The 56,660-nt window shown below is 70.3% G+C and carries 46 protein-coding genes and 4 pseudogenes (1 of these 50 only partly in view); 24 read left to right on the top strand and 26 right to left on the bottom strand.

Translation table 11 applies throughout. The annotated features are described in order from the left end of the window. Both ACN28I_RS08970 and ACN28I_RS08965 read right to left on the bottom strand, forming a co-directional pair. Nucleotides 1–876, bottom strand: partial view of an alpha/beta fold hydrolase gene (locus ACN28I_RS08970; protein WP_420941663.1) — the 5' portion only. 126 nt of this gene lie to the left of the window's left edge; 876 of the gene's 1,002 nt are visible here — the first part of the coding sequence; the start codon lies at nt 874–876; the stop codon falls past the left edge of the window. A gap of 12 nt (nt 877–888) precedes the next feature. Continuing rightward, a complete protein-coding gene (locus ACN28I_RS08965; protein ID WP_420941662.1) occupies nt 889–1,392 on the bottom strand; it encodes a hypothetical protein in 504 nt (167 codons plus the stop codon). Here ACN28I_RS08965 and ACN28I_RS08960 point away from each other — a divergent pair. Beyond that, the gene (locus ACN28I_RS08960) at nt 1,382–1,840 is read left to right on the top strand and encodes a hypothetical protein (protein WP_420941661.1); all 459 of its coding nucleotides are present in this window, start codon (nt 1,382–1,384) and stop codon (nt 1,838–1,840) included. The genes ACN28I_RS08965 and ACN28I_RS08960 overlap by 11 nt on opposite strands. Here the strand turns inward: ACN28I_RS08960 and ACN28I_RS08955 are convergent. The 8 genes from ACN28I_RS08955 to ACN28I_RS08920 form a co-directional block, all read right to left on the bottom strand. Further along, entirely contained in the window at nt 1,788–3,242 is a 1,455-nt protein-coding gene (locus tag ACN28I_RS08955; RefSeq protein ID WP_420941660.1) for a TfuA-like protein, read from the bottom strand. The two genes, ACN28I_RS08960 and ACN28I_RS08955, sit on opposite strands and share 53 nt — an antisense overlap. Further along, nucleotides 3,239–4,537 (bottom strand): YcaO-like family protein, encoded by a 1,299-nt coding sequence (locus ACN28I_RS08950; protein ID WP_420941659.1) that lies wholly within the window; start codon nt 4,535–4,537, stop codon nt 3,239–3,241. Before ACN28I_RS08950 ends, ACN28I_RS08955 begins: the two co-directional genes overlap by 4 nt. Before the next feature lie 8 nt (nt 4,538–4,545). Then, nucleotides 4,546–4,863 (bottom strand): hypothetical protein, encoded by a 318-nt coding sequence (locus tag ACN28I_RS08945; protein WP_420941658.1) that lies wholly within the window; start codon nt 4,861–4,863, stop codon nt 4,546–4,548. Between the two features lie 73 nt (nt 4,864–4,936). Further along, the gene (locus ACN28I_RS08940) at nt 4,937–5,824 is read right to left on the bottom strand and encodes an SDR family oxidoreductase (protein WP_420941657.1); all 888 of its coding nucleotides are present in this window, start codon (nt 5,822–5,824) and stop codon (nt 4,937–4,939) included. 18 nt (nt 5,825–5,842) lie between these two features. Beyond that, nucleotides 5,843–6,595 (bottom strand): hypothetical protein, encoded by a 753-nt coding sequence (locus tag ACN28I_RS08935; RefSeq protein WP_420941656.1) that lies wholly within the window; start codon nt 6,593–6,595, stop codon nt 5,843–5,845. Between the two features lie 91 nt (nt 6,596–6,686). After that, a complete protein-coding gene (locus ACN28I_RS08930) occupies nt 6,687–10,226 on the bottom strand; it encodes a serine/threonine-protein kinase PknK (protein WP_420941655.1) in 3,540 nt (1,179 codons plus the stop codon). 108 nt (nt 10,227–10,334) lie between these two features. Further along, nucleotides 10,335–11,393, bottom strand: coding sequence for an NAD(P)H-dependent flavin oxidoreductase (locus ACN28I_RS08925; protein WP_420941654.1), 1,059 nt, complete (start codon nt 11,391–11,393; stop codon nt 10,335–10,337). 28 nt (nt 11,394–11,421) lie between these two features. Then, nucleotides 11,422–13,353 (bottom strand): PQQ-binding-like beta-propeller repeat protein, encoded by a 1,932-nt coding sequence (locus tag ACN28I_RS08920; RefSeq protein WP_420941653.1) that lies wholly within the window; start codon nt 13,351–13,353, stop codon nt 11,422–11,424. A 359-nt stretch (nt 13,354–13,712) separates the two neighbouring features. Between ACN28I_RS08920 and ACN28I_RS08915 the strand changes: the two genes are divergently transcribed. From ACN28I_RS08915 to ACN28I_RS08880, 8 genes and pseudogenes are all read left to right on the top strand, one after another. Further along, nucleotides 13,713–16,010 carry an HTH domain-containing protein gene (locus tag ACN28I_RS08915; RefSeq protein WP_420941652.1) on the top strand — a complete coding sequence of 766 codons (2,298 nt, stop codon included), beginning with the start codon at nt 13,713–13,715 and terminating at the stop codon, nt 16,008–16,010. A 54-nt stretch (nt 16,011–16,064) separates the two neighbouring features. Then, nucleotides 16,065–16,991, top strand: a complete 927-nt coding sequence (locus tag ACN28I_RS08910; RefSeq protein WP_420941651.1) for a HEAT repeat domain-containing protein — start codon at nt 16,065–16,067, stop codon at nt 16,989–16,991. A 5-nt stretch (nt 16,992–16,996) separates the two neighbouring features. Continuing rightward, the gene (locus tag ACN28I_RS08905) at nt 16,997–17,602 is read left to right on the top strand and encodes a hypothetical protein (protein WP_420941650.1); all 606 of its coding nucleotides are present in this window, start codon (nt 16,997–16,999) and stop codon (nt 17,600–17,602) included. A gap of 23 nt (nt 17,603–17,625) precedes the next feature. After that, a pseudogene (locus tag ACN28I_RS08900) lies at nt 17,626–18,120 on the top strand (homoserine dehydrogenase); the annotation flags it as partial. A gap of 22 nt (nt 18,121–18,142) precedes the next feature. After that, nucleotides 18,143–18,952 carry a homoserine dehydrogenase gene (locus tag ACN28I_RS08895; RefSeq protein ID WP_420948601.1) on the top strand — a complete coding sequence of 270 codons (810 nt, stop codon included), beginning with the start codon at nt 18,143–18,145 and terminating at the stop codon, nt 18,950–18,952. 107 nt (nt 18,953–19,059) lie between these two features. Continuing rightward, nucleotides 19,060–20,067 carry a biotin--[acetyl-CoA-carboxylase] ligase gene (locus ACN28I_RS08890; protein ID WP_420948600.1) on the top strand — a complete coding sequence of 336 codons (1,008 nt, stop codon included), beginning with the start codon at nt 19,060–19,062 and terminating at the stop codon, nt 20,065–20,067. A gap of 15 nt (nt 20,068–20,082) precedes the next feature. Beyond that, nucleotides 20,083–20,853 (top strand): type III pantothenate kinase, encoded by a 771-nt coding sequence (locus ACN28I_RS08885; RefSeq protein WP_420941649.1) that lies wholly within the window; start codon nt 20,083–20,085, stop codon nt 20,851–20,853. After that, nucleotides 20,850–22,019, top strand: a complete 1,170-nt coding sequence (locus tag ACN28I_RS08880; protein ID WP_420941648.1) for a hypothetical protein — start codon at nt 20,850–20,852, stop codon at nt 22,017–22,019. Before ACN28I_RS08885 ends, ACN28I_RS08880 begins: the two co-directional genes overlap by 4 nt. A 62-nt stretch (nt 22,020–22,081) precedes the next feature. Here the strand turns inward: ACN28I_RS08880 and ACN28I_RS08875 are convergent, their stop codons facing one another. From ACN28I_RS08875 to ald, 5 genes are all read right to left on the bottom strand, one after another. Continuing rightward, nucleotides 22,082–22,738: a hypothetical protein gene (locus ACN28I_RS08875; protein ID WP_420941647.1), complete on the bottom strand. Its 657-nt coding sequence runs from the start codon at nt 22,736–22,738 to the stop codon at nt 22,082–22,084. Beyond that, nucleotides 22,701–23,798, bottom strand: coding sequence for a response regulator (locus tag ACN28I_RS08870; protein WP_420941646.1), 1,098 nt, complete (start codon nt 23,796–23,798; stop codon nt 22,701–22,703). The genes ACN28I_RS08875 and ACN28I_RS08870 overlap by 38 nt, the downstream gene beginning before the upstream one ends. A 183-nt stretch (nt 23,799–23,981) precedes the next feature. After that, nucleotides 23,982–24,809, bottom strand: a complete 828-nt coding sequence (locus ACN28I_RS08865) for an anti-sigma factor family protein (RefSeq protein ID WP_420941645.1) — start codon at nt 24,807–24,809, stop codon at nt 23,982–23,984. A 79-nt stretch (nt 24,810–24,888) separates the two neighbouring features. Continuing rightward, a complete protein-coding gene (locus ACN28I_RS08860) occupies nt 24,889–25,560 on the bottom strand; it encodes a sigma-70 family RNA polymerase sigma factor (RefSeq protein WP_420941644.1) in 672 nt (223 codons plus the stop codon). A gap of 213 nt (nt 25,561–25,773) precedes the next feature. Then, the gene (gene ald, locus ACN28I_RS08855) at nt 25,774–26,904 is read right to left on the bottom strand and encodes an alanine dehydrogenase (protein WP_420941643.1); all 1,131 of its coding nucleotides are present in this window, start codon (nt 26,902–26,904) and stop codon (nt 25,774–25,776) included. Between the two features lie 160 nt (nt 26,905–27,064). On the opposite strand from ald, the gene ACN28I_RS08850 reads away from it, so the two are divergent. Then, complete coding sequence (locus ACN28I_RS08850; protein ID WP_420941642.1) at nt 27,065–28,372, top strand: radical SAM protein; 1,308 nt, start codon at nt 27,065–27,067, stop codon at nt 28,370–28,372. 54 nt (nt 28,373–28,426) lie between these two features. On the opposite strand, the pseudogene ACN28I_RS08845 reads toward ACN28I_RS08850, so the two are convergent. After that, a pseudogene (locus tag ACN28I_RS08845) lies at nt 28,427–28,954 on the bottom strand (response regulator); the annotation flags it as partial. Nucleotides 28,955–29,686: 732 nt separating this feature from the next. After that, nucleotides 29,687–30,001 (bottom strand): annotated as a pseudogene (locus ACN28I_RS08840) (response regulator); the annotation flags it as partial. 131 nt (nt 30,002–30,132) lie between these two features. Here ACN28I_RS08840 and ACN28I_RS08835 point away from each other — a divergent pair. The 6 genes and pseudogenes from ACN28I_RS08835 (at nt 30,133) to ACN28I_RS08810 (ending at nt 37,228) form a co-directional block, all read left to right on the top strand. After that, on the top strand, nt 30,133–30,615 hold the full coding sequence (locus ACN28I_RS08835) for a chemotaxis protein CheW (protein WP_420948599.1): 483 nt from the start codon (nt 30,133–30,135) through the stop codon (nt 30,613–30,615). Next, entirely contained in the window at nt 30,612–30,986 is a 375-nt protein-coding gene (locus ACN28I_RS08830) for a Frizzy aggregation protein FrzB (RefSeq protein WP_420941641.1), read from the top strand. Before ACN28I_RS08835 ends, ACN28I_RS08830 begins: the two co-directional genes overlap by 4 nt. Nucleotides 30,987–30,991: 5 nt before the next feature. Continuing rightward, a pseudogene (locus tag ACN28I_RS08825) lies at nt 30,992–32,218 on the top strand (methyl-accepting chemotaxis protein). A 54-nt stretch (nt 32,219–32,272) separates the two neighbouring features. Then, complete coding sequence (locus ACN28I_RS08820; protein ID WP_420941640.1) at nt 32,273–34,567, top strand: hybrid sensor histidine kinase/response regulator; 2,295 nt, start codon at nt 32,273–32,275, stop codon at nt 34,565–34,567. 19 nt (nt 34,568–34,586) lie between these two features. After that, entirely contained in the window at nt 34,587–35,594 is a 1,008-nt protein-coding gene (locus ACN28I_RS08815) for a chemotaxis protein CheB (RefSeq protein WP_420941639.1), read from the top strand. Further along, nucleotides 35,588–37,228, top strand: coding sequence for a CheR family methyltransferase (locus tag ACN28I_RS08810; protein ID WP_420941638.1), 1,641 nt, complete (start codon nt 35,588–35,590; stop codon nt 37,226–37,228). The genes ACN28I_RS08815 and ACN28I_RS08810 overlap by 7 nt, the downstream gene beginning before the upstream one ends. Nucleotides 37,229–37,232: 4 nt before the next feature. Here the strand turns inward: ACN28I_RS08810 and ACN28I_RS08805 are convergent, their stop codons facing one another. Next, nucleotides 37,233–37,553 carry a polyhydroxyalkanoic acid system family protein gene (locus ACN28I_RS08805; RefSeq protein ID WP_420941637.1) on the bottom strand — a complete coding sequence of 107 codons (321 nt, stop codon included), beginning with the start codon at nt 37,551–37,553 and terminating at the stop codon, nt 37,233–37,235. A 231-nt stretch (nt 37,554–37,784) separates the two neighbouring features. Here ACN28I_RS08805 and ACN28I_RS08800 point away from each other — a divergent pair, with 231 nt between their 5' ends. Both ACN28I_RS08800 and ACN28I_RS08795 read left to right on the top strand, forming a co-directional pair. Next, nucleotides 37,785–38,930 (top strand): DUF1015 family protein, encoded by a 1,146-nt coding sequence (locus ACN28I_RS08800; protein ID WP_420941636.1) that lies wholly within the window; start codon nt 37,785–37,787, stop codon nt 38,928–38,930. Nucleotides 38,931–38,980: 50 nt separating this feature from the next. Next, nucleotides 38,981–39,733: a tRNA1(Val) (adenine(37)-N6)-methyltransferase gene (locus ACN28I_RS08795; RefSeq protein WP_420941635.1), complete on the top strand. Its 753-nt coding sequence runs from the start codon at nt 38,981–38,983 to the stop codon at nt 39,731–39,733. Between the two features lie 9 nt (nt 39,734–39,742). On the opposite strand, the gene ACN28I_RS08790 is transcribed toward ACN28I_RS08795, so the two are convergent. The 3 genes from ACN28I_RS08790 to ACN28I_RS08780 are packed head-to-tail and all read right to left on the bottom strand — an operon-like array spanning nt 39,743 to nt 42,614. After that, a complete protein-coding gene (locus ACN28I_RS08790; RefSeq protein WP_420941634.1) occupies nt 39,743–40,873 on the bottom strand; it encodes a hypothetical protein in 1,131 nt (376 codons plus the stop codon). Next, entirely contained in the window at nt 40,873–41,709 is an 837-nt protein-coding gene (locus ACN28I_RS08785) for a hypothetical protein (protein ID WP_420941633.1), read from the bottom strand. Before ACN28I_RS08785 ends, ACN28I_RS08790 begins: the two co-directional genes overlap by 1 nt. Continuing rightward, a complete protein-coding gene (locus ACN28I_RS08780; protein WP_420941632.1) occupies nt 41,706–42,614 on the bottom strand; it encodes an ABC transporter ATP-binding protein in 909 nt (302 codons plus the stop codon). The genes ACN28I_RS08785 and ACN28I_RS08780 overlap by 4 nt, the downstream gene beginning before the upstream one ends. Before the next feature lie 243 nt (nt 42,615–42,857). Here ACN28I_RS08780 and ACN28I_RS08775 point away from each other — a divergent pair, with 243 nt between their 5' ends. Genes ACN28I_RS08775 through ACN28I_RS08755 form a run of 5 tightly spaced genes read left to right on the top strand, consistent with a single transcriptional unit; the run spans nt 42,858 to nt 47,498 of the window. After that, complete coding sequence (locus tag ACN28I_RS08775; RefSeq protein ID WP_420941631.1) at nt 42,858–43,067, top strand: hypothetical protein; 210 nt, start codon at nt 42,858–42,860, stop codon at nt 43,065–43,067. Nucleotides 43,068–43,126: 59 nt separating this feature from the next. Then, complete coding sequence (gene hemB, locus ACN28I_RS08770) at nt 43,127–44,098, top strand: porphobilinogen synthase (RefSeq protein ID WP_420941630.1); 972 nt, start codon at nt 43,127–43,129, stop codon at nt 44,096–44,098. Between the two features lie 33 nt (nt 44,099–44,131). Further along, nucleotides 44,132–44,677, top strand: a complete 546-nt coding sequence (locus tag ACN28I_RS08765) for a hypothetical protein (RefSeq protein ID WP_420941629.1) — start codon at nt 44,132–44,134, stop codon at nt 44,675–44,677. After that, the gene (locus tag ACN28I_RS08760; RefSeq protein WP_420941628.1) at nt 44,674–45,309 is read left to right on the top strand and encodes an RDD family protein; all 636 of its coding nucleotides are present in this window, start codon (nt 44,674–44,676) and stop codon (nt 45,307–45,309) included. Before ACN28I_RS08765 ends, ACN28I_RS08760 begins: the two co-directional genes overlap by 4 nt. Next, on the top strand, nt 45,294–47,498 hold the full coding sequence (locus ACN28I_RS08755) for a D-alanine--D-alanine ligase family protein (protein ID WP_420941627.1): 2,205 nt from the start codon (nt 45,294–45,296) through the stop codon (nt 47,496–47,498). The genes ACN28I_RS08760 and ACN28I_RS08755 overlap by 16 nt, the downstream gene beginning before the upstream one ends. Before the next feature lie 67 nt (nt 47,499–47,565). Here the strand turns inward: ACN28I_RS08755 and ACN28I_RS08750 are convergent, their stop codons facing one another. The 5 genes from ACN28I_RS08750 to ACN28I_RS08730 form a co-directional block, all read right to left on the bottom strand. Then, nucleotides 47,566–48,927, bottom strand: coding sequence for a hypothetical protein (locus tag ACN28I_RS08750; protein WP_420941626.1), 1,362 nt, complete (start codon nt 48,925–48,927; stop codon nt 47,566–47,568). After that, nucleotides 48,924–50,900: a hypothetical protein gene (locus ACN28I_RS08745; RefSeq protein ID WP_420941625.1), complete on the bottom strand. Its 1,977-nt coding sequence runs from the start codon at nt 50,898–50,900 to the stop codon at nt 48,924–48,926. Before ACN28I_RS08745 ends, ACN28I_RS08750 begins: the two co-directional genes overlap by 4 nt. 367 nt (nt 50,901–51,267) lie before the next feature. After that, on the bottom strand, nt 51,268–52,050 hold the full coding sequence (locus ACN28I_RS08740) for a GNAT family N-acetyltransferase (RefSeq protein ID WP_420941624.1): 783 nt from the start codon (nt 52,048–52,050) through the stop codon (nt 51,268–51,270). Between the two features lie 22 nt (nt 52,051–52,072). Beyond that, on the bottom strand, nt 52,073–53,257 hold the full coding sequence (locus ACN28I_RS08735) for an acyl-CoA dehydrogenase family protein (RefSeq protein ID WP_420941623.1): 1,185 nt from the start codon (nt 53,255–53,257) through the stop codon (nt 52,073–52,075). Between the two features lie 66 nt (nt 53,258–53,323). After that, on the bottom strand, nt 53,324–54,763 hold the full coding sequence (locus ACN28I_RS08730; protein ID WP_420941622.1) for a carotenoid oxygenase family protein: 1,440 nt from the start codon (nt 54,761–54,763) through the stop codon (nt 53,324–53,326). A gap of 198 nt (nt 54,764–54,961) precedes the next feature. Between ACN28I_RS08730 and ACN28I_RS08725 the strand changes: the two genes are divergently transcribed. Further along, on the top strand, nt 54,962–56,104 hold the full coding sequence (locus ACN28I_RS08725) for a LamG domain-containing protein (RefSeq protein WP_420941621.1): 1,143 nt from the start codon (nt 54,962–54,964) through the stop codon (nt 56,102–56,104). Nucleotides 56,105–56,660 lie beyond the last annotated feature (556 nt).

The following is a 56,660-nucleotide window of genomic DNA, read 5'->3' as shown; positions in this document are numbered from 1 at the left end:
CAGGTGGTACGTGTCGCGCACCCGTGACGGCGGGGCCAGCGCGTCCTCCGCCGCCGCCACCAGCAGCACCGGCGCCCGCACCTGCGCCAGGCCGTCGGTGACGTCTCCTCCCGCGTAGGCCGTGCACAGCAGCGCCCACGTGTTCGCGTCGAAGCACTCCGCGAAGGCCTCCGCCTCGGACTCCAGCGCCTGCTCGGCGGAGGGCCCGTGCACCTGCCGCAGGTACTCCAGGTACTGCTTGCGCAGCGCCCGCTTCGGCCCGTGGCCCGGCGGGTACTGGCCCTCGTGGAAGTCCGGCTCCATCCGCAGCACGTGGCGCGTGAGGCCGAGCCGCTCGCGTTGGGCCTCGGGCAGGGTGCGCGCGGCGCCCAGCACCACCACCGCCGCCGCCAGCTCCGGGAAGAGCGCCGCGAGCCGCAGCGCCACCATGCCTCCGAGCCCCACGCCCACCAGCGCCCGCACGCGCTCCACCTTCATGGCGCGCAGCATCGCCGCCACCGCGCGCGCCATGTCCGTCACCGTCACCGTGGGCAGCGCCGCGCCGTAGGGCAGCCCCGCCTGGGGGTCCACCGTCACCGGCGACGTCGAGCCAAAGGGGCTGCCGAGCAGGTTCGGCACCACCACGTGCAGCGTGGACGTATCCAGCGGCCGCCCCTCGCCGGCGAGCTCCGCGCCCCAGCCCGAGGGCCGGAAGGCCGCCTCCTCCGCGGGTCCCAGGGCCTGGTGCGAGTGCGCGAGGTCGTGCAGCAGCACCGCAACATTGTCGTCCGAGCGCTCACCGCAGGCGTACCAGGCGAGCTGGGCCCTGCCCAGCAGGCCGCCCTCCTCTAGAGGAAGTGCAACCGGTAACGCCACGCTGCCGGTGGTCTGGTACACGCGAGGCAGGTCTCATATCACTACGGCCGTCATTTCCCGAGACAGGAGCATCTCCGCGTGAAGCGTTATTTCGGAGTCATCGTCGTCATCGCAGGCCTCCTCATCGGCGCGGTGATGACGTACCGCAGCTCGAGTGCCAGGGCGCTCGAGGCCCAGCGTGAGGCGGAGTTCACCCGCATCCAGAAGGACTACCTGGAGCGCGTGGGGTGGATGCGCGTCAATCCCGACGAGGCCTCCTACCGGCAGGAGCTCTCTCCGTTCTTCAAGGTGTACTTCGAGCAGATCGGGTCGCACCAGAACCGCTACAAGCTGAGCAGGGACTTCGACGCGTACCTCGTCGAGCTCGAGCAGCGCGGCGAGAAGGAGGATCGCGCCGCGGACCGCAAGGCCTTCTACGACTACACGCGCAAGGTGTTCGATCAGATGCGCGAGGGCCGCTACAAGCCGCAGTGGACGGCCACCGACAAGGGCATGCGCCTGGACGTGGTGCAGCTCGGACGTGGTGATGGTGCTCAACAAGCCGCAGGTGCGCCTGCAGCTCGCGCTCTGGGGCGCGCACCGCGAGGAGCGCACGGACGGCAAGGTGAAGAAGATGGTCACCAGCGCCTCCTTCAAGACGCAGTGGAAGCTCACCGACGAGAGGGGCAAGCTCATTGGCGAGATGACGGGCGAGGATCCGTCGATGAAGGTCGACTTCCCCGAGCGCTTCATCGCCGAGTTCCCCCCGCAGATGGTGCTGGGCCACTACGACATGGACCTGGTGCCCAGCGAGGTGAAGAAGATGGAGATCACCTTCAACGTGAGCTCGCGCGCGGCGTCGGGCGGCGATGCCACGGCCACCTACCTGTGGAAGCTGGACGTGCCCTCCGATTGGCGGCTCGGCAAGGGTGAGACGTGGGAGGGCGCCGAGGTCACCGAGCGCTCCGAGGAGGAGATCGATCCCTCGAAGGCGCAGAAGAAGTAACCCGCTGGAAGACCCCTACCCCCGTTCCTTCCCGGAGGGGGTAGGGGAGCCGTCCGGACGTGCCTTCTCCTCGAGACGGAGGAAGCAGAAGCTCTCGCAGCGCCACGCGGCGCAGCCCGTCCACGTCCTCGAAGCCCATCCGCACCGCGTACGGGTGGAGCTCATCCGGCATGGGCTGGCCGAGCCGCTCGACGAAGTACCAGCGCCACAGCTCCGGCTCGGTGAGCCCCACCTGGCTCAGGCGCGGATTCTCCAGGCCGATCGAGGCCAGGGCCCGCGCCTTGCGCCGCGCGCGTTCCACCAGCCCGCCGTAGGTTCCGGCCGAGCGCAGGTGGTCCGGCAGGTGCAGCAGCGCCTGGGACTCCAGCCGCTCCTCCATCCAGCGCACCGCCTCCTCCTCACGGAAGAAGCCCTCCGCGTCCTCGACGTGCTGCTCGGAGAGCCAGCGTTGTATCGAGTCGGCTTGGAGCAACCCGCGCTCGCGGCGGAAGGCCTCGACGGCGCCCTTCACCACGTCGTCTCCCGCCTTCCTTCCGAGGCTCCGGCTCCGCTCCAGAAGCAGTGCGCGCGCCAACCCGCCCTGGCGCGCCTGGAGGAAGGTGCCGGACACCCGCAGCTCCTCCAGCAGTCCCTCCGGGTCGGAGTCATCCCCCGCGGCGTCCGTCTCCGTCCGCAGCCGCTCCGCCTCCTGGCGCGCTGCTTCCCAGGTGTCGGTGTGCTCGAACGTGAAGCGCACGCGCTTGGGCTCGGGGTTGGCGGCGAGCTCCTCCCGCATCCGCCGCAGCATGGCGAGCGCGTCCTCGCGCTTCTGGTTCACCCGGCCCTTGGGCCACCACGCGCGCAGCGGCTCCAGCTCGGCCGCCGGCACTCCGTCCCGGACCGCCCGGGCCAGCATCGCGCCATGGCTCCGCTCCGGGTAGTAGAGCTCCTTGGCCAGGCGCTCCAACCGCTGACGGAGGCGCTCGGTGATGACGCCGGCCTCCCGGGCGCCGGCCAGCGTGGCCCGGAGGTTGACCATCGCCTCCGAGAGCGGCCGGTAGCCGTCCTCGGGCGGCGCATGGGTGATCGTCACCTCGTCGTCGTCCTCCAGCTCGCCCCGCTGGAAGGCCTCGAAGACGCGGCCGACACCCACCATCCCGAACCGCTCCAACTCCATCGCACGCAGCGCCCCCATGCTGGCACTGCCGTAGACGTGGATCCCCTTGGCCATGGCCCAGAGGATCTCCTTGTGCCAGACCGCGGGCACCCGCTCGAAGTACCCATCGATGATGCCGATGGCGCGCGGCCCGTCGAGCGCGGCCCGGTACACGTCACCCATCGCCACCGGCGGAAGATAGACGGCCTCCAGCTCGGCCCGTGCCTCCTCGGCCGACAGGGTGGGGCCCGTGAAGATGTAGATCATGACCGGCGCTCCCGCAGAACCTTGTCGGCGCGCGGGCCCCGCACATAGCCCGGCGCGTCATGCAGGGACTCCAGTCCGGGGATCACCACCCGCACCACGGGGATGCCGAACTCCGGCCGTGTCAGGTCCACCACCACCACCTGCTCGAGGCCCGCCGCGTTGAGCCGCTCCAGCTCGAACGTCACGTCCTCCTCCAGGGTCTCGCTTTCGAGAGAGGGCACGTCCTGGAATCGCCGCATCGGCCCCCTGGCCCCCATCAACGCGCGGGTGCGGAGCCAGTACGCCTCGTCCTGGGTGCTCTGGTAGCGGCTGCGCCCCAGGTCATCGCGGGAGCCGGAGATCAGCGTGACCCGGGCCTGCGCCGCCTCGGTGAGGGCGCGCAGCAGCGCCACCTCGCGGCTGGGGTGACAGCCCATCCCGGTGGTCGGGTACAGCGGGCGGAGCGGATCCAGCTCGCGTTCGGCGATGGTGCAGATGAAGCAGGGCAGGCCGATGTCGCTGGTGCTCTCCCAGACGGCGAGCTCCACCCCGGCCCGCTCGAACCGGGCCATCACCTCCCGGCAGTTGGGATCGTCCACCGTGGCCAGGTCCAACCGGGTCCGGTACCGCCCCTCGTCATCCAGGGCATTCCAGAGGGTGGTGGCATCGCGCTCCACCACCTCGCAGATGCCGTGGCTGATGGCCTCCAACAGGTGGTTGCCCGAGGACAGCCCGTTCGAGCTCATGAAGAACGAGCCGCTCCCGGCGGGCAGCGGCAGCGTGAAGTTGACGTGGACCAGCTCGAAGGGCAGCCACACCGGCGTGCCGTGGCGCAGCTCCCGGCCCTCGATCCACAAGAGCCGCAGGTTGTCGTGGTACGAGCTGGAGGACAGCCTCGGCAGCCGGGTGACGTCCACCACGGGGAGCGTGAACCGCAACTCATTGTAGCTGGCGAGCTTGAGCGGCAGGGTGATGCGCTCCGCGTGGTACATCTCGATGGACTCCATCAGTCCGGAGACCTTGGCGGAGACGAGATCCAGGCCCTTGCCCTGGGAGACCGCGAGCGAGCGGGAGTTGGGGCGGCACACCATCACGGTGGGGATGCCCAGACAGTCCAGCCCGGAGATGTTGGCGATGCGGGTGATGCCCATGACGGGCATCAGGGGCCGGACGCGCTCGAGCGTCTCCTCGGGAGAGACGAGGCGGTGCGTGCCCGCGCGGTGGCGCTTGGAGAGCGCAGGACCGGTGCCGCGAGGGGGAGACCCGGCGGCGCGCTTACGGGCGCCACCGGACTTGGGCCGGGATGGCTCTTTCACTGGAGAGGCTACTTCTTGGAGGCCTTGGTGCGGGCCGGCGCCTTGGTGGGGATGTTGTCCAGCATCTGCTTGTTGATCAGATAGCAGGCCGCACCCTGTCCCGTGGACGCGTTCTGCCCGATGTCGGCGAGCACCGTGCCACTGCTCACCAGGTTCGAGATCTGGCCCGTCATGTTGTCCGGAACCTGGTACTGGCTCCAGACGGACTTGTTCACGTAATAGAAGTTCCCGTCATCGTTGTAGATGACGATGGTGTTCTCATCCAGGACCACCGGCTCCGGCTTCTTGTTGGAAGCGGTCTTCTTCGTCGTCTTTCGTGCAGCCATGTTCCCCTCCCGGAATTGCTCTGGTTGGTGCTGACTGACTGGAGCACGCCTGGGGGGCGTGCTCGGGTTCAGGTTACGCCGACAGCGCCTGGGCCACGAACTCTTCGATCGACTTGGGCCGCAGCGGGATGGCCTGCAGCGCGGGCTTGGGATCGAGCCGGTAACCGAGGGCGACGTTCAGCATCAGCCCGGCGAAGGACCGCTGCATCGGATCCTCCCCGGACTGCGTCTGCTCGCGCAGCTCCTGCTCGGGCACCTGCTCCACCTGGAACTTCTTCCCGGAGCGCTCCTCGAACTTGCGGATGATGTCGAGCTGGCTGAGCGCCTGCTCGCCACCCAGTTCGAGGACGGCGTTGTGCGCCCGCGGGTTGTCCAGCGCGCCCACGGCGAAGCGGGCCACGTCCTCGAAGGAGATCCAGTTCAACCGGCCCTCTCCCGTCCCGAAGAGGCGCGCCTTGCCGTTGGCCACGTCGAAGCCGAGCGCCGGGCTGAGCCAGACCTCGGTGAAGTAGGAGGGCTGGAGGATGGTGAAGGTCATCCCGCTCTGGACCAGCCGCTCCTCCACGGAGCGCTTGGCGGCCTGCAGGGGGAAGTCACCCTGCATCGCATGGAAGGAGACCAGCACGACGTGCCGCACCCCCGCGGCCTTCGCGGCCTCCAGCAGGGCGAGCTGGCCCTCGTGGTCCACCGACTGCAGCGAGTCGCCCGGCTGCCGCGACAGCGTCGAGGAGGCGGTGGTGAAGAGGGTTTCCGTGCCCTTGCAGACCTCCAGCAGTGAGGCGCGGTCCTTGAGATCTCCCTGCACGATCTCGGCGCCCAGCTTGCGCAGGCCCTCCACCTTGGCGGGATCGGACGTCGGGCGCGTCATGGCCCGCACGGGCTTGCCAGCCGCGGCGAGCAGCCGGCAGATCGCGCTCCCCACCAGTCCCGTTGCGCCTACGACGGTATTCACTCGTTTCATGGATGTGGCTCCCTGTCCCTACTCGGCGCTCGGCGCCGGGTGGTCCGTGTCCTGCGTTGCATGGTGAGACACCGGCTTGGAGGGCCGGTAGTCGAGGTTGATGGAGGTGGCGTGGTGGATCTGCTGATTCTGGCTCACGCACGTGTCCTCGAGGTCGTGGTACGGCCCGTAGTCGCCCAGGGCCACCATGGTGGGCACCAGGACGTTGGGGTCGGGGATCTGCCAGTAGTGGAGGACCTGGTTCGTGGACCCGTGGCAGGCGTTGACCAGCGTCCATCCCTTGGTGGTGAAGGGGTTGTTCGGATCCTTCAGGATCCCGGTCATCAGCGTGTCGAACCGCGCCAGCTCGCCAGGCTTCACCCGGATGTCGACGGTGAGGAAATAGAAGCCGGCGGCGGGATGCGTGTTCTGATTGGCAACGGGGGGCGGGCTGTAGTTCGTGGGTCCCATCACCTGGGTGTCCACGTGCTGGATGCACGCCTGCAGCGTCGCGTCGTTCTCGAGGGCTTTCGTCCCCTCGGCCAGTCCCTGGTTCGTCTTGACCTGGAACAGCAGGAACATCTGGCTGGGGAATCCCGTCACCGTATAGGCGCTGGCGAGCATGACCCAGCCGTACTCCCACAGGGTGGAGCGCAGGAGGTTGTTCACCTCGTTGAGGTAGTTGGTGACGTCCGACGGACCCGTCTTCAGCACGATGTCGAGCCACACGTACTGAGGCGTGGCCTGATGGGTGAGGGCGGACTGCTCCCGGTGATCCGTGATTCGACGCATGCGGAACGCTCCCGTGTGGGGGGGGGGTGAGGGGAGACTATGGCGCGGGCTGGAGGGCGCGCGCTGTGAGCGGGTTCATACCCGCGCCCCCCTAGAGGTACCCGTGTCGCTGGACGGCCTCGAGCCCGCGCACGAGCTCCTCGCGCGCCTGCTCCGTCCGGCCCTCGTCCCAGGCCTGGGCGGCCCGGGCCAGGAAGTCCGTGATCGTGTCAGGGAGCAGCTGCTGCTTGGGATCGATCAGCGCCCGGGCATGCTCCACGCCCTGCTGGATCGCTCCGCGCTCCACGCTCGCGGCGAGCAGGAGGACCAGTCCCTGCCACTGGAAGGGGTACGGGTAGACGACGGCGAGCTTGCGCCAGAGGTCCACCGCCGCCTGGGCCTCCCGCTCCGCCTCCTCGCGGCGGCCTTCCCGCCAGCTCACCCACGCGAGGTTGGCTTGCGCCGCCCCCAGGTAGTCATCCATCCCGCCAGCGGTGGACACCTGCCGGCTGCGCTCGCCATAGCGCCGGGCCTCCTCCACCAGGCCGCGTTGGCGGTAGCTGACGGTGAGGTACGTGAGGCAGCGGGACAGCACTGTCACGTCGCCGATCCGCTCGCCCCACCGGAGCGCGGTGAGCATGTGGGCCTCCGCCTCCTCGTGCGAGCCATGGAACAGGTGGGAGAAGCCCAGGACGAAGTGGGCCATCGCGATGTCGCCGGGATCTCCGCCCTCCAGGCTCGCCTCGGCGGCCACCCGGCCGTAGCCCACGATCTCGGCGGACAACCGGTAGCGCTCGCGCCGGAAGCCGGCGGTGGCCACCGTCTGGAAGAACCGCGAGCGCTGCAGCGGCGTTCCACGCTCCTGGATGACCGGGCGCACCTTCTCCACCAGCGCGCTCATCTCCTCCACCCGGTTGAGCCAATAGTAGACCCAACCGCGATCCACCTGCACCTGAGACCACTCGCGCCACCAGCCCGTCAGTTCCTCGGGGGAGAGCGCCTCGTCCTCACCGGGCTCGCGGCCCAGCGCGGCCTCGGCCTTGTCGTACTGGCGGAGCGCCTCGTCGTGGCGATGGTGCGTCTCCCAGCTCTTGCCGATCTTGCGGTGCAGCCGCGAGCGCCGGCCCCGGTCCTCGTTGGCCCACGAGAGTGACTCCGCGAAGGAGGCCCGCGCCTCCTCGTGCTTGCCGAGCAGGACCTGCACATCGCCCTGGCTCTCGTGCAGGTGGCACAGCGAGTCGCGCCAGCGCGCCAGCTCTCCGCCAGCCTCCAGGGCTCCGCGGACCTCGGTCACCGCCGCCGCGTACAGGGAGAGCGCCTCGTTGTTCGCGTACGCCGCTCGGGCCCGATCTCCCGCCCGGGTGAGGTAGTCGATGGCCCGGTCGCGCACTCCCGCCCTGGACCAGTGGTGCCCGAGGTTGGGGAAGTACTGCTCCAGGCCGCGAGTGCCGGCGTATTGCTGCTCGATGGCGGTGGCCGCGCGCGAGTGCAGGGAGGGGGTCAGCTCCGCGGGGATCTGCCGGTAGAAGGACTCGCGCAGCTTGTCGTGCACGAAGCGCAACCGCCCGCCGGTGGGCTGCTCCAGGATCTGGCGGATCCGCAGCGTCTCCAGGGCCTCCATGGCGGTGGGATCCTCCAGGGCGGCCGCGCGCAGCAGCAGCTCCAGGTCGAATTCGCGCCCGAGCACGGCGGCGAGCTGGACCAGTCCGCGCGTGGACTCGTCCAGGCCGAGCAGCCGGCGGTCCATGATCTCCGCCAGCGAGCGGGGCAGATCCAGGGTATCGAGCGAGCCGGCGCTCTCGCGCAGCACCCATTCCCCGGCGGTGTTGCGGTGGAGCAGGCGCGCCTCGATGGCGGCCCGGAGGTACTCGGCGATGAAGAAGGGGTTGCCTTCCGACTGGCGCTCGAGCACGTCCACGAATTCGGCGGGCGGTGTCCGGAGCGCGAGCATCCCGCTCACCATGGAGCGGACGTTCTCCTTGTCGAGCCGGCCGATCTCGAACTGCCGGATGCCGGGGGCCTGGACCAGCTTGCGCAACTCCTCGCCCATCTCCTCCATCCGGTAGGTGCAGAGCACCAGCACGCCGCGCTGGGCCAGCTCGGCCGGGTCGAGCGTCGCGAGGAAGCCGAGCGAGAGTTCGTCGGCCCACTGGAGGTCATCCACCACGAGGAACAGCGGCCGGTGGGAGGCCATGCCGAACAGCACCTCCTTGAGCGATTGGAGGACGCGGGCGCGAGCGGCCTGGCTGGGGAGGTTGGGCGGTGGGGGCAGCTCGCGTTGACCGGGCAGGTCGTCCAGGCCGGGCTCGTAGGCGGCCAACACCTTGCCCTTGGGCCCGAGCAGGCGCGCCGTCTCCTTGGCGCCCCACTGCCGGCATTGATCGGCCACCGTCGACAGCAGCGAGCGGAACGGGTGGAGGGGCGGCGCCTTGACGGCGCGTTCCGAATCGCTTCCCGTCACGCCGAGCGCCACACACTCGCAATTGATGACCGAGAAGTTCTGGCGGTTGGCGGCGCTGGCCATCTCCATCGCCAGCCGGGTCTTGCCCGCGCCGCTGCCACCCCCGAGAAAGAGGAGCTCCCCGTGTCCACGGCCGACGTTCTCGAGCGCCGCGTTCAGCTCCCGCACGACGTTGCCGCGTCCGGAGAAGACCGGGCGGTAGACGTAGGGCTCGGGAGGCGGCGCCTCATCGGGTTGCCCGGGCTCGGCGCCCAGCTCCGTGAGCATGCGGGCCACGTCGTCGGCATAGCCGAGCCGGTTCTCCGGATCCTTCTCCAACAGCTTGAGGACGAGCCAGTCGAGCCGCTCCGGGATGCCCTCCACGAGCTGGGAGGGCGCCACCGGCTGCTGTTGCAGGTGCCGGGTGAGGATGGTGCTGCGAGGCGCGTTGGCGAAGGGGGGGTGCCCGGTCAGGCACTCGTAGATGATGCACCCCAGGGCGTAGAGATCGGTCCGCGCGTCCACGAAGCCACCGCGGATCTGCTCGGGCGCCATGTAGAGGATGGTTCCCATGGCGTCGCCGCCGGTCTGCAGCACCTCGCGTCCGCGGCCGCCGCCGAACTCGCCCGCGATGCCGAAGTCCATCAGCACCACGGAGTTGTCCGGCCGGATGAAGATGTTGCCCGGCTTGAGATCCCGGTGGACCACGCCGAGGCCATGCAGGTAGGCCAGGGGGACGCACAGGCGCCGCAACATGGTGAGCACCGAGGGGAGCGGGCGCTCGAGCATGCGCCTGGGGAGCGCTTCGTTCAGCTCCGCGGTCGACATCGTGCTCGCGCTGTCGTCGTCGGCGAGGCTGGTCTCGGTCGGATCGTTGTGGCTCGGGGCCGACGGGTGGTCGATGTAGTTGCGCAGGGTCCGGCCCGAGAGCAGCTCCATCGCATACCAGGGCAGGCCGTCGAAGACGCCCTGTTCCAGGATGCGCACCACGTTCGGGTGCTGGATGCGGCCGAGCGCGTGGATCTCCCGCCGGATGCTGGCGGCGATCTGGGCGTCCACCACCCGGACCGTCTTGATGGCGGCGGCCTCCCCGGTTTCCCGATGCAGGCCGCGATACACCACGCCCATTCCGCCGCTGCCGAGGACGCCGAGGATCTCGTAGGGGCCAACGCGTTCCGGAAGGGACTTCTGCGCAGGGGACACTGAGTGCACGGGCGACGCGCTCCGCCTCGGAGGTTCGATCCGGGTTGTTGGTGAGGCGTGACTATACCTGGACCTTCCTCGAGGCCACCAGCGCGCCCCCGGCGCGGCCGCGCCGCGTCACCCCAGCCGCTCGGATTCCGCGATTAATTGGTGCATCAACTCCGCCGCCGGAAGGCCGCGGGAGAGCGCGGCAGCCTGGCCCGACCAGAGCGTCATGAAGCGGGGATCTCCACGGGCCGCCGCGGCGCTTCGCAGCGCCCCCGTGGCCGCGTGCTGGAGCGGGAAGGGGAGGAGGGCCTCCTTCTCCGCGAAGGCCTCCGACAGGGCGTTGGCGAGGCCGCGGGCCGGGCGGCCGGACAAGGCCCGGGTGATGACCGTCATGTCATCCCGCGCCTCCCGGATCGCGGCCTTGTAGGCGGGCGTGGCTCCCGACTCGGGGCAGGTGAGGAAGGCCGTGCCGAGCTGCACGCCGCTCGCCCCGAGCACACGCGCGGCGGCGATCCCCCGCCCGTCCATGATGCCCCCGCTCGCGATGACTGGAATGCGCACCGCATCGGCGACCTGGGGGACCAGGGCCATGGTGCCCACCATCCCGGCCTCGAAGGGCTCCGCGAACGTGCCGCGGTGTCCGCCCGCCTCGCTGCCTTGCGCGACCACGGCGTCGACTCCCGCGGCCTCGAGCAGCTTCGCCTCCCGCACGTTCGTGGCGGTCCCGATGAGCACCAGCCCTCGCGCCTTCAGCCGCTCGAGCTCCGCGGAAGGTGGAATCCCCAGGGTGAAGCTGAAGATCGGCGCTCCGCTCTCCAGGACGGCGTCCACCTGCTCCTCGAAGGCTGGAAACGGAGAGGTGGGCGGCTTCGGAGGTTCGAGCCCGAGCTCCTGATGGTAGCGGGACAGCTCCGCCAGCATCCGGCCCGGGTCCGCCTGGGCGGGCGGGGGCTGGGGCGCGAAGAGGTTGATCGCGTAGGGACGATCGGTCAGCTCACGCACCCGCCGCGCGAACCGCACGATGTCCGCCGGCTTCATGTAGGGGGCTCCGATGGAGCCCAGCCCGCCCGCGTTCGAGACGGCGGCGACCAGCTCCGGTGTCGTGACGCCCGCCATCGGAGCCTGGATGATGGGGTGCTCGATCCCGAGCCGTGCCGCGAACTGACTCCATGCGTGGGTGACACTCATGACCACCTCCGTCGGGTAGGGGTTCTCCTCAGCCGCCCACCACCGCGAAGTGCGAGACGAGCTGGTAGGCCGAGATCGTGCCGAGCTCGTCCAGGAAGTAGAGGTTGAGCTGCGCGTCGGCCTGGAGCGCCATCAGGCCCGCTCCCGCCCGCACCTCCGCGAGCACGTTGCCGCTGTCGGGATCCACCGCGCGCACGCGCTCGCCCGGCACCAGCACCACCCCGCGCGAGATGATGGGCTGCAGCGCCTTGGTGAGTTGCTCTCCCGCCGCGCCCACCCGCCAGTCCACCTCGCCCTCGTCGCTCATCCGCGTCGCCGCGCCCAGTGCCGACGTCACCAGCACTCCGCCCGGCAGCCTCGCCAGCGCGAACGGTCCCGGGCCCAGGTGCAGCGACCGCTGCCACCGCGTCTGGCCGTTCGCATCCAGGCACAGCAGCACGCCCTCGCCCTCCAGTTCCCCGGCCACGTACACCCGCTTCCCGCTCGGCAAGGGCGCCGAGGGCAGGGCGAGCGACATCTCGTACGTCCATGCCGCCTCGCCCGTGTGGGCGTCCGACAGCAGCAGGGCGAAGTGCGAGCCCTGTCCCAGCGTGGCCACGAAGCGCCGGCCCCAGGGCACCGGAGGGCCCAGGAAGGGCAGGGACGCGCTCACCCGGAAGCGCACCTGTCCGTCCGCCAGGTCCAGCCCGTAGAGGTACCCCGAGTCCGTCGCCAGCAGGGCCCGGTGGGCGTGGACGCCCAGGTGGCTGCGCCGCGTGCGCGGAGGCGTCAGGCGCCACATCTCCCGGCCCGTCACCTCGTTGTAGGCCAGGGCGATCCGGTCATCCGACAGGGTGAGCAGCAGCCCGTCCTGCCGCAGCAGCATCGGGCCGATGCGCAGCCCATCGTGGTCGTGCAGCCAGCGCGCTCCCGCCCCCTTGCCATGGAAGCCGCAGACTCGCACCGCGCTCGCCGCCAGGCTGAAGCCGTCCGTCGAGGCCGCCACGCCGTGCGTCGCCGCCCGCCGCCAGAGCTGCTTGCCCGATTTGCGCTCGAAGGCGCAGGCCATCTGGGGCGACGAGTACACCGGTCCCTGGCGTCCCAGCATGAGCCGCCCCTGGTCCGCGTCCGCCAGCTTGCGCTGCTCCCACAAATCATCGAAGCGCAGGCGGCGCAGGCGTCCCGGTACCTTCAACGGGCGCGAGGCCGCCGGAGACGGCACCGTCCGCGCCATCGCCAGCCCACTCTCCTCCGGAGGCTGCACCGCCCCGCGCAGGTGCGAGAGTCCCTCCCGGCAGCGCTCGGTCAGCTCCACCAGGTAGGGGTTGCCCGCCAGCGCCCGCTCGCGCTCGGACATGGCCACCGCCAGGGCCTGCCCCAGGTGGAACATGGCCTCCGCCAGCGCCTGGCCCGTCAGAGGGAAGGAGGCTCCGCCCAGCCGCGCTTCTCCCGCCTTCAGGTCCAGCGTCAGCTCCGGACGCACCCCCGCGGGCTCCAGGCTGTAGCGCGGCTCGCCCAGCTCCACCGCCCGGGCCAGGTCCGCCGCCTGCCGCGCCAGCTCCAGCGCCGTGAGGAAGGGCGGCCCCGGCGCGCGCCAGGCCACCGGCTTGTCCGGCAGCGCCAGCCACACCTCGCCCGGGCACAGCAGCGAGGCCAGCGCCGGGCCCTTCTCCCTCGCCGCCCGCCGCAGCACGTCATCCGCGTCGTCCAGCGCGAAGCCGAAGCCGGGCAGGGTAGGGGGGGCCACCCGCCGGGTGAAGGGCTCCGGACGCAGCTCCGCCGGGAGGTGCACCGGCTCCTCCAGCCGCCTCAGCGCCCGCTCGAGCCCCTGCTCGACGGCCGCGGGCAGTCCCCGGGGAGCCACCTTCCGGATGTCGTCCAGGAAGCCCTGTCCGCACACCCGGGCCGCCTCGGCCAGCTCGTCCGCGTCCAGCCGCAACGGCGGACGCAACAGCCGGGCCGGCCTGGAGAGGCTCGCCACCTGGAAGCTCGATGTCCGTTCCTGAACGTCGCAGCACCAGCTCCAGGTGCGCCTCCGTCAGCGACACCTGCGCCAGCCGCCGCCCTCCCGCGAGCAACCCCGCCACGGCCTCCACGAGCGCCGGCACCGCTTCCACGAGCGGTTCCTCCACCGCTCCCGGCAGCAGATTGACCCCGTCCAGCTCCAGCGAAACGGAATCGTGCGGTGGCTCCGCGGGTTCGCGCTTCCACCGATGTCCGATGCGAAAGCGGATCATCCCTTCCCCATTCGTTGACAAGCCAGAATAGCGATGGCTAGCATCCGCCGCCTATACGGACCTACATTTTTGTAACCGTTCGATTTTGTTGGGGAATTCGCCGATGACTTTTTATGAGGCCGCTCTCCGCGTGCTGGAGAGCGAAGGACGTCCCCTCACTTTCCTCGAGATCACCGAGAAGTCGATCGCCCAGAACCTGCTGTCCCACGTGGGCAAGACGCCCGAGCTGACGATGTTGTCGCGGCTCGCGGCGATGGCCCGCCGGACGCGCGATCGCAAGGTGGTCGTCACCGCCAAGGATACCTTCGCTCTCGCCGATTGGGCGTTGCCGGAGGATGCCGAGGCGTTGGCGCTGACGGGAGTGATGGAGGCGCATCCGGAGGACAGCCTGCCGCCCCTGCGGCCGGTCGAGCGTCACCCCGAGCCCCGCACGGACAACGTGCGCGTGGCCGGGCGTGGCAGTGAGCGCAAGCGCCGCCGGGAGGAGGAGGAGGAGGCAGGACGGGGTGGACGCCGCCGCCGTTTCCCGCCCATTCCGGAGGTGGTGTTCGAGATCCTCAGCGAGGGGGGCGAGGCCCTGCGCCCGGAGCAGATCCTGGAGCAGGCGCGCACCAAGGAGCTGGCCGCCGAGGACGCCACGGTGGAGTCGCTGCTCACCGCGCTGCTGGAGGACAACCAGCGCCGCATCGACGCGGGCCGCCGGCCCCAGTTCTCCTTCTCCAAGGAGAGCGGAGCGGTGGCGCTGGAGCGTGCCGGTGCGCCGAGCGAGGCCCCGCCGCTGGAGCTGCAGGCCGCCTTCGCCGCCGCGCTGGGCATTCCGCTCGAGGACGGCCGTCCGGTGCTGCCGAGGGCCGGTGCCGCCGCCGCCGCCACGCCCGAGGCCCAGGCCGATGCCGCCCTGCTGACGACGGCGCGCACGGCGGTGAAGGACGCGCGCAAGGCCGTGGCGCGCGTGCTGCGCAAGCGCCTGGGCGAGCTGGACGTGGGCGCCTTCGAGAAGTCCGTCGTGAAGATGATGCACGCGCTGGGCTTCCGCGAGCTGAAGGTGGCCAAGCGCTCCAAGGAAGGCCCGCTGCTCACCGCCCGCAAGCGCGAGGGCAGCGTGGATCTGCGCTACGCCATCCGCATGCTCAAGGGCTCGCCGTCGCTGGATCGCAAGGCGGTGCAGGAGCTGCGCAAGGACCTGGGCCACTACTCGGCCCAGGTGGGTCTGCTGGCGTGCGCCGGGGACGTGCGGGGCGATGCGCGCACCGAAGCCCAGGCGAGCGGCTCGCTGGTGATGCTCTGGTGCGGGGACGCGCTCGGCGAGAAGTTCCTCGAGGCCAAGGCCGCGGTGACCGTCACCACGGTGGAGCTGTACGACGTGGACGAGCGCTTCTTCGAGGTGGCGAAGCTCGAGGCCGACGAGGCCCAGAAGCGCCGCGAGGAGCGCCAGCGCGAGAAGCAGGCCCGTGAGGGTGAGGAGGGCTCCGAGGAGACCGAGTCCACCCGCGAGGCCGGGAGCACCGAGGGTGGCGCGCCGTCGCGCCGCGAGGAGCGCCGGGAAGAGCGTCAGCGCGAGCGGGAGGAGCGCAAGCGTGAGCGGGAGGAGCGCCGCGAGGAGCGCCGCCGCGAGCGTCAGGCCTCCGCCCAGTCCGAGCAGGCCGAGGCTCCCGCTGGGGCCGCCCCGGTCGCCGTCGCGCCCACCGAGGCCATCGCGCCCGCCGGCCTCTCCGAGGAGGGGGAGGAGGGTGATGATGATGACGAGGACGATGATCTGGAGGCCGCGAGCGCCTTCGTCGCCGGGGGTGGCCAGCCCGAGGGAGGCGCTTCGGGTGAGGGCGCCTCCGCCAGTGAGCGCAAGCGCCGCCGCCGCCGCCGCCGGGGCCGTCGCGGCCGGGGTGGCCGGGGTCCTGAGGGCACGCCGGGCGCTCCGGGTGATGCCGGTGCCGCGCCCGAGGGTGCCGCCGCCGCTGGGGTGACGTCCGCCGAGGGTGCCGCCGCCGCCGAGGGTGCTGCCGCCGCCGAGGGTGCCGCTACCGCCGAGGGTGCCGCCGCCGCCGAGGGTGCCGCCACCGCCGAGGGTGCCGCCACCACCGGGGGGGCCGCGCCCGAGGGTGCCGCCGCCACGGAGGCCGTTTCCGCCGAGGGGACCTCTCCGGCCACCGGAGCCGAGGGCGCCGAGGGCCTCGCGGCTCCCGGTGAGGCCGTGAGGACGGCCGCCGAGTGGCAGTCGCCCTTCCCGAGCGTGGACAGCCCCGCGACGGCCGAGGCCCAGCGCACCGCCGCGGAGGAGTACGCCCGGGTGGCCGCCGAGAAGGCGGAGTCCGCCGCCGAGGGAGCCCGTGCTCCCACGGAGCCGGAGCCCTCCAGCGGGCCTGCTTCCTCGGGGAGCGGCTCGCCGGAAGGCGGAAACGCCTGACGTGCTCGCGCTCCTGCGTGAGAGGAGCGCGGGACTGGGTTAGGGTAGGCCGGTATGAAGCCCGGCCTGCTCATCGTCGTGATGGCCCTGGTGCTCGGCGCCTGCCGTTCGCGGGAGCCGAGCTTTCCGGTGGAGCGCCTCTCGCTCAAGGGCGCGACGGTGGTCGACAACAGCCTGCTCGGCTGGGCCCCGTCGGACGTCCAGGAGCTCTTCACCCGCACGCTGCGCGACAGCCGCCGCTTCGAGCTCCTCGAGGAGGGCGGGAAGGGCGAGAAGGACCAGCGCGCGCGGAACGGCTGGGTCTTCACGCTCGAGCTGCCCTTCACCCGTGAGGCCCTCAAGGACGGCAGCGCGTACTCCATCGCCGAGGTGGGCGTCACCCTGGCCATGGAGCGCCGGGGCGAGGAGGAGGATCAGCGCTACCAGGTGGTGGGGCTGGGCGAGGTGCGCGTGGAGGGCAAGGACGCCGAGGCGCGCCGCGAGGCCCTGCGCGAGGCCCTGCGCCGTGCGCTCATGCAGGTGGCCCAGGCGGCCGCGCTCCAGTTGGCCGCGGTGGATCGCCCGGACGGGGCGCTCCTTCAGGATCTGCAGTCCCAGGATGAGCGCGTGCGCGAGTTCGCGCTGCGCGTGCTGGCCGACCGGCGCAACCCCGCGGCGGCGCCCCTGCTCATCCGCCAGCTCCAGGAGGACGATCCGCAGATGGTGCGCCAGGCCATCGGCGCGCTGGCGGAGATGAAGGCGCCGGGGGCCGTTCCCGCGCTCATCGAGCTGGTGAAGGACCGGGAGATCGGCTTCGTGCAGGAAGTCGTCTTCGCCATCGGGGAGATCGGCGGGACGGAGGCCGAGGCGTACCTCTTCACCGTGGCGCAGGGGCACGATCAGCCGGATGTGCAGGCCGCGGCCCAGCAGGCACTGGATACACTCCTGGCATCACGCAAGCTCGCTCCGGAGGCGCGCGGCACGGACCGCGCGGGACACTGACACATATGAAGCTTTCGTCTGTCGTACGGTGGGGCCTCGGGGTCTCGCTGGTGGTGGTGGGTGCTGGCGCATGCTCCTCGAGCCGGCAGCAGGTGGCCGAAGAGCAGGAGACGCGTCCCTCGGAGTCCCTGGCCGCGTACTACCCGCTGGCCGTGGGCAATCGCTGGACGTACCGGGTCAACGGCCGTGCGGACAGGACCGTGGACGTGGAGGTGCTCAAGGAGGAGGACGGGTACTTCCACGACAACCAGGGGGGCCAGTTGTCCGTGGACAACTTCGGCGTGAGGGATCGCAAGCGCTACCTGCTGCGCGGCCCGCTCGCCGAGGGCACCCAGTGGACGAACGTGGTGTCCGTGTCCTCGACGGAGCGCTACCGCATCCTCCAGGCGGGGGTGCCCTGCGAGGCGCCCGCGGGTTCCTTCCCGCACTGCGTGCGGGTGGAGGCACGCAACCGCGTGGATGCCCAGACCACCCTGGTGAACGCGCTCACCTTCGCCGAGGGCGTGGGGCTGGTGCGCATCGACGTGTCCGCCGAGAAGAGCAACGGCGAGCGCGTGCCTCAGACGTGGTTGGAGCTGGCGTCCTTCAAGCTCCAGGAGCCGGGCCGCTGAACAACGCAGGGGGAGGGAGTCACATGAAGGAGATCGGCATCGCCCTGCTGGGTCTGGGCAACGTGGGGTTGGGGACGTACCGCATCCTCGCCAACCACGCGAAGGACATCGAGCGCCGCCTGGGAGCGCGGGTGCGCGTGCGCCACGTGCTGGTGCGCAACGCGGGCAAGCCGCGGCCCGAGGACGTGCCCGCCTCGCTCATCACCCACGACATGAAGACCATCCTCGAGGACAAGGACGTCTCCGTCGTGGTGGAGCTGATGGGCGGGCTGAGCCCCTCGCGCGAGTACCTCGAGCAGGCCATTGCCTCGGGCCGCCACGTGGTGACGGCCAACAAGGCGCTGCTGTCGGCGCACGGCGAGGCGCTCTACTCGAAGGCGCTGGCGCGCGGGGTGGACGTGCACTTCGAGGGCGCCGTCTGCGGTGGCATCCCCATCATCCGCACGCTGCGCGAGGCGCTCGCCTCGGACCGGGTGGAGTCGCTCACCGGCATCGTCAACGGCACCACCAACTTCATCCTCTCGGCCATGGCCAACGAGGGTGCCAGCTACGCGGACGCGCTCCGGCGCGCGCAGGAGCCTCGGCTACGCGGAGGCCGACCCCACGCTGGACGTGAGCGGCATGGACGCGGCGCAGAAGCTGTGCCTGCTGGCCTCGCTGGCCTTCTCCGCCCGCGTGTCCCCCGAGTCCATCCTCGTGGAGGGGATTACGAGCCTCACCCCCACGGACATCTCCTACGGGCGCGAGGCGGGGTACGTGCTCAAGCTGCTCGCCACGGCGCGCCGGGCCCCCGAGGGCCTGGACGTGCGCGTGCACCCGGCCTTCATCCCCGCCGCCAGCCCCCTGGCGGATGTGAGCAGTGCCTTCAACGCGGTGCTGCTCCAGTCCGTGGCGCTGGGCGCCTCGCTCTACTCGGGCCGGGGCGCCGGAGACATGCCCACGGGCAGCGCGGTGGTGTCCGACATCATCGACACCTGCCGCAACCTCCTGGCCGGCGTCTCCGGGCGGCTGCCGCTGCCGTGCCCGCCCCACGTGCACGACGTGCCCCTGCTGTCCTCCGGCGAGCGCCGCGGGCCCGTCTACCTGCGCTTCTCCGTCAGCGACGAGCCCGGTGTGCTCGGGCGCATCGCCAGCGTGCTCGGCGAAAAGGGGGTGAGCATCAACTCCGTGCTCCAGCGCCCCCCGCGTCCCGCGGACGCCCACGCCACCATCGTCGTCTTCACCCACGACACCCGCGAGGCGGACGTGGGGGCCGCGGTGACGTGGATCGACTCCCTGCGCAGCACACGTGCACCTACCCAGGTCATCCGCATCGAGGAAGGCCCGGGAGTTTTGCTCGGCAGCCGTTAGGAGGGCAGGCGGGCATCCGAGCGAAGGTTCACCACCCGGCGGGGCCTGTTGAAAGCAGGGCCGCCGATCCCTACCCTGGGAGCCCTTTTTCCAGGGAGGTTCGCGGCATGGGTGTCACCCCCGAGAACGCCGAGCAGACGCAGCAGGAGATCATCCTCGGCTTCCTCGCGGACGGGCGGGATGAGTTCCTCTCGGGCGAGGCGCTCTCCGCCAAGCTGGGCCTGTCACGCACCGCGGTGTGGAAGCACGTGCAGTCGCTGCGCGAGAAGGGCTACCGCATCGACGCCGTGCCCGCGCGGGGCTACCGGCTGGTGGACGTGCCGGATCGGCTCTCGCCGCTGGAGCTGACGCCGCTGCTGTCCACGCACAGCCTCGGACAGACCCTCCACTTCCACGACTCGCTGCCTTCCACCAACCAGGCCGCCTTCCGGCTGGCCTCGGACGGCGCCGAGCACGGCGAGGTGGTCATCACCGAGCAGCAGACGGCGGGCAAGGGCCGCCGGGGCCGCACCTGGGTGTCGCCCCACGGGTTGAACCTGTACTTCTCCGCCATCCTCCGGCCGGAACTGCCGCCCCAGCGCGCCCCCGAGCTCACCCTGGTGGCCGCGGTGGCGCTCGCCGAGGCGCTGCGCGAGGCCGACGCCGAGGCCCTCATCAAGTGGCCCAATGACGTGCAGATCGGCGGCCGCAAGGTGGCGGGCATCCTCACCGAGCTGTCCGCGGAGCCGGAGCGGGTGCACTTCGTGGTGCTCGGCATCGGCGTGAACCTCAACGCGGGCCCCGAGGACTTCCCGCCCGAGGTGGCCTCCACCGCCACGTCGCTCTCCCAGGCGCTGGGCCGGCGCATCAACCGCGCCCTCTTCACCACCGCCCTCTGGGGCCGCCTGGAGGAGTGGTTGGATCTGCACCACGAGGTGGGCTTCGATCCGGTGCGCCAGCGCTGGAAGGAGCTGTCCGCCACGCTGCGCCAGGAGGTGCTGGTGCGTACCGGCCAGTCGGAATTGCGCGGTGTGGCTGAAGACATCGATGAGTCCGGTGCACTGATGGTGCGGACGGCCGGGGGCTCTCTGGAAAGGGTACTCGCCGGGGATGTGGAGCAACTCCGGCCCCGCTAGACTGCGCGGCGAGCCATGCTTCTCGCCATCGACGTCGGCAACACCAATACGGTGCTGGGGGTGTACGAAGGCAAGCGCCTCCTGGACCACTGGCGTCTGGAGACGAGCGCCCGCCGCACCTCGGATGAGTACGGCATCCTGCTGCGCCAGCTCTTCCAGTCGAGCGGGATAGACCCGGACCGGGTGCGCGCGGTGGCCGTCTCCAGCGTGGTGCCGCCGCTGCAGTTCAACCTGGAGCGGATGAGCGAGCGCTACTTCAAGACGCGCCCCATGTTCGTCGGGCCCGGGGTGAAGACGGGCATGCCCATCCTCTACGACAACCCGCGCGAGGTGGGCGCCGACCGCATCGTCAACGCGGTGGCCGCCTACGACAAGCACCACCAGGGCCTCATCGTCGTGGACTTCGGCACCGCCACCACGCTCGACGCGGTGACGCCCAGGGGCGAGTACCTCGGCGGGGCCATCTGCCCCGGCATCAACATCTCCATGGAGGCGCTCTTCCAGAACGCCTCGAAGCTGCCGCGAGTCGAGCTCGCCCGGCCCCCGCACGTGGTGGGCCGCAACACGGTGCACTCCATCCAGTCCGGCCTCTTCTACGGCTACGTGGGCATGGTGGATGGCATCTGCGCCCGCATCCAGGCGGAGATCGGCTTCGAGGCGCGGGTGGTGGCCACCGGCGGCCTGGCGCCCCTGGTGGCCAGCGAGTCCAAGCTCATTCACGAAGTCGACGAGTTCCTCACGCTCGAGGGTCTCCGCATCATCTACGGAAGGAATCACGCCTCATGAGCACCGCTCCTCAGCAGGTCCCCGCGGCCCCCGCTGGTTGTCCCATTACCGCCGAGTTCCTCCCGCCCAACATGCGCAAGCATGTGGACCCGGCCGCGCCCGTGCCCCTGCGGATGATGGCCGCCAAGGCCCTGGTGCCGCTGGCGCCCTCGGACATGCTCGGCGCCCTCTTCATGCTCACGTTCGATGCGGACGCGGCTGTGCGGGAGACCGCCGCCAAGACGGCCGCCGCCCTCCCGGATCGCTTCTCCGCCGGCCTGCGCGACGAGGGCATCGCGGCCCCCGTGCTGGGCTGGTTCCTCTCGCTGCTGTACACCAAGGACGCCCTCGCGGAGATGCTCGTCCTCAACCCCACCACGCCCGATGAGGCCGTGGCCGAGGTGGCGCGGAGCTGCAGCCCGAAGATCGCGGAGATCATCGGGCACAACCAGCTCCGCATCCTGCGTTCCGAGAACATCATCCGCGGCCTGTGCACCAACCCCAACGCCAGCCCGGCGCTGATCGACAACGTGTGCGACTTCGCGGTGCGCAGCGGCATGGCCGTGACGGACGTGCCGCAGATGCAGGCCGCCCGCGTCCGCGTCCACGGGCCCTCCGCCGCTCCTCCCGAGCCGGGCCCTACCGCCGAGGAGATCCTCGCGGAGCTCGCGGACGCCACGCCCAAGACCGCCGCCGCGGGCCCGGAGGAGGGCAAGGAGGGGGAAGATCCCACCGCCGCCATTCCCGAGGCCAAGAAGCTCAGCCTCACCCAGCGCATCATGAAGATGAGCATCGCCCAGAAGATCAAACTGGCGACGCTGGGCAACAAGGAGGCGCGCAGCTTCCTCATCCGCGACACCAACAAGCTCGTCTGCACCGCCGTCATCCGCAGCCCCCGCATCACCGATGGCGAGGTCCTCAACTGCGCCGCCAACAAGGCCGTCAACGAGGAGGTGCTGCGCATCATCTACAACAGCCGCGAGTTCACGAAGAACTACAAGATCAAGATGGCGCTGTTGAAGAACCCCAAGCTGCCGCTCGCCGTGGGCATGAAGTTCCTCAGCACCCTGCGCGAGAATGATCTCAAGGATCTCAGCCGGGACAAGAACGTCCCGTCCGGTCTCCAGGGCGTGGCCAAGAAGATGGTCGAGAAGAAGAACGAGCCCAAGAAGACCGACGACAAGTAGGGCGCGTCAGGTGGGGCAGGGGGCCCGCTCGGGTTCGAACCCGGGGCCCCCGCTCCCGTGACTCAGGCGACGGCTTCCTCGTCGTCCTCGCCCGCCGGCTGCTCCTCCAGGAGCTGCGTGGCGATGGCCAGCGCCTTCTTCGTCTTCTCGCGCAGCTTCTCGTCCGCCTTGATGCGCGTGTAGAGCCGGGCCACGCGATCCTCGTTGCGCGCCACCTGCTCCTCCATCTCGGTGATGCGCTTGCGCAGCTCGTCGGCTTCCTGGCCCGCCTGCGCCTTCACCGCCTCCAGCTCCTCCCGCCAGCTCTCGCCCTCGCTCCTCGCCGCCGCCAGCTCCGCGTCGAGCTGATCCGCGCGCGCCCTCAGCTCCTCCACCTCGCCCGCCTGCGCCTGGAACTGCTCCACCTCGGCCTGCAGCGCCGTCGCGCGCGCCGTGGCTCCACGCGCCTCTTCCTTCGCCGCCGTGAGCTGCTGCTCCACCCGCCGCCGCTCCGCCATGAGCTGGTCCGCCTTCGTCTTCAGCGTCTTCAGCTCCGCGTCCCGCCGGGCGATCTCGTCCGTGGAGCCGCTGACCTGCTGCTCCAGCGCCAGCAGCCGATCCTGCTGCTCGACGATCTCCTGCTCCTTCTGGTTCAGCTCGCTCTTGAGGCGGAGGATCTCCCGGTCCTTCCGGTTGGACGCCTCACGCAGCGCCAGGGTGGCCGAGTCGTTCTTGCCCACCGAGGCCTTGGCCGTCTCCAGCTCCGTGCTCTTGGTCTCGAGCTTCCGTCTCCAGCTCCTGCACCCGCGACTCCGCGGTGCTGGCCTGGCTCCGGGCGTCATCCAGGGCGTCTTCCAGCTCGAGCACCTTGGCGCGCAGGTTGCGCAGCTCGGCCGCGTCCGCGGCGGACATGGCCGGGGCGGCGGGCGTGCTCGCCGGAGCCGGACGGGCCGTGGCCGCGGGCGTCACGGGCGTGGCACGCGGGGCCGGCGTGGCCGTCATGGGCCTGGCCGTGGCCACCGCGGGCGCCGGAGTGGGGCGGGCGGCCGCCACGGGCGCGGGCTTCGGAGCCGGCGTCGGCGCGGGCGGCATGTAGCCCACCACCGTCTTCTCGCTGTCCAGGCCCAGCGAGTCGAGCGCGTTGTCGTCCTCGCTACCGCCCAGGCCCTCCAGCCCGGAGAAGTCGTCCTCGGGCGAGCTCAGCTCGGGCGGAGCCTCCACCGGCTCCTCGATGCTGCCCGTCACCGGCGGATCATCCATGCTGTCCCCGAAGGGATTGTCGAGCAGGGCCAGCTCCTCGCCGTGGCTCTCCAGCGGCTCGCCCTCGATGGCCAGCTCCTCGCCCTGCACCGGCTCGTCACCCAGCCCGTCCAGCCCGTCCATGCCGCCCAGGCTCAGGCCGTCATCGACGACCTCGCCCGCGGGCAGCTCCGGGAAGCCGATCAGGTTGCCGGCGCGATCCACCAGCTCGTCGGCGTTCACCGGCTTGGCCACGTAGTCGTCCGCGTGCGCCTTCAGCTTGCGGTGCTGCGCGAAGCCGTCCGGGTTGCCGATGATGATGATCGGAATCGCCTTGAGATCATCGTCCTTCTTCAGCTTGCCGCAGATGAGGTAGCCGTTCTGTCCGGCCGACAGGTCCACCGCGAGCACCACCAGCTCGGGCCGGTCGCGGCGGATCTGCTCCACGCTGCCCTTGCCGTCGGTGGTCTCCTGCACCGCGAAGCCGCGGGCCTCCAGGGCCTGCCGCAGGTTCGCGGAGAGGGCGGTGTCACTTTCGACGATCAGGATGTTCTTGGACATGGAAGGGATGCCGGACCAGGAAGGGCGTGCGCGCTCCTCGTCGGGGACGAGGAACGACGGCTCTGGAAAAGTCGCTCGGGGAGGCTATCGGTGCCTACCGGGACCGTCAATCTTCGGTCCAGCCGGATTTCCAGGCAGTCCAGCTCGTGGGGCAGGCGGGCAGCCCGCGCGCTCACGAGTGGCTCAGGGCTGTAGCGCGACGGGCCGCGCGGAGACGTCCGGAGAGACGGGGCGCGACGGCCTGCTCTTCATGGCCGCCTGCTCGGCGACCATGCGGCGGATGTCCGATTCGTCGAGATCGCTCACCAGCTCGTAGACGATCTCCCCATCCCGCCACACCGCCACGTTGTACCCGTGGCTGGAGCCCACCTGAACGGAGGGCAGGGGAGGGGCCTCGATCTCGCGCTTGGCGTCGTCGAAGACGAACAGGCCGATGCGCCTGGCGGGCGCGCCGTGCTTGTCCGCGTTGCGCTCGTAGCTGATGTACGCGGCGGGGCGATCCGTCACGTTGGAGATGCGCGCGCCGGACAACTGCACGTCCGGAAGCCGGGGCACGGAGACGCGGTGGTCCAACTTGCCGTCGAACCAGGCCTCCACGTGCTCGTGCGAGCCACCCGCGACCTCCACCGGAAGTTGACGGGCGTGCCGCCGCGCGGCGTCGTCCACGAAGCGCTGGCGCTGCTCGGGCCGCAGCGCCATCCACGTGCCGCCCGCCATCAGCACCACCACGGCCGCGGCGCTCGCGCGCAACCACCACCCCTGCGTCTCCCGGCGCTGCTCCTCGCGCATGCCCCGCTGGATGCGGGCGCGCAGGGCGTCGGGGGCCCGGGTGGACTCCACCGCCTGACGCGCGGCCCGGCGCAGCGACTGCTGCATCCGGACCTCCATGTTCACCCGCTGCGCGCACTCGGCACAGCCGGTGAGATGCGCTTCGACTTCCAGCCGCTCCTCGGGCTGAAACTCACCGTCGAGGAACGGATAGAGGATGGAATCGAGTTCCTGGCAGGTCATGAGCGCTCAGGGCGGGAGATGGTTGAGGTCCCGTGCGGAAATATCGTGAAGAAATATTTCCGGGGCCATCAACCTCGATCTACCCCACCTTCTTCCTGCGTCTGTAATCATCGAGGTTCGCCGGAGAGCCCGCGGCGGCCGTCCCATCCGCGTTCGCCGCCTCGGCGTTCGCTTCTTGACGCAGCACGCCAGAGCCCTGCGCGTACTCGCGCAGCGTCTTCTGGAGCAGCTTGCGCCCGCGGAACAGCCGGCTCATCACCGTGCCCACGGGACACTCGAGGATCTCCGCGATCTCCTTGTAGGAGAACTCCTGCAGGTCCGCGAGGATGACCACCAGCCGGAAGTCGATGGGCAGCGCGTCGATGGCGCGCAGCACGTCATCCGACAGGAGGCGATCGAAGAAGTACTGCTCGGGGTTGGCCGCGAAGTCCGTCGCGTCCCGGCTCACGAAGCGCTCGTGCACCGCCTCGCGCTCCACACCTTCCACCACACTGCGCTCCTTCACCTTGCGCCGGTAGCGGTTGATGAAGGTGTTGGTGAGAATCTTGAAGAGCCAGGCCTTGATGTTGGTGCCGCGCTCGAACTTGTCGAAGAAGCGGTAGGCCCGCATGCAGGTGTCCTGCACGAGGTCCTCGGCGTCCCGCTCATTCTTCGTCAGCCTCAGGGCCGCGGAGTATAGCGGGTCGAGGTGGGCCAGGGCCAGTTCCTCGAATTCCTGCTTCGTCCGGTTGTTCTGCCTGAAGTCCAGCATGCTCCCGCCTTCCAGAGGCCCGAAATTACAGGCAATTGAGTCGTTACCTACCCGGCAATGTATGCACGGGAACAGACTGGGCAACAACACAAAGCCCGCTGGCGCCGTTTGCACGGCTGCCCCAGCGGGCGGGAGACAACCGGCGGGGATAATTATTCCCTGATTTCGGGAGCAACCCCCCCGCCGGGGTGTCGCAGTGTGGACTACTGGAGACTACCGGCCCTTGGCGCCGATGGCGTCGAAGATGGACATGTAGCTGTAGCCGAGGTCCTTGGCGACGGCCTCGTAGGTGACCTGGCCGTTGTAGGTGTTGAGGCCGCGGGCGAGGGCCTTGTCGGCCTTGACGGCCTCGACGAGGCCCATGTCGGCGATCTTCCGGGCGTAGGGCCGGGTGGTGTTGGTGAGGGCGTAGGTGGACGTCTGGGGCACCGCGCCGGGCATGTTGGCCACGCAGTAGTGCACCACACCGTGCTTCACGAAGGTGGGGTTGTCGTGGGTGGTGGGCACGCAGGTCTCGATGCAGCCGCCCTGGTCCACCGCCACGTCCACCACCACGGAGCCGGGGCTCATCTCGGCGATGAGGGCCTCGGAGACGAGCTTGGGGGCGGCCGCGCCGGGGATGAGCACCGCGCCCACCACCAGGTCCGCCTCGCGCACGCTCTTGGTGATGCTCTCGGAGTCCGAGGCCAGGGTGGCCACGCGGCCGAGGAACACGTCATCCAGGTAGGTGAGGCGCTCCAGGTTGACGTCGATGATGGTGACCTCGGCGCCCATGCCCACGGCGACCTTGGCCGCGCAGGTGCCCACCACGCCACCGCCGATGACGGTGACGCGGCCACGGCGCACGCCGGGCACGCCGCCCAGGAGAATCCCCTTGCCCCCGTGCGCCTTCTCCAGGCACGCGGCGCCGACCTGGATGGCCATCTTGCCGGCCACCTCGGACATCGGCTTGAGCAGCGGCAGCGAGCCATCATCGAGCTGGATGGTCTCGTAGGCCACGGCCGCCGCCTTCTTCTTCACCAGGGTGCGCGTGAGCTCCGGGTCCACGCCGGCCAGGTGGAAGTAGGTGTAGATGACCTGCCCGTTCTGGATGCGCTCGTACTCGGGCGCGATGGGCTCCTTCACCTTGACGATCATCTCGGCGCGCTTCCAGACCTCGTCCGCGCTCGAGACGATCTGCGCACCCACGCGCTGATACTCCGAGTCGGGGATGCCGGAGCCGACGCCGGCGTTCGTCTCGACGAGAACCGTGTGGCCCGCGCTGGTCAGGGCGCGAACGCCCGCCGGAACCATGCCGACACGGTACTCGCGGGTCTTGATCTCCTTGGGGACTCCGACAATCACTTGAGCTGCCTCCGAAATGTCCGCAATAAGGGACGCAAAAGCGGGCGGACCCTAGGCAGGGCTCCGGAGGGAGTCAAGACGCGCTCTGGCAAGGGGCCATACGGCTCGTGAATGCGCGCCGCGTCGAAAGGTCCGCCCGGCAGTGATAGTTAACGAGGTCATGACTTTGGCACCGAAGCTGCTGTTCGCGGACCCGAAGGGGCGGGTGATGGAGCACCCCTATCTGCTGGCCACCTTGCGCAGTGGGGAGGAACTCGTCCCCCCGCAGGACAAGCCCATCCCCCTGCCGTCGGCCGGGCGGCTCGTCCACCTGCCGGGCCGGCTGCCCGTGGGGTTGGATCCCGAGACAGGGGAGCTGGAACTGGTCCGAGAGTTCAAGATGAACGGGAAGACCTTCGTGCCCAGCGCGGTGGGGGCCCTGCTGCCTCCGGGTTACACGCGGACGTTCCTGCCCGGTGAGGTGAAGGCGGACGGCCCGGTGCTTCCGCAGTGGGCCTATACCGCCGCGGCCTGGGGCGAGGACGGCCCGGTGGCCTGGGCCATCCACACCGACAAGCGTTCGCACTGGGAGCCGGAGAAGTACTCCACCCCGGACTTGAAGAAGATCGTGGACGCGCACCTGGCGCGCTTCCCCAACAACCGCGTGCTCAAGCAGCTCACCACGTGCGCGATGCTGTACCGGTGCTTCACCTCGCAGAACATCTTCTACGTGCGCGACGAGGGGGCCATCCCCGCCTCGGTGATGTGCAACGCGCGCTGCGTGGGGTGCATCTCGGATCAGCCGGCGGACGGGCCTCCCGCCTCGCACGAGCGCATGAATGACGGGCCCTCGGGCGAGGAGATGGGGGAGATCGGCCTGTACCACCTGGAGCACGCGCCGGGCCGCACCATGGTCAGCTTCGGCCAGGGCTGCGAGGGCGAGCCGCTCACCCGGTGGAAGTACATCGCCGAGGCCATCCGCTACATGCGCGCGCACAGCTCGCGCGGCTCCATCAACATCAACACCAACGCGAGCCTCACGAAGGGACTCGAGGCGCTCTTCGACGCGGGGCTGGATGCCATCCGCGTGTCGCTCAACTCGGCGTCGAAGGAGCTCTACGAGGCCTACTACAAGCCGGTGAAGTACGGCTGGGAGGACGTGGAGGCGTCCATCGCCCTGGCGCGCCAGCGCGGCGCGTACCTCGCGCTCAACCTGCTGCTCTTCCCGGGCGTCACGGACCGCGAGGGCGAGGTGAAGGCCCTGGAGCGGCTGGTGAAGAAGTACAAGGTGGACCAGGTGCAGACGCGCTCGCTGTGCATCGACCCCATCCAGTACCTGGAGGTGGCGCGCGACAAGGGCGCGGGGGGCGAGCCCGTGGGCATCCGCACGCTGCTGCGCCGGCTCAAGGCGGCCCGGCCGGGGTTGATCATCGGCAACTTCGCGCGCGGGCTCGAGGAGCGGGAGAACGCGGCGAGCGCCCGGAGGTAGCGGGAGTAAAGGAGGGGGCCGGGGCCGGGTGCGGTGCCCCGGCTCGAGCGCGGCCTACTCCTGCGGGGTGACGGGGTTGAGCTCCTTCGCCACCAGATGGCCCAGCACGGCGTCCTTCGGCACGTAGCCGTCGGCACCGGCCTCGCGGCAGATGCGCTGCAGCTCCTCGATGTTCTCGCCGGAGCACAGCAGCACCTTGATGCCCTTGAAGAGGCTGTTGCTCTTGATGAACCGGCAGAACTGCTCGCCGTTCACGTTGGGCATGCGCACGTCCAGCAGGACCAGGTCCGGACGCGTCTGCTTCTTGAGGATGATCTTCGTCGCCTTGTCCGCGGAGTCGGCGATGTGCACCTCGAAGCCCTTGGTCACCAGGTCCGCTTCGATGATGCGCGCCGTCATCTCGCTGTCGTCGACGATGAGGATGCGAGGCTTCCTTCCGGCGGCCGCCGCCATCTTCGCGGCCGAGGGGAATCCACCCGTCGCGGCCGGAGCGGGCGCGGCAGCGGGGGAGGGCGCCGCCGGAGCCGGAGTGGCCGCCGGGGCGGGTGTGGCCGCCTGGGGCGCCACGGGGACCGGAGCCGGGCCATGCGCGGCGGGAGCCGGCTGGGCCGGAGTGGCGTGGGCCATGGGATGTGCCGCCGCGGGAGCCGTGGGCCTCGCGTGCGCCGTGCCCGGAGGAGCGGCATGCGCCGTGGCCGCGGGAGCGGTGGTGCGAGGAGCGGCAGGGGCCGGATGGGCTCCCGCCGCCGGAGCCTGGGCCGCCGGACGGGGCTGAGCCACCTGTCCCGCGACAGGCGCACGCGGAGCACCCGGGGCCGGGTGTGCTCCCGCCGCGGGAGCGGGGTGCGTTCCCGCCGCCGGAGCCTGGGCCGCCGGACGGGGCTGAGCCACCTGTCCCGCGACGGGCGCACGCGGAGCGCCCGGGGCCGGATGGGCTCCGGCCGCAGGAGCGGGGTGGGCACCCGCCGCCGGAGCCTGGGCCGCCGGACGGGGCTGGGCCACCTGTCCCGCGACGGGGGCTCGCGGGCCGGGGATCGCCTGACCCGGAGCCGTCGCGGGAGCCACCCGGGGCGGAGGAGTGCCGTTCGCCTGGGGAACTCCAGGCCCGGTGGGCCGGGGAGCAGCCGCGGTGGCGGGGGGACGGGCCGCCGGAGCCACCGAGGGCGGGCGGGGAGCCGCCGCGGTTCCCGCCGGGCGGGCAACCGGAGCCGCCGGAGCTGTCGCGGGCCGTGCGGGTGCGGACGCACTGCCGGTGGGGGCGCCCAGGATCCGCATGATGCCGCCGATGACGGCCTCGATGCCGCCACCCTTGAGGATGTAGGCATCGGCACCCGAGTTACGGGTCTTGGCCGCCAGTTCCTCCTCGGAGATGTCCGAGTAGAGGACCAGCTTGGAGGTGACCCGTTTCTGGGTGCGGAGGTACTCGACGACGTCGTCGCCGAACATCTCCGGCATGTTCACGTCCATGAGGATGAGCGCGAACGGTCCCTCGGTGAGCTTCTGGTCGAGGCTCGCCAGGTCGGTCGCCCCGGTGGCATGGTAGCCAGCAGCGGAGAGGGCCCGGACCGTGAGTTCCACCAGCATCGGGCTATCATCGATGACCAGTACGCGAGACGTCTGCCTCCTCAAGGAATACAGCCGTTACCCTACACCGTTGAGTGGGCCCGGACCACGTGATTTCGGTCCACTCTTGACCCACTTCGCTAGCCTCCGGATACTTTGGCGCCTTGACCAACACTCCCCTTCAGCGTGCGCTGCGGATGGCACCCGACCGGGCCATCGCGGGCCAGGCCCGGCCGGAGCAGGAATTCTTCTGTTTCCGCGCGGGTGAACTTCGCCTCGCGGTTCCCAGTGAGAATGTCCTCGAGGTCATCCGTACCGGGCTTCTTACGCCCCTTCCCCGAACCCCATCCTTCCTCCTGGGTGTTACCGGCCATCGCGGCGAGGTACTCCCCGTGATGGATCTCCTGCGCTTCCTTGGCAAGGGGGAGGCCCGCGTCGGGGCCAGGACGCGGCTGTTCATCGGCACCAGCGGCAACTACCGCGTCGGTGTGGTGGCGGACGCGGTGCTCGGCCTGCGGCGTGTCCCCGTGGCCGACGTCCTTCCTCCTCCCCTGGGTGGGGATGCGGCCGCCGAGCACCTGCTCGGTGTCACCGGCGGCTCCACGGCCCAGGAGGCGATGGCCCTCATCAACTTCACCAAGCTGCTCCAGAGCGCCCGGCAGCGCGCGGTGGTGCGATGATCTACGACGATCAATCGCCCGCGTTGAACGAGGTCGACGTCCTCTTCTTCGAGGTCGGCGGCGTCGTCTACGGCACCGATGCCCAGCAGGTGCTGCGCATCGACCGCTCGCACCCGGACGATCTGGTGGTACCGGGGCTCGGGCCACTCAAGCGCGGCGGCCGAGCGCTCGTCTTCGACTCTCCCGAAGGGGAAAGCCACCTGAAGGTGGACGGCATCCGCGGCGTGCGCCCCGTCCCCATCATGGATCTGCGGCGGCTGCCTGTCGTGGCCGGCGCCGCTCCCTACGCTGTCGGTGTGTTCCTCGACCAGGAACGCCCCGTGATGCTGATTGATCTTGTTGAAACCTTGAATGCTCAAGGAAGGCACTGAAGGCAATGTCCCCCGCTGACACGAAGAACGAAGTGGTTTCGACGGAGGGCGCTGCCGCCCCTCGCTCCAAGAAGGCCGGCTCGCTCAAGCCCCTCACCGACACCGTGATCGCGGTGCTGGCGGGCAACCTCGAGGCACGCGTTCCCAAGAACGCCGTGGAGGAAGATGCCGCCGACCTGGCCCAGCTCTTCAACCAGTTGCTGGATCGCCATGCCTCCTCCGAGCGCCGCAAGCAGGTGGCCGCCCAGGAGATCGATCAGGCCATCGACGCGCTCATCACCCTGGTGCGCGAGGGTGACCTGGCCCAGTGGAACACCTCCACCGAGGACGCCCAGCTCGGGCCCCTGCTCGAGGGCTTCGGCAAGGTGATCGAGACGCTGCGCACCTTCGTGCGGGAGATCAACGAGGCGGCCCTGCGCCTGTCCTCGTCCGCCAACCAGGTGCTCGCCGCCTCCACGCAGCACGAGACGACTCCACCGAGCAGGCCGCGGCCATCCACGAGACCACGGCCACGATGGAAGAGCTCAAGCACGCCTCGGCGCAGATCGCCGAGAACGCCGGCAGCGTGGCGCGCGTGGCCGAGGAGACCCTGGGTGCCGCTCGCGCGGGCCGGGGCGCCATCGGCGAGTTCATCCAGGCCATGCAGCAGATCCGCAGCGACGGCGTCGCCGTGGCTGACTCCATCACCAAGCTGTCCAAGCGCGTGGAGCGCATCGGCACCGTCGTCGAGGTCATCGACGAGATCGCCGACCGCTCGGACCTGCTCGCCCTCAACGCGGCCCTCGAGGGCAGCCGCGCCGGTGAGGCGGGCAAGGGCTTCTCCATCGTCGCGGCCGAGATGCGCCGCCTGGCGGAGAACGTCATGGAGTCCACCAAGGAGATCAAGAACCTGATCACCGAGATCCGCGAGGCCACGGCCGCCGCCGGCAGCGCCGCGGATGCCTCCAAGGAGGCCACGGAGTCGGGTGAGAAGCTGGGCGCGGTGGCCGCGCAGGCCGTCGAGGGCATCCTCGCCGGTGTGCAGGAGACGAGTGACGCCGCCCGCGTCATCAACCTCGCCACGCAGCAGCAGCGCACCGCCACCGAGCAGGTGGTGGCCTCCATGGCGGAGATCGAGGACGTGACGCGTCAGACCACCCAGGCCTCCAAGCAGGCCACGGGTGCCGCCGCCGAGCTGCACGCAGCTCGCCGGCCGTCTGGCGGAGCTCATCAAGCGTTTCAAGGCCGACTAGTCAGGAGCGGGAGGGGCAACTCGGGGCGGATTTCCGTCCTGACGCCCTCTGGTCATGGACACCGAGTCCCTCAAGAAATCCCTCCTGTCGAAGTTCCAGGAGGTCAGCGCCGACCGTCTGCAGAAGATCCAGCTGGGCATTCTCGATCTCGAGAAGCCCACCGCGGATCAGGCGGCGGACGAGGTCGCGCGCGAGCTGCACACGATGAAGGGCGAGGCCCGCATGCTGGGCCTGGCCGCCATCGGCCAGCTCGCGCACGCGGCCGAGGACGTGTTGCGCGCCGAGCGAGACGGGAGGGCCGCCACCGAAGTGGCGACGGACCTCCTGCTGCGTGCGTGCGACACCATTTCGGACCTCCTGGAGGACACCGAGGGCGCCCAGTCGGGCACCCCAGCCTCGCAGGAGATGGTCGAGGCGCTCGTCGCGGCCTCCGGCCACACGCCTCCGGCCATCCCGGGCGCGAAGCCCATCTCGCGGACGGCCATTCCGGTGGTGCCCGAGGTCCCCGAGGTGGAGGCCACCTACGAGGAGCCCGCGGAGCCCGTGTATGTGCCTCCGCCCGCCGCGGCGGTGGCACCTCCGCCCCCGGCACCCGCCCGGGCCGCCAAGGCCGAGCACGCCCACGAGGAGGGCCACGCCCCCAAGGCGCTCGCCGACCGCAGCATCCGCGTGAACGTCGAGGTGCTCGACTCGCTCGGCCTGCTCGCGGGAGATCTCCTGGTGGAGAGCGCGCGCGGCCGTCTGCGCGCCTCCGAGGTCGAGGCGCTGCTGCAGCGCTTCTCGCGCCTGGGTGATCGCTTCCTCAAGCTGGCCGAGCATCTCAACGTCCCCAACCAGATGCGCAACGACCTCGAGCGGATCGAGGGCGACCTGCACATGCTGCGCGACGACGCGTTCCGCTTCGTTCGCCGCAACGGGGATGGCATCGAGACGCTGCACGGCAACCTGTCGATGATGGCGGACCACGTGGCCGAGGCCCGCCTCGTGCCGCTGTCCACCGTCTTCGACGCCTTCCCGCGCGCCGTGCGTGACATCGCCCGGGCCCAGGGCAAGGAAGTGGACCTCGTCATCGAGAACGCCGACCTCGGCGTGGATCGCTCGATGCTGGCCGACGTGCGCGACGCCCTGGTGCACCTGCTGCGCAACGGCGTGGATCACGGCCTGGAGACGCCCGACGAGCGCCGCATGCTCGGCAAGCCCGCCGGGGGCCGCCTGCGCATCCGCGTGCGCGCCGACGGCGACATGCTCAGCATCGAGGTGGACGACGACGGCCGCGGCATGGACCCGCAGAAGCTGCGGGAAGTGGCCGTGCGCAAGGGCCTGCTGACCGAGTCCCAGGCCGCCGCCCTCTCCGAGCGCGAGGCCATCGAGCTCGTCTTCCGCGCGGGCTTCTCCACCCGCCAGGAGATCACCGACATCTCCGGCCGCGGCGTGGGCATGGACGTCGTGAAGAAGAAGGTGGAGTCGCTGGGTGGCTCGGTGGGCATCGTCAGCCGCCAGGGCCGCGGCAGCGCCATCACCTTGCGTCTGCCGCAGTCGCTGGCGCTCATGAAGGTGCTGCTGGTGCGCCTGGGCGACGACGTCTACGGCATGCCCGCCGCCGACGTGGTGGCGGTGATGCGCGTGAAGCCCGAGGACCGGATGGAGGTCTTCGGCACCCTGGCGGTCAAGCACCGCGGCAAGCCCACGGCGCTGGTCGGCCTGGGGCCGCTGCTGGGCGTCAACGGCGGCAACCGCTTCGACAAGCCGCCCGCCGTGGTGGTGCGTCACGGTGACGACCTGGCCGCCCTGGTGGTGGACGGCTTCGTGGACGAGCGCGAGGTGGCGGTGAAGCCCTGCGGTGGCGAGTTCCTCAAGGGCGCCGCCTTCATCGCCGGCACCGCCGCGCTGGAAGATGGCCGCATCGCCGTGCTCCTGCACGTGCCGGACATCATGACGGAGGTGCGCCGCATGGCGCGGCCCGTCACCCAGGGCCAGGCCGCCAAGCGCCTGCGGGTGCTGCTGGTGGACGACTCGCCCATCGCACGCGCCACCGAGTCCGCGCTCGTCAAGGCGCTCGGACACTCCGTGGACGAGGCCCAGGACGGCGAGGAGGGCTACCTCAAGGCCCAGTCCCAGGCGTACGATCTCATCCTCTCGGACGTGCAGATGCCCCGGCTGGATGGTTTCTCGCTCACGCGGCGGCTCAAGTCCACCGTGGGGCTGTCCCGCATTCCGGTCATCATCCTGTCCTCGCTCGCATCGCCGGAAGACAGGCGGCGCGGGGCCGAGGCGGGCGCGGATGCGTACCTGGTGAAGGGCGAACTGGGCGTGGAGAGCCTGGCGCAGACCATCGATCGTCTGACCTGAAGTGAAGCAAGGGGGCAGCTTGGACGTCGGGTCGTCCGCATACCGGGTGTTGCTCGTGGGCGAGGTGCTTCGGAGCGCCTCGCGGGGGTTGTTCGACGGGGTGGTGCTCGCCCCGGCCGGCAACGTCTGCGAGTTCTCCGAGGCGCTGGAAGGCGTGCAGCGCTTGCACCCGGACGTGGTCGTGGTGGACCTGTCCGGCCCGGACGCCCTCAAGGCCATTCAACGGGTGATGGCGGAGCGGCCCGTGCCGGTGCTCGCGCTCCACCCGGGCACGCTCTCCGGCGCCGAGGCCTTCCAGGCGCTCGCCTTCGGGGCCGTGGACGTGGTGGACCGGCCGCACGAGCCCGGCAACGACTTCTGGCAGGCGGTGGGCCGCAAGTTGATGCTGCTCGCCGAGGTGCGCGTGTCGCGCCCCGTGCAGGCCCAGAAGCAGAACGTGCGCCCCGCGGCCGCCGAGGCGCCATACCCGCTGGTGGCCATTGCCTCATCGCTCGGCGGGCCCAAGGCGCTCTCCGTGGTGCTGAAGATGCTGCCCAAGGATTTCCCCGCTCCCGTGTGCATCTGCCAGCACATCAGCCACGGCTTCACCGAGGGCCTGGCCCAGTGGCTCGGCTCCGAATCCCCCCTGCGGGTGGTGGAGGCCACCGACGGCGAGGAGATGGTGCCCGGCTCCGTCTACATCGCGCGCTCGGGCTCGCACCTGGTGGTGCGCTCCAAGGGACGCCTCGCGTTGGATCCGAGTCCCCCGGTGCGCGGCTTCCGGCCCTCGTGTGACGTGCTGCTGACGTCCGCGGCGGAGTCCTTCGGCACGCGCGTGATGGGAGTCATCCTCACCGGCATGGGGCGCGACGGCGCCCGCGGGCTCAAGGAGATCCGCGAGCGCGGTGGGCGCACCATTGCCCAGGACAAGGCGAGCTGCGCCGTGTACGGAATGCCCAAGGAGGCCGTACGCCTCGGCGCCGCCGAGGAAGTGCTGCCCCTCGATCAAATCGCACCAACCCTCATCCAGTGGGTCCAGACATGCTGACGGTGACCTCCAAGGCCCTCCAGCAGCTCTCTTCCCTCCTGCTGGAGCGGGCGGGGCTGAAGATCACTCCCGACGGCTACCACAGCCTGCGGCTGGCGCTGTCCACGCGCATGCCGGTGGTGGGCATCGTCAACGCCGAGGAGTACGTGAAGATGCTGCGCTCCGCGGAGGACGAGCTGCGGTCGCTGCTGCCGCTCGTCACGGTGGGGCACACCGAGTTCTTCCGCGATCCCAAGCAGTTCCGGGCGCTGGAGAGCCGCATCCTCCCGGACGCCCTCTGGCGGGCGCGGCGGGAGAACCGCCGGGTGTCCATCTGGTCCGCGGGTTGTGCCACCGGTGAGGAGCCCTACAGCCTCGCCATGGTGCTGGCCGAGCAGGGCGCGCTCCCCATCGAGGTGGACCTGTGGGCCACGGACCTGAACCTCGCCGCGGTGGAGGCCGCCAAGCAGGGCCGCTTCTCGGCACGCCGCGTGGCCGGCATGCACGGCGATCGCCGCACACGCTTCTTCCGGCCGGTGGAGGACGGGTACGAGATCGTCTCCTCGCTCAAGGACTACGTGCGCTTCGACGGGCAGAACCTCGCCGTCCCCGTCTTCGAGAAGGTCAAGCCGGAGTCGTTGGATCTCATCCTCTGCCGCAACGTCATCATCTACTTCGACCTGCCCACCATCCGCGCGCTGATGGATCGCTTCCTCGCGGCGCTGCGGCCCGGGGCCCTGCTGCTGCTGGGCTACTCGGAGAGCCTCTTCAAGGTCTACGACCGTTTCGAGATGGTGGAGATGGAGGGCGCGTTCGTCTACCGGCGGCCCGTGAAGCCGCTGGCGCCGCGCGTGCCGGGAATCACCGGCAGCACGAAGTCCACCTCCGCGCTGCTCCCGTCCACCCGGGCCCTCAAGACGACGCTGGATTCGTCCGCCCGGGTGCCCTCGGTGTCCTCGGGCGGGCCGGCACCGCGCAAGACGGAGGCGCCCGCGTCCAAGGGTCTCGAGGCGTCCCCGGCGAGCCCCGCGGCCACCGCGTCCGAGCCGCCCAGGAAGTCGCTCGAGACGCCCGCCGTGGGTGCCGATGCGGGCCGTATGCGCACGGGGGAGATGCCCGCGTGGTCGCTGATGCTGGCTCCGGGCGAGCGGCTGAACGCGGCCGTGCGGATGATCGAGCGCGGGGATTTCGTGTCCGCGGTGGCCACCGTGGAGCAGCTCCTGGCGGACGAGCCGGGCCACCTGGACGCACTGCTCACCCTGGGCAACATCTACTCGCTGAGCGGGCGCGTGGTGGACGCGCGCGAGGCCTTCGCGCAGGCCATCAACCGCGAGCCGCTGTGCGTGGAGGCGCGGGTGTTCGGCGGACTGGCGGAGCTGCAGGCCGGAGAGCTGGCCGAGGCCCGCGCGGAGCTGGGCAAGGCGCTCTTCCTGGAGCCCTCGCTGGCCATCGGGCACTACCTGATGGCGCAGGTGCACGAGCGGCTGAAGGAGCACGAGGCGGCGCGGCGCCACTACCGCAACGCCATCTCGCAGCTCCGCTTCCCCCAGCGCCAGCTCGCCGGCCACTACCCGGAGCTTCCGGACTCGGCCGAGTCCATCTCCCGCGCGGCGCGTTACGCGCTCGCCGCGCTGGAGGAGGGACCGCTGCTGTAGCCGGTTACGCCAGGCCCTTGTCGTCCTCGATGCCGCTCTTGCTCGGATCCAGGGCGGCGCTGAACTTCTTCTGCAGGTAGGACTTGGCCTGGCCGCGCAGCAGCATGCCGGGGTCGGTGCCCTCGCCCTGGATGGCGCCGTCGGTGATGGTGAAGTTGGCATCGAGGTTGATGCCCATCACCTTGCCGATCACCTTCGCTCCGTCCCCGGCCCAGTTGGCCTTCACGCCGTACTTCTCCGCCCAGTACTGGAGGAGTTGCTCGACGCGCTTCCTGGCCTCGTCCTTCGGGAGGGAGTGGGGAACCTCGAACTTCATCGTGCCCATATGGCGCTCCTGGGTTCGTGATGGACCCGCCCGGTCTATGGATGCGATGCCGGGAGGGGAACCCGGGTCTCGCCGCCAGGAGCGCGGAAGTCAACAGTGCTGTGAGGCTCTGTCCACCCCGTGAGATTCCCGCTGCATCCGCCGGGCGTTGACGTCTGGTGGCCGCTCGCCCGCCGGGCGCCCGAGAGGGCGTCGTGGCGGGTAGGGAAGCGGGTCCCCATTTTTTCCCATATGGCGCGCGTCCTACCGTTCTCAGCCCTGCTTCCTTCGCTCGAATCGCACCTGGCGGCCGATGACGATGGTTGTCCCTTCAACGCTCCGCCCCGCTCCGCGTTCATCCGCCCGCTGCTGGATCGCGTGGACCCCACGGCGGAACTGGGGCGGCTGAGAGCGGCCGGCTCCGTCCTGCGCGACACCCGGCCGGCCCTGTACCTGGCGGAGGTGTACAGCACGGCGGGCCGGCTCGGAGGGCCTCCGGTCCGCTTCCTCCTGTGTGGCCTGGCACCGGACGCGGCCGAGCCGCTGGAGGATGAGCCGTACCGGCCCCGCTCGGCCCAGGTGGAGCCCACCGTCACCCTGGCGGCGGACGATCATGGGGTGCTCCGGGCCCTGCTGGCGGAGGCGGCCGAGCGCAGCAGCACCGTGTGGCAGGGCACTTTCGAGGACGCTCCGGTGTCCCTGCGGCGCATCGAGCCCTCGCCCGTGGCCCGGCGCATCCAGGCGGTGCTCGACGACGCGCCCCTGCGTCCCCTGGCCGAGCTGGATGCGCGCAGGCCGAGTCTGGCGGCCATCGTGCCCCTGTCGGATCCCGGGCTGCATTTCGAGCCCGTGCACCGCGCCATCCAGGGCCTGGAGACGTTCGAGGAGGACACCTTCCTCGCGCTCGTGACGGCGTACGCGCGCATCTATGACCTGGACGAGCCGATGACGTCGCCCCGGGGCGTGGCGCTGGCGAACGAGCGGCTGGCCACGCTGGTGCGCGGACACCACGCGGTGCTGATGGTGCTGCCCGGGGGGCGGGGGAAGATCCTCCGCTTCCGGCAGGGGTTGGATCTGGCGCACCTGAAGGCCGCGCCGCGCAACCCGACGCTGCGCAGCCTGGACCTGGCGCTGCTCAACGCGCTGGTGCTGCGCACGGTGCTGGGCATCAAGGATCCCGAGGATCCGGGACATCCGCAGGTGTTCGCGGTGCAGGGGCTGGACTCGCTGGTGCGAGGCGTCCACGGGGGCACGTTCCAGGTGGGCTTCGCGCTCAACCCGCCGCCCTTGTGGGAGGTGCGCGCGGTGATGGAGGCGGCGCAGTGCCTGCCGCACAAGACGCTGCGGGTGGAACCCGCGCCGCCCGCGGGGCTCCTGTTCCTGGATCCGGAGGCCTAGGGTCCCGAGTGGGTGCCCTGCTCACAGAAGCGCTGGAGTGGCCCCGGCGCATGCCGCTCGAACTCCGGCCCGGGGCCGGGGAGACGCTCGATTCCGTCTGTGGGGGCGAGGTGAAGGTGCTGCAGCGCCGCCGGGGTTACCGATTCACGTTGGATCCGGTGCTGCTCACGCACTTCGCCGTCTTCGAGGCCGGGGCGGTGCGGGGCCGGTTGATGGACCTGGGCACGGGCTGCGGCATCATCCCGCTCATCCTCGCGCGGCGGCTGGGCTGTGGGAGCGTCACGGGGCTGGAGCTGCAGCCGCGCCTGTTCTCCCTGGCCGAGCGCAACGTGCACCTCAACCGCTGCGAGCGGGAGGTGTCACTGGTCCAGGGAGATCTGCGCTGCGTGGACCGGCTCTTCCCGAAGGCCAGCTTCTCCTACGTGCTGTGCAATCCGCCGTACCGGGCGCGGGAGCAGGGGAGGATCAGCACGGACCTGGAGAAGGCGCTCGCGAGGCATGAAATCGCCTGCGAGCTGCAGGACGTGGCGCGCTCGGCGGCGTATCTGCTGAGGAGCCGCGGAAGCTTCTGCGTGGTGTACCCGGCCTCGCGGCTGTCCGAGCTGATGGCCGTGTTGCACGCGGCGAGGCTGGAGCCGAGGACCGCGCGGATGGTGCACCCGCGCGCGGGACGCCCGGCGAAGCTGGTGTTGATGCACGCCGTGAAGGGCGCACCCACCGGGCTCACCGTGCTGCCCCCGCTCGTCATCCACGCCGATGACGAGCAGGCCTTCTCGCGCGAAGTCAGCGCGATGGTGGAGTAGGGCGGGCCGTTACGGCGTGGGGTTGGCCTCTCGAGGCTTCTCGTCCTGGGCGCCCTGCTGCTCGCGGCAGAAGGCGAGCTGCTCCTTGATGACGTCGAGCGGCACCGCCAGCTCCAGCTTGAACTCGTTGCCGTCCGGCCGCACCTTCGCGAAGTCCAGGAGCTGTGCCAGCTCCTTCTTGCCCTCGGCCTGCGCCTGCAGCCGCGCCAGCGACAACGCTCCCCCGAGCGACTTGCCCAGGTCCGTCACCTTGTCCGCGTTCGGCCCCTTCACCTGCGCCGTCATCGCGAAGTCCGAGCTCGCGTCCACGTGCAGCTCCACGTTCTCCGCCACCTCGGCCAGCCGCGCCGCCATCTCCTGCTGCTCCTTCGGGAACAGCTTCTTGAGCTGCTCCACCGAGAGCACCCCGTACATCTCCCCGTAGGTGCTGCTCTCGGAGATGACGGGCGGCTCGTCCGGCCCGCGGCCCTCCACCCGGTCGATGACCTCCTTCACCCCGTCCGCCGACCGGCCGAACACCAGCATCTGGTTGTTCCACAGGCCCACCTGCGGCCCGCCGCGCCGCGTGCTTCCATCCGGCCGCGGTTGGGGCACCGGGGGCTCGAAGAGCCGCGCCCCGTCCCCGTAGTCGTAGCTCGTCGAGCCCCGGCTGGAGAGCAGATCCTTCAGGCGCTCGTCCCCGAAGTTGCCCGAGAGGATGACGCCGTCATCCGTGAGCACCATCCGGTCCAGATCCTGGAACGGGTCCACGCCCGTCTCCTGCTTGAACCGCTCCAGCTCCGCGCCCTCCTTGTTCATCAGGCACTCCAGCAGCATCTCCCCGATGGGCGAGTGGCGGATGGCGTTGGCCTCGATGACCACCGCCGTCTTCCCCTTGCCCCGGGGCAGCGCCGCCAGCAGCGGATCGCTCGGCCGCACCGGCTGCTTCTCGGCCTCGGTCCCCGCATCCACCACCGGCATCACGTACGTGCGCCGCTTCTCCATGCGCTCGCGCTCCGCCGGCCGCAGCCGCTTCGGGAACGCCACTTCCTTCGGAGGAGGGGCCTCCTCCTCGCCCTGTCCGGAGAGCATCAGCCACGAGGCCAGGCCGAACAGCACCACCGCGAATACCAGCCACAGTCCACGCCGCCGCTGCCGCATCAGTAGTCCCTCCCCTCGAACCACCAGAAGCCCAGGGCCAGCACGCCCAGGCCGAACACGAACACTCCCACCAGCAACATCGTCAGCGACTGCACCCCCAGCGGCGTCGAGGCCGCCAGATCCATCCCCGCCCTCGCCAGCGAGGACAGCCGGGGCAGCATCAGCGTCACGCCCTTGAAGAGCTCCCGGCTCACCCCCTCCTCGAGGAAGGGCGCGATCTTCGTCCGGAAGCCCGCGATGATGCCTCCCACCAGCGTGATGCCTCCCAGCGCCGCGCACAGGGCCGCGCTGCGGATGATCGTCGCCGTCGTCAGCATCACCGCGTACACCGCCGCGAAGCTCACGCACGCCAGCAGCGCGGCAATCACCGGGCCCGCCGTCCAGTACCCCGTCTTCACTCCGAAGATGAGCACCAGCCCCACCGAGCCGTAGAGCGACCCGAACAGCGCCAGCGTCATCACCCCCACGAACGTGCCCGCCAGGATGTGCCAGCGGCGCAAGGGCAGGGCGAGCAGGTGCTCGATGCGGCCCGGCGACAGCAGGCTCGGCGCGAAGTCCGAGCACGACACGATGCCGAACAGGATGCCCCCGTAGAAGACGACGGCCGCCGCCGCCATGAACACCGGCTTGAGCGCCACGTCCACCGCGCGGATGTTGATGTCCATCACCTCGCCGAACAGCCGCGAGGCCGCCAGCGCGCCGTCCACCACCTCGATCTTCAGGCTCAGCGACAGCGTCACCAGCACGCCCGTGACGCCCAGCAGGAAGGCCAGGATGAACTTGCGCGAAGCCGCCTCGCGCAACACGTACGCCGCGATTCCCAGCACGCCACTCATGCCGCCACCCCCATGGCCGACGCCAGCACCGACTCCAGATCCTGCCCGTCCCGCTTGAGCTCCACCAGCAGCGCTCCCGCCGCCCTCGCCTTGTCCAGCGCCGCGTTCAGCCCCGCCGCGTCCGCCGCTTCCACGTGGTACTGGCCCTCGGAGCCCGCCGCCGTGAAGCCCGCCGCGCCCAACGCGTCCGCGTCCGCTCCCGGGGCGAAGCGCACCGCCCACCGCGCACCGCCACGTGCCAGCTCCTCCAGCCGCCCCTCGCGCAGCACCTTGCCGTTTCCGAGGATCGCCACCCGATCACACAGCCGCTCGGTCTCCGCCAGCAGGTGCGAATTGAGGAAGAGCGTCGTGCCGCGCTGCACCTCCTCCTGGAGGATCCGCCGCACCTCCACCCGGCCCATCGGATCGATGCCGTCCGTGGGCTCGTCCAGGATGAGCAGCTCCGGGCTGCCCAGCATCGCCGCCGCCAGCCCCAGCCTCTGCCGCATGCCCTTCGAATACCCGCCGATGCGCCGGCCCAGCGCGTCCCCCAGCCCCACGCGCTCCAGCATGCGCAGGTTCGCGGCCTTGTCCGGCTTCAGCCCCTTGAGGCTCGCCACCGTCCCCAGGAAGACCGGCGCCAGCCACGCACCCGGCAGGTGCAGCCGCTCGGGCAGGTAGCCGATGCGGGCCCGGATCCTCGGATCCTCGGGCGAGCCGCCGAGCACCCGCACCGTCCCCTCCGTCGGCTGGACGATCCCCAGGATGCTCTTGATGAACGTCGTCTTCCCCGCGCCGTTGGGGCCGATCAGCCCGAACGCGCTGCCTTCCGGCACGGAGAGGTCCACACCCCGCAGCGCCTCGTGTCCGGGGCGGAACGCTCGCCGGTAGGTCTTACGGAGTCCAATGACTTCGATGGCTGGCACGATGAGCACTCTACGACGGACTCCGGCCCGCGATTGCCCTGCACGCCACACAAGCCACCATCCGAGCCCGTGTCCCGGCCGCTCGCGCGAGCCTCTGCGCACCCGGGTAATGCGGTTCGCACCTTTTTTCCGGGTGCTTGGAGCTCCCAGTTTTTCCGGCCTTCGTGGTTTCGCGCCCTTGCGGGAAGACGACTGCATGGCCCGGGGTATGCACAAGCGTTACAGCACAGGAGGCAACACCCCATGTCGACGATCAAGCAGATGGAGCAGGAGCTGTACGCGGCGCGCCGGGAGCTGGCGGCGGCGGAGCGCGATCTGCACGAGAACACCGAGGCCGCCCGGACGCGCTATGCCCGCGCCGTGCACGAGGCGGAGCTCGCCGAACGCATGGCCGCTCGCATGTCCAGGCAGCGGAGCTGGCTCGACGAGAGCTGGCGCCTGGCCGCTGTGTGAGCAGCCTCTAGCCGACGATTTCCTTTCCGGGGCGCGCCAACGGTTTATACCGTCGGCACATGGCTTATCCGATCCATCGACCCCGCCGTTTGCGCCGCAGCCCGGTGCTCCGTGAGATGGTGCGCGAGACCACGCTCGCGCCCTCGGACTTCATCTATCCGCTCTTCATCGTCGAGGGCCGCGACATCCGCCGTCCCATCGGCTCCATGCCCGGCATCTTCAACCTCTCGGTGGAACATGCCGTCGCGGAGGCGAAGCAGGCCCACGCGCTCGGCGTGCCCGCGGTGCTCCTCTTCGGCATCCCGAGTCACAAGGACGCCCGGGGCTCCCAGGCCTACGCGCGCGAGGGCATCGTCCAGCGCGCCATCCGGGAGATCAAGAGCGCCCTCCCGGACATGCTCGTCATCGCCGACGTGTGCCTGTGCGAGTACACCGACCACGGCCACTGCGGCCTCATCGAGGGCGGCCACGTCGCCAACGACGCCACGCTGCCGCTGCTCTCGCAGATGGCGGTGACGTGCGCCCAGGCCGGCGCGGACATCATCGCGCCCTCGGACATGTTGGACGGGCGCGTGGCCTCCATCCGCTCGGCGTTGGACGAGGTGAAGCTCTCCGACGTCCCCATCCTGTCCTACGCCGTCAAATACGCCTCCGCCTTCTACGGGCCCTTCCGCGAGGCCGCCCAGAGCACGCCCCAGTTCGGCGACCGCCGCACCCACCAGATGGATCCGGGCAACGTGCGCGAGGCCCTCAAGGAGACCGACCTCGACCTCGAGGAGGGCGCGGACATGATCATGGTCAAGCCCGCGCTGTCCTACCTGGACGTCATCCACCGGGTGCGCGAGCGGGTGGACGTGCCGGTGGTCGCCTACAACGTGTCCGCCGAGTACTCCATGGTGAAGGCCGCCGCGCAGAACGGGTGGGTCGACGGAGATCGGCTGATGCTGGAGATTCTCACCTCCATCAAGCGCGCGGGTTCAGATCTCATCATCACGTACCACGCACTCGAAGCCGCCAGGCTGCTCGGTTGACGGTCGGGCACGGCGTCTCTACAGAATCGGCACATGGCCACCCGTAAGAAGAAACGGCCCCCGTCTCGCAAGGCGGCACCCCCGGCGGCGACCCGGCGCACCCCCCGCGCCGGCAAGCGCCCGGGTGCCGCCCGTACCGCCTTGCCCGCCTCCGCCGTGCGTCCCGCGGGCCCCCTCCAATACAAGGTCGTCGAGCTGTCCACCGTGGACGAGGGGACACTCGAGCGCACCGTGAATGAGTGGAGCCTCCGGGGCTGGACGCTGGACGGGGTGCAGTTCGCCATGCGCGAGTCCTCCAAGCGTCCCGCCATGGCCTTCGTCTTCTTCACCCGCGAGGGAGAGCCCGCCGCCCAGGACGTGGAGGGCGCCCGGGGCCGGCTGAGGCAGATGTCCGAGACGGGCTCGCCCACGGCCCAGTTGGTGGCCTCGCCGGACTTCACCGGCAACGCCGCCGCCTCGTCCTCCTCGTACCAGCGGCCCCCGGGCATGGTGAGCGCCCATGAGCGGCTCGCCCAGCTCGCGGGCCTGGACGAGCCCGAGCGCCCCGAGCGGGGCCTCATCCTGGAGCCCGAAGAGTGAGCCCCTCCCATCAGGTCTTCTCCCACCCCCGCCGGACCGGCCTGCGCGTGGTCCATGCCGGGGACGAGCAGACCGGCTCGCCCTATCCCAAGGCCTCGCTGTGGATGCGGCTGGGCGCGCGCATCGTGGACGTGGCGGTGGCCTGGGGCCTGTGCGTGGTGTGCGGCGCCGCCGGTGAGGTGGTGGCGCTGCTCTTCCTGCTGCTGGCCGACGGCATGCTCCAGGGCCAGAGCGTGGGCAAGCGCATCTTCGGCGTGAAGGTGATGCACCTGCCCACGCAATCGGCCGCGCGCCACCGCGACAGCACCCTGCGCAACGCGCCCCTGGCCCTCATCGTCCTCCTGGGGATGATGCCGCCGCCCCTGGGGCTGGTGGCGGGCCTCGCGGGGCTGGTGGTGATCGGCGGCGTGGAGGCCCTGCGCGTGGTGAAGGATCCGCTCGGCTGGCGGCTGGGTGACACCTGGGCCCAGACGCAGGTCGTGGACGGGAAGGTCGTCGCCGGAGCAACGGTTGCAGCACGCACACCTGTGACGGCCGCCCGCGTCCCAGGCAGGTATTTGTCCGCGGCCCGGCTGCGCCGGATCCGCCATTTCAAGAAGTCCAGAAGGGGGAAGCCTTGCGCATCGCGCTGACCTACAACCTCAGGTTGTCCGACTCGGAAGACGAGGCGGAGTTCGATACCCAGGAGACGGTGAACACCCTGGCCGCGGCCATCGAGCGGCTCGGTCACCGCCTGGAGCGGTTCGAGGTGAGCGGCCCGGCTTCCCGCACCGTCGCGCGGCTCGAGGCCTACAGCCCGGACCTCATCTTCAACATCGCCGAGGGCCGCCGCGGCCGCTTCCGCGAGGCCTTCTACCCGGCGCTCTTCGAGGAGCTGGGCTTCGCCTACACGGGCTCGGACGCGTACGGGCTGGCGGTGACGCTGGACAAGCAGCTCACCAAGCTGGTGCTCTCCAAGCACGGCATCCGCACCCCCGGCTGGCAGTTCGTCGAGAAGCTCAACGAGCTCAAGGCCGAGGATCTGCGCTTCCCCGTCATCATCAAGCCCAACTTCGAGGGCTCCTCCAAGGGCATCACCCAGGACTCGGTGGCCGAGACGGTGGAGCAGGCCCGCGAGAAGGTGGCCCAGGCCCTGGCGCGCTACCCGGCCGGGGTGCTGGTCGAGGAGTTCATCAGCGGCGTGGACATCACCGTCCCGTACCTGGCGGCGGTGCAGAACGACCATGACGGCGTACTCAGCCCGACGGAGTACGACATCGATCCGGCCGCCATCGCCGGCCGCAAGTACGCCATCTACGACTACGAGCTGAAGACGAAGAAGGAGAACGCCGTCAAGGTGCGCGCCCCGGCCAACATCCCTCCGAAGGTGGCCGAGGAGATGCGCACCATGTCGAAGAAGATCTTCCAGGCGCTCGACTGCAGGGATCTGGGACGCATCGACTTCCGGCTGAGCAACGCGGGCGTACCGTACTTCCTGGAGATCAACGCGCTGCCCAGCCTGGAGCCGGGCGCGGGCATCTACGCCGCCGCGGCCCTGGAGGGCGTGCACCTGGACGGGGTGGTGGGCGCCATCATCCAGAGCGCGGCGCGGCGCAACAAGATCAAGGACGGCAAGCGCCAGGGCAAGCCGGCGCGCAAGACGGGCCCGCTGCGCGTGGGCTTCACCTACAACGTCAAGCGCGTGAAGCCGGTGTTGGACGGCCAGGCGGTGGAGGACAGCGAGGCCGAGTACGACTCGCCCACCACGCTGCAGGCCATCCGCGAGGCCATTGCCTCGTGGGGCCACGAGGTGGTGGACCTGGAGGCCACGGCGGAGCTGCCCAGCGTGCTGGCCAGCACGCCGCTGGACATCGTCTTCAACATCGCCGAGGGCTTCAAGGGCCGCAACCGCGAGAGCCAGGTGCCGGCCATGCTGGAGCTGCTGGACATCCCGTACACGGGCTCGGATCCGGCCACGCTCTCCATCGCGCTGGACAAGGCGCTGGCGAAGAAGATCGTCCGCCAGGCGGGCATCCACACGCCCAACTTCCAGCTCATGCACACGGGCAAGGAGCGGCTCAACAAGGACTTCACCAGCTTCCCGCTGATGGTGAAGCCGGTGGCCGAGGGCTCCTCCAAGGGCGTGGTGAGCAAGAGCGTCTGCCACAACGAGGCGGAGCTGCGCGAGGTGGTGAAGGAGATCGTCACCAAGTACCAGCAGCCGGCGCTCATCGAGGAGTACATCGGCGGGCGGGAGTTCACGGTGGGCCTGCTGGGCGAGCGCCGCCCGCGCGTGCTGCCGCCGATGGAGATCGTCTTCCTGGACAAGGCGGACAAGACGCCCATCTACAGCTTCGAGCACAAGCTGGATTGGACGGATCGCATCCGCTACGACGCGCCGGCGAAGCTGGAGCCCGCGCTGCTGGAGAAGCTGCGGGCCGCGGCGCGTGGCTCGTTCATGGCGCTGGGGTGCCGCGACGTGGCGCGCATCGACTTCCGCATGGACGACAAGGGCCGCATCTACTTCATCGAGTGCAACCCGCTGCCGGGTCTCACGCCGGGGTGGAGCGACCTGGTGCTGATTGCCCAGGGTGCCGGCATGGACTACCGGGGCCTCATCGGCGAGATCATGGCCCCGGCCATCCGCCGCTACAAGGAGCGCGAGGCCCGCCGCGCCGCCGACGAGAGCGCGCTGATGAAGCTGGCCATGGAGAAGGCCTCCCTGGAGAAGGCCGCCATGGCCGAGGACAAGCCCGGGGCCGTGCCCGTGACGGGCTCCTCGGGCTCCGGCTCGTCCTCCTCCGGTGAGGGCCCGGTCCGCATGGACATGAAGGCCCACTGAGACAGGACTGAAGTGTGGTGCCAGGGGCTCGGCATCCCGGGGAGACCTCGGGGGCCGGGCCCTTCGTTCATTTCCCGTCTGCCGGGAGGGGAGTCCGGTGCCGCTCGGCCACGCGGTAGAGGCGGGTGAGGGAGAAGTCCAGCAGGGCCTGGCGCGAGCTCATGTAGTGGCGTGCGCGGACGAAGGGCAACCAGACGCGGTTGCCCACGAGCACCTGGGCCTCCTCGAGCTTCTCGCGCGGTATCCACCGGCCACCCAGGTTGCGCACCAGCACCTCACCGAGGTAGGCGCCGATGGAGGGCACCGCGCGCTCGTCAATGACTTCGCGCAGGTACCGGGTGGGGAAGTCTTCGCGCCAGAAGTGGAAGTCGGCGTCGGTGAGGGACTCGGGCGTGGCGTCGAAGATGGAGGGCACCTTGGTGTGCAGCAGGGCCACGAGGAGCTCGGCGAGGTAGCTGTAGTGTTCGAGGGCGCGCTCCGGGTTCTCCACGTCCGGGGGCAGGGCGGAACTGGCGGGGCGCCACTCCTCGGGCTCGGGCGGCTGCCACGCGTTGAATCCGGCGATCCTGCGCTGGCGTTCGTGACTGGCGGTGTGGTCCGCCACGCGTTGGAGGAGCGGCGCCAGATCCGGGTGGAAGCGGGGCTCCACGGGGGCGAGCACGGCGCTCCGCTCGCGGAGGGTGCGCAGCACGGTGGTGAAATCCAGATCCGGCCGGAGGTGGCAGTGGGCGCGAGCCTGTGCAAGGCGAGCCTCGTCGCTGGCGAAGTCCGTGGCGGTGGGCCGCGTCACCAGGAGGACGCAGCCGTTGGGCAACTCCTCCACCCGCCAGGCCGGCGTGGACAGCATGCGCTCGCGGCCGACGGACTCCACCAGCTTTGGGCCGAAGACGTTGAGCCAGAAGACTTCGTAGATTTTGTCGAAGCCGTCTCTTCGCCGAGTCTCGTCATCGCGGCCGAAGGAGGAGTAGTCCGCCAACGTCGCGTCATCGCTGCTGTGAGCGACGGCATGGGAGACCGGGTAGTGAGAGGCCCAGGCGCGCACCATCTCCACGAAGTGGTGGCAGCGCTCCGCCTCCGCGAAGAAGGAGAGCGGTTTCGCCTTGAACCAGACCTCCAGCGTGGGAGGCCGGGGGGGGAGGCAGAGCCAGAGTGACATGTCCAACGCGGGCCACTTCGTCCGGTAGAGTCCGAGGGCCGTGCTGTTCCCATCGCGCCGCTCTTCCAGTGCCTTCCAGATGGCGGCCCGGACGTATTTGCGTCGCCGCTTGCCGTTGACGACATCCGGCATCCACCCGCCGGCGTACGCCTCGAGCGCGTGGAAGAAGGGCGCCAACTCGCTCTCGAGTGCCACTTGTGAGTCAAAGGCGCCGTCGAAAGAAAGCCAGAGGTAGTCCTCGTCCTTCGAATCGTGAAACTCCACCACCTTCATTGGAACAGCACCTCCACTCCCGGAACTTCGCTCCTGGTTTTTTCCACGGCTCTCTCCAAGTCCTTTACATTCCCGGGCTTGAGCACACCTCCCTCGTAGACGAGGCGGACCCGCTGGACGGGCACCTGGCTGCCCTGACGCAGGAGAGGCTGGAGGGAGTCCCGGCGGATGTCGAGCGTCCCGCCGTACTTCTGGAGAGCTTCCCTCGCGTCCGCGATCATCTGAGCTGCAAATGCCTCGTATTTCAGCTCCGAGAGGCTTCGGCTCTTGATGCTGAACGTCTCGACGCGAGGGGAACCTCCGGAGGACCCCCCCTCCTCGATGACGAGCACATCCGCATAGCGCAGGCCGCTCTCCGGCTTCTTCACGCCCACGTACTTGTGAATGCGAGGTTGGATGAAGGCGCCCAGGAAGCGGCGCTGGGCCTGGGGCAAGGCGGCATCGGCTTCCAGCAGCGCCACCATGAGGCGCTCGAAGGCCAACCCCCGGGTGAACCCCCCCCACATCTGCTCGTAGCGCACCCAGCGCAGCGGTGCCTGGGCGTCCTGGCCCTGTCTGATTTCTCCCAGGCGCTTCTCGTAATAGGCGATGTACTCACCCCAACGAGGGTTGCCCTCCGCACCGGGAGGTGGAGCGTCGGGCGAGGGACGTTGCTTCTCCAGCACCGCCACGTCCCGGCGCAGACGCGGGCCCGGGGCTTCCAACTCCACCAGCGCCAGCCGGGCCTCCACCACCTCACGGGTGAGGCCGGCTCCCTCGTCCACCAGCGAGGCCAGGCCCCCCAGGGGCTCCGCGACACCGGCCATCTGCCCGGAGCCCTGCTGTTTCCCGCTCCTCGGCGCCGAGGCGCCGGTGACCCCGGGTCTGGCCTTGGACATGAGTGCCTGAGCCCGGGCCACATCGCCCCGGGCCTCGCGCAGTGCCAGCGCCGCGTCCACTCCTCCCACCGCCACCAGATGGCCCGCCTCCCGGCGAGCGCGGATGTGCCGGGCCAGCTCCCTCATGCCCTCCACGCCCAGCTTCACCTCCACCTGCCGCGCCATCTCCTGGAGGCCCCGCAGGCGCGGCTCCAGCGACTGGAGGCCGCCGAGTGCAGGCATTCCGGCACCCGCCACCCCCCGGGCTTCTGACAGGGCTCGCAGGCCCTTGCCTCCGGCATACAGCGTCCCCAGCAGCAACGCGGGAGCCAGCTCGTGCGTGGCCTGCTCGTACTCGCCCTGGGAGAGGGAGTAGGTCCCATGGCTCGTGCCCGCCACCAGGTAGTAGAAGCCCAGCGGCACCCCAAATGTCATCGAGTCGAAGGTGCCCAGCGCCACACTGCCCGCCGAGAAGTGACGCATGCTCAGCGCCTGCTGCACCTCGTGGGCGGCCTGCTGGTAGGGCGGGGGCAACTGCGCCCAGCGCCCGGTCATCTCCAGATAGTGCCCGCCGTCCACCATCGGGCTCGTGGCGAGCGCGTCGCGTGCGGCGCGGCCCAGTCCCCGCAGGACGTCGCTGGCCTGCTCAGCCCTCTCCGGGTGGTGGGAGAGAGGCCGGCCCCGCGCCTCCAACTCCTGGCGCACGGCGGGCATGAGGGCCAGCGTCTGCCCCAATCGCTTGTTCTTGGCCAGCAGCCGCAGCACCGCGTCCACTTCGTCGTCGTGGGCCGAGTGCAGCACGAAGAGGGCGAACACTTCGGCGTGGAAGGGGCCGTAGCGCTCGGTGGCGCTCACGAGGAAGGCGGCGCGCTTGTATTGCAGCAGGTGGGCGGCGTCCTCGCGCACGGGCCCCAGGGCACCCAGCCGTACCGCGCTCCAGTCGTCCAGCGCCTCCACCAGCCGACGCATGTCCACGCGCTGCTGCAGAACGACGAATTCGGCGGGCGAGGTGCAGGTGAGAAAGGGCGCCAGCAACTCGTCCGCATCGCCGGAAGAGAAGTTGGGCCAGCCCAGGGGCACGGCCTGGCCACCGCAGGTGGCGGGGCCCTGGGGCATGGTCCCCCCGCTGGCCGCCGCGTATACGGCCGCCTCGCCCGTGCCTGCCCTGGTGTCCGAGCCCAGGCCTCGGGCGCCGCGGTACCGGTGCAACCGCCGCGGCTCGTCTGCCTCGGGGGAGGCGAGTGAGGAGCGAGTCGGGTGTGCGCTCCACGGGGAACTCGGGCCCTGTGTACCAAGCACTCCGCGTGGCGGTGTCAGCGAGACGCAGCCGGTGGTGAGCAGGACGGCGCCCAGCAGCAGTAGCGCCCACCTGGGCGCAAAGGCATTGCCGTCCGGGCGAGACAGCTTCTCGAGGGTGATGCGCATACGGGTAGCGATGACTCCGTCGGTCTTCTGCGCCAGCGCTCACCGGCAAAGGGGCGCCTCAGTCGTTGGAGAAGACCGGAAACCGGCAGAGCGTCTCGAAGCCGAGCCGCTCCAGGAGCGGTGCGGAGGTGTTCGCCCGGGCGTGGCTGGTGGCGAAGGGAATCTCCCGCTCGGCGGCGTAGCGCAGCCGCTCGGTGACGAGGGCCCGGTACAGCCCTCGTCCGCGGAAGGCGGGCAGCACGACGCCTCCGAGCAGGTACACGGAGCGCTCGAAGATGACGAGCCCCGCCGTGCCCGCGGGTGTCCCCTGGTACCGGGCCAGGAAGAGGCGATGGCCACGGCCCGATTCGGCGAGAACGGTCCGGTTGTACGCGGCGAGCGGCGCTGGATCCATCTCCCAGCCCTCGGCCATGGTCCGCGAGAACTCCTCCACCGTGCGCTCGTCCACCACCTCCACGGTGACGTCGCTCCCGGTGTCGGCCGGTGCCCCCTCGGTCTCGCGGATCATCCCCAGCACCTCGCTCTGGCGCAGGCCCCGGCGTGCGAGCCGCTCGGCCAGATCCGCGGGCCGGCTGTCGGGCCCCACGTTCCAACGGAAGCGCAGCCCGAGCCGTCGGTAGTGCTCGAGCGTCTCGTCGATGACGGTGTCGGCTTCCGTCTCGTCCAGCGCCGACCAGGCCACCTCGTTGAGGCCGCCCTGCCTCAGCGAGGGGGTGACGAGCTGCAGCCAGCCGGTACGCTCGATGACCTGCGTATCCGGGAGCGGGATGAAGGCCCGACGGGGAGCGACGAGCACCTCGCGGAGGCGCTCGTTCCTGGTTTCGAGATCACCGGTCGGCATGGGGCGACGCTAGCATGGCCGCTCAGAGCATGACGGTGTTGACGTCCAGCCCGAGCAGGACGCCGCCGATGAGCTCCAGAGTGGGCGGAGCCACCATGGCGTGCTGGGTGGCCACGTGGATGTCGCGCAGGCAGCGCTGCAACGGGCTGGCGCGGTAGACGGCCGTGCCTCCCGCTGCCTCGTACATCCGGTCCACCACGCGCGCGGCGCTCCGCGTGGCGTGCGTGTAGGCCAGCCGCAGCTCCGCCCGGTGCTTCACCGTCACCTCACCGCGCGAGCCGGCCTCGAACGTGGTGTTCACCGCCTCGAGCAGGAAGGCGCGTCCGGCACGCAGGGTCGCCTCGGCCTCGGCCACTGCCTCCTGCACCGCGGGCCGCTTCGCCAGCAACTGGCCGCCCTGTGTCACGAGCTTCTTCTGGTTCGCCAGCGCCGTCAGCTCGTCGATGGCGCGGCGGGCGATTCCGAGCGCGACGGCCGGAATGCCCACCGCCAGCAGCCCGAAGGCGGGGAAGGCGTAGAGGGGAGACGCGACGCGCGGGCGCTCGAGGACCGACAGGCTCCGCTCGGCGGGCACGAAGACGTTCCGCACCTCCATGTCGCCGCTGCCCGTGCCGCACAGGCCCGAGACATGCCAGGTGTCGTGCAGCGTCACGTCCGCGCTGGGGAAGAAGAACAGGCGCACCTCGGGCATGGGCCCGCGCATCTGGGGGACTCCGTCCTTCGTCACCACCGCGCCTCCCAGCAGCCAGTGGCAGTTCTGGCTGCCACTGGCCCACGGCCAGCGCCCGGTCACCCGGTAGCCACCCTCGACGAGCTCGGCGCGGCCCATGGGCGCGGCCACTCCGCCGGTGATGACGTCCGGGACGCCGTAGATGGCCCGCGCCTGCGTCTCGGGGAGCCAGCCCGAGCACATGGCGGTGGCGGCGCCGATCATGACGCACCAGCCCGTCGAGCCATCCGCCCGCGCGAGCGTCTCGAGCGCCTCGATGACGAGGGCCGGGTGCATCTCGAGGCCTCCGTAGGCCTCGGGAACGATCATGCGGAAGAGTCCGGCCCGGGCCAGCTCCTGGGCGAGATCGGCTGGCAGCCGGCGGGCGGTCTCAATCTCCTCCGAGCGTGCGGCAACCCTGGGGGCGAGTTCACGGATGGAGGCGAGCACCGGGTGCTCTCCAGGGAACTTCGCGGCAACGGCGGAGGAGATCGTCATTCCGGGAGCGTACGAGGAGCCGGGCCCGGGAAGCCAGTGACGGCCTCGGGCCCCTCTGCCGCGCCGCTACGCCGCCGGCACCCAGGTGCCGTGGAAGGTGAACGGGAAGAAGTGCTCCAGCCAGGCGCGAGCCACGGGGCCCGCCTCCGGGGCCTTCGCGTCCAGCACCGCCAGATAGCTCTGGTCGCTCGTCGCGTCGTACGTCTGCGCCAGCAGCCAGCCGTCGTCCTCGGCCGAGCCGCCCGGGCGCGGGATGAACATGGGCTCGGAGGCGTAGTGCTCGCGGCCCAGCGTCACCACCGTCTCCTTGCCCGTCTCCATGTCCACCTTCACCAGCGCGTCCTGCGGCCCTCGCCACGCCTCCTGCCCCGAGTGCGCCGCCAGGTACACGTAGCGGTGGCGCGCCCCCGTGAGCAGCGGCGTGGCCCCGGGGAACTCGCAGCGCCGGTCCGATACCTGCTCGGTGCGCAGCGTGCCCGCCTTCGGGTCGATCGTCGTCCGGTGCAGCCGGCCCTGCGCGTCCGTGGAGGCCCATCCGTTCATCTGCTCGGCCAGCCACTGGTTGCTGCCGAAGTCCGGGTAGCGCACCGAGTCCACCACGATGCGTCCGTCCTGCTCGAACGCGTTGCCGAAGTGCCACGTGTGGAAGGGCTCCGCCTGGAAACGCGTCACCTTCGAGGGCTCGTCGATGGGGATGACGAGCACCTCCGTCCCCAGCTCCGGCCGCCACTCGAAGTTCTCCGAGATGCTGCCCAGGCCCAGCATCACCCGGAAGATGCGGATGCGCACCGGGGCCACGAAGAAGACCAGGTGCCGCTCGGTGGCGATGAAGTCGTGGATCATCACCAGTCCGGGCAGGGGCACGCTGCCCATGCGGCGGATGGGGCCCGAGTCGGGCAGCTCGTACAGATCCAACTGGGGAACGCGCCCGTAGCGCACGCCGAAGTTGTACGACGCCCGCCGCGAGCCCACCCGGTGCGGGTGCGCGGAGAAGGACGGGCCCACCGCGCCCTCCAGCGTCGTCTCCCCGAGCGTGCGCAGATCCTCCAGCGACAGCTCCGTGGGCAGGGTGGACTCCACCAACGCGAAGAGCCGCCCGTTCCACGTCATCGCCGAGGTGTTGGCCGCGTTCTTCGTCCCGCCGAACAGCCGGCGCCACAGCGAGGGCGCCGCGGTCCCATAGTTGCTGTAGAGGACCTTGCCCGCCTCGCGCTCGGCCCGGATGCTCGGGGTGTCGATCGCCCGGGCCGCTCCCTGGGCACCGCCCTCTCCGAAGCGCACCGCCAGCGCGCCCCCATCCCCGTCGAACCAGTGGCCATAGCGTTGCCCGCCCACTCCGAAGGTCACCGGGCCCACGCGCACCAGGGTGCCCTTCAAATCCTCGGGGAGCCGTCCCTCCACCCGCATCGGCTGGAAGCCGTGGTCTCCGGTGAAGTCGCGGTAGGCCTTCAACCAGGACGGCTTGTCAGGAGAGGGCAGGGGAGACGCGGCGGCACTCGGCATCATGAACTCCGGAGGTTCAATCCAGGGGAAACCCCTGCCGGCCGATGATGACTTCCGGTGCCGGACGGGGACAAGGGGCCGAGGGTCAGGTTCCTCGTCCGCCAGGCCTGCTCCCTCCTGCCCTTTTGGGCATCACGTCCTTCTCCGTCCCTGTCCACCTTCGAGTCGGAAGACAAGCACCTGTCTTCACGGGAGGCGCGCATGGTCCGGGGATTCGCCATTACCACGTCCACTTCCTCGATCCGGCTGGATGGGACGGGCCGGGGAGAGCTCACCTTCACGGTCTCCAACGCGCTGGGGCGGCCCGTCCGGGGCCGTGCCGTCGTCGAGCCGGAAGGCTCGGCCTCCCGGGACTGGTTGTCGCTCGAGGGCGAGTCCGAGCGCGATTTCCCTCCCGATGGCACCCACCAGTACACCGTGAAGGTGAACGTTCCTCCCGGCACGCCCCAGGGGCAGCACGCCTTCCACCTGTCCATGGTGAACGTGGCCAATCCCGACGAGGAGTTTACCGTCGGGCCCTCGGCGAGCTTCCAGGTCCCACTTCCCCAGGCTCCCGCGCCGAAGAAGAAGTGGCCCATCGCGTGGCTCGCGCTAGCCGCCGGCATCCTCGTCATCACCCTGGCCACCTTCTTCGCGCTGCGCGGCGGCGGTGAGGAAGCCGCCGAAGGCGTCGGCGGCGCGGGCGAGGCGGGGCAGGAGGCGCAGGCCCCGGCGAAGCAGGCGTTCCTGAGCCTCGATGGCAAGCAGTCCTACGTCGAGCTGGGCAACCCGAGGGAGTTGACCTTCTTCGGCCCCATCACCATCGAGGCGTGGATCCGGCCGCGGTCCCTCAATGGCATCCGCAACATCGTGGTCCACGGTCACGCCAACACGCCCCTCGCCGAGGTCTACCTCCGCATCAACAACGGGAAGTACCAGGTCGGCTCCTTCAACGGGCAGGACTTCTCCACGAGCGCCGAGATCCCCTCCTCGGACGTGGGCCGGTGGGTCTACCTGGCCGGGGTCTACGACGGCACCCGCTGGGTCCTCTATCGCGATGGGGAGCTGGCGGCCTCCACGCCCCGGACGCTCGGGACCTTCTTCGTGGACGCGACCTGGGGCATTGGTGCCCGGGGCGGTGGGCGCGAGCGCTTCTTCCAGGGAGACATCCGCGACGTGCGCATCTGGAACATGCCCCGGGGCCAGCAGGAGGTCCGCGCGGACAAGGACCGGACCTTCACGGGCAAGGAGCAGGGGCTCGTCGGCTACTGGCCGTTGAACGAAGGGGACGGCTTCCTCGCCCGGGATCTCTCCCCCAGCGAGAACCATGGCCTCATCCGCGATGCCACCTGGGGCACGGAGTAGGGCCAGAGAGGGCTGGGGGCGCGTCTCAAAGCTCCGGCGCCACACTCAAAGTAGTTGGGCATCCCGCATCCTATCCTTCAGGGTTGTTTCACCTTGGGGGAAAGGCCAGTGCCATGGCGAATGAGTACCGAAGTCGTGGGGCGGGGGAGGGCTGCTTGGGCTCCGTCTCGAGGTGGGGTGTGCGGCGGAGCCTTGGGGTGCGAGAACCCTCTTGTTTGAAGACCCTCCGGGTTCTCTTGGTTACGAGCTACCTTCTCACCAGCATGAGCGCGGCCGGCCAGGAGTCGAGACGAGTGGGGGTGATGCTCTCGGCCGACGCACATGCGCGAGGGGGAGATCGCGGTCCCCGCATGGAAGACTGGCAAGGCGGCGTGCTCTCCCTCCGGGTGGTGGACCCCGGCACCCTCGTGGTGACGGCAGGCGATGAAACCATTGCCGCGGGCGAGCTGCTGTGGGGGGAGGGCACGCGGCTGCGAGTGGAGCCGCGCAGGGGCCACCCGCCCGCGGCGCTGCCCCGGCTGGTGAGCCCCGAGCCAGGCCGGGAGGAGGTGGAGGT

The organism is Archangium gephyra (assembly GCF_049060025.1).
GTDB lineage: Bacteria > Myxococcota > Myxococcia > Myxococcales > Myxococcaceae > Archangium > Archangium gephyra_A.
This window is presented reverse-complemented; position numbering and strand designations above follow the sequence as displayed.

What these genes read in the sequence shown, in the direction of transcription:
- ACN28I_RS08830 (WP_420941641.1), top strand. Translation starts at nt 30,612, where the DNA reads ATGATCTACGACGATCAATCGCCCGCGTTGAACGAGGTCGACGTCCTC.
- ACN28I_RS08905 (WP_420941650.1), top strand. Translation starts at nt 16,997, where the DNA reads ATGAAGCTTTCGTCTGTCGTACGGTGGGGCCTCGGGGTCTCGCTGGTG.
- ACN28I_RS08910 (WP_420941651.1), top strand. Translation starts at nt 16,065, where the DNA reads ATGAAGCCCGGCCTGCTCATCGTCGTGATGGCCCTGGTGCTCGGCGCC.
- ACN28I_RS08795 (WP_420941635.1), top strand. Translation starts at nt 38,981, where the DNA reads ATGCCGCTCGAACTCCGGCCCGGGGCCGGGGAGACGCTCGATTCCGTC.
- ACN28I_RS08870 (WP_420941646.1), bottom strand. Translation starts at nt 23,798, where the DNA reads ATGTCCAAGAACATCCTGATCGTCGAAAGTGACACCGCCCTCTCCGCG.
- ACN28I_RS08850 (WP_420941642.1), top strand. Translation starts at nt 27,065, where the DNA reads ATGACTTTGGCACCGAAGCTGCTGTTCGCGGACCCGAAGGGGCGGGTG.
- ACN28I_RS08935 (WP_420941656.1), bottom strand. Translation starts at nt 6,595, where the DNA reads ATGCGTCGAATCACGGATCACCGGGAGCAGTCCGCCCTCACCCATCAG.
- ACN28I_RS08885 (WP_420941649.1), top strand. Translation starts at nt 20,083, where the DNA reads ATGCTTCTCGCCATCGACGTCGGCAACACCAATACGGTGCTGGGGGTG.
- ACN28I_RS08740 (WP_420941624.1), bottom strand. Translation starts at nt 52,050, where the DNA reads ATGCCGACCGGTGATCTCGAAACCAGGAACGAGCGCCTCCGCGAGGTG.
- hemB (WP_420941630.1), top strand. Translation starts at nt 43,127, where the DNA reads ATGGCTTATCCGATCCATCGACCCCGCCGTTTGCGCCGCAGCCCGGTG.
- ACN28I_RS08775 (WP_420941631.1), top strand. Translation starts at nt 42,858, where the DNA reads ATGTCGACGATCAAGCAGATGGAGCAGGAGCTGTACGCGGCGCGCCGG.
- ACN28I_RS08725 (WP_420941621.1), top strand. Translation starts at nt 54,962, where the DNA reads ATGGTCCGGGGATTCGCCATTACCACGTCCACTTCCTCGATCCGGCTG.
- ACN28I_RS08735 (WP_420941623.1), bottom strand. Translation starts at nt 53,257, where the DNA reads ATGACGATCTCCTCCGCCGTTGCCGCGAAGTTCCCTGGAGAGCACCCG.
- ACN28I_RS08765 (WP_420941629.1), top strand. Translation starts at nt 44,132, where the DNA reads ATGGCCACCCGTAAGAAGAAACGGCCCCCGTCTCGCAAGGCGGCACCC.
- ACN28I_RS08730 (WP_420941622.1), bottom strand. Translation starts at nt 54,763, where the DNA reads ATGATGCCGAGTGCCGCCGCGTCTCCCCTGCCCTCTCCTGACAAGCCG.
- ACN28I_RS08945 (WP_420941658.1), bottom strand. Translation starts at nt 4,863, where the DNA reads ATGGCTGCACGAAAGACGACGAAGAAGACCGCTTCCAACAAGAAGCCG.
- ACN28I_RS08955 (WP_420941660.1), bottom strand. Translation starts at nt 3,242, where the DNA reads ATGATCTACATCTTCACGGGCCCCACCCTGTCGGCCGAGGAGGCACGG.
- ACN28I_RS08890 (WP_420948600.1), top strand. Translation starts at nt 19,060, where the DNA reads ATGGGTGTCACCCCCGAGAACGCCGAGCAGACGCAGCAGGAGATCATC.
- ACN28I_RS08810 (WP_420941638.1), top strand. Translation starts at nt 35,588, where the DNA reads ATGCTGACGGTGACCTCCAAGGCCCTCCAGCAGCTCTCTTCCCTCCTG.
- ACN28I_RS08750 (WP_420941626.1), bottom strand. Translation starts at nt 48,927, where the DNA reads ATGAAGGTGGTGGAGTTTCACGATTCGAAGGACGAGGACTACCTCTGG.
- ACN28I_RS08940 (WP_420941657.1), bottom strand. Translation starts at nt 5,824, where the DNA reads ATGAAACGAGTGAATACCGTCGTAGGCGCAACGGGACTGGTGGGGAGC.
- ACN28I_RS08805 (WP_420941637.1), bottom strand. Translation starts at nt 37,553, where the DNA reads ATGGGCACGATGAAGTTCGAGGTTCCCCACTCCCTCCCGAAGGACGAG.
- ACN28I_RS08960 (WP_420941661.1), top strand. Translation starts at nt 1,382, where the DNA reads ATGGTGCTCAACAAGCCGCAGGTGCGCCTGCAGCTCGCGCTCTGGGGC.
- ACN28I_RS08880 (WP_420941648.1), top strand. Translation starts at nt 20,850, where the DNA reads ATGAGCACCGCTCCTCAGCAGGTCCCCGCGGCCCCCGCTGGTTGTCCC.
- ACN28I_RS08800 (WP_420941636.1), top strand. Translation starts at nt 37,785, where the DNA reads ATGGCGCGCGTCCTACCGTTCTCAGCCCTGCTTCCTTCGCTCGAATCG.
- ACN28I_RS08915 (WP_420941652.1), top strand. Translation starts at nt 13,713, where the DNA reads ATGACTTTTTATGAGGCCGCTCTCCGCGTGCTGGAGAGCGAAGGACGT.
- ACN28I_RS08925 (WP_420941654.1), bottom strand. Translation starts at nt 11,393, where the DNA reads ATGAGTGTCACCCACGCATGGAGTCAGTTCGCGGCACGGCTCGGGATC.
- ACN28I_RS08865 (WP_420941645.1), bottom strand. Translation starts at nt 24,809, where the DNA reads ATGACCTGCCAGGAACTCGATTCCATCCTCTATCCGTTCCTCGACGGT.
- ACN28I_RS08745 (WP_420941625.1), bottom strand. Translation starts at nt 50,900, where the DNA reads ATGCCCCAGGGCCCCGCCACCTGCGGTGGCCAGGCCGTGCCCCTGGGC.
- ACN28I_RS08820 (WP_420941640.1), top strand. Translation starts at nt 32,273, where the DNA reads ATGGACACCGAGTCCCTCAAGAAATCCCTCCTGTCGAAGTTCCAGGAG.
- ACN28I_RS08790 (WP_420941634.1), bottom strand. Translation starts at nt 40,873, where the DNA reads ATGCGGCAGCGGCGGCGTGGACTGTGGCTGGTATTCGCGGTGGTGCTG.
- ACN28I_RS08860 (WP_420941644.1), bottom strand. Translation starts at nt 25,560, where the DNA reads ATGCTGGACTTCAGGCAGAACAACCGGACGAAGCAGGAATTCGAGGAA.
- ACN28I_RS08835 (WP_420948599.1), top strand. Translation starts at nt 30,133, where the DNA reads ATGGCACCCGACCGGGCCATCGCGGGCCAGGCCCGGCCGGAGCAGGAA.
- ACN28I_RS08785 (WP_420941633.1), bottom strand. Translation starts at nt 41,709, where the DNA reads ATGAGTGGCGTGCTGGGAATCGCGGCGTACGTGTTGCGCGAGGCGGCT.